Origin of the sequence: Streptomyces ureilyticus, assembly GCF_011045025.1 — a bacterium.
Classification (GTDB): Bacteria; Actinomycetota; Actinomycetes; order Streptomycetales; family Streptomycetaceae; genus Streptomyces; species Streptomyces ureilyticus.
This window is the reverse complement of record NZ_JAAKZX010000049.1, coordinates 1-51,396: the sequence shown is the minus strand read 5'-3', so window position 1 is coordinate 51,396 and position 51,396 is coordinate 1. Positions and strand designations below refer to the sequence as shown.

The 51,396-nt window shown below is 71.8% G+C and carries 46 protein-coding genes; 34 read left to right on the top strand and 12 right to left on the bottom strand.

Annotated elements, in window-relative coordinates; all coding sequences use genetic code 11:
• The coding region (locus G6048_RS17820; RefSeq protein WP_165340537.1) for a hypothetical protein at positions 1–449 on the bottom strand (449 nt) is incomplete at its 3' end.
• 402 nt (positions 450–851) lie between these two features.
• Between G6048_RS17820 and fmt the strand changes: the two genes are divergently transcribed.
• The 3 genes from fmt (at position 852) to G6048_RS17805 (ending at position 4,176) form a co-directional block, all read left to right on the top strand.
• Positions 852–1,787 (top strand): methionyl-tRNA formyltransferase, encoded by a 936-nt coding sequence (fmt, locus tag G6048_RS17815; protein ID WP_165340536.1) that lies wholly within the window; start codon positions 852–854, stop codon positions 1,785–1,787.
• Between the two features lie 63 nt (positions 1,788–1,850).
• A complete protein-coding gene (locus G6048_RS17810; protein WP_165340535.1) occupies positions 1,851–3,281 on the top strand; it encodes an RsmB/NOP family class I SAM-dependent RNA methyltransferase in 1,431 nt (476 codons plus the stop codon).
• A 73-nt stretch (positions 3,282–3,354) separates the two neighbouring features.
• On the top strand, positions 3,355–4,176 hold the full coding sequence (locus G6048_RS17805; RefSeq protein WP_165340534.1) for a TylF/MycF/NovP-related O-methyltransferase: 822 nt from the start codon (positions 3,355–3,357) through the stop codon (positions 4,174–4,176).
• A 31-nt stretch (positions 4,177–4,207) separates the two neighbouring features.
• On the opposite strand, the gene G6048_RS17800 is transcribed toward G6048_RS17805, so the two are convergent.
• On the bottom strand, positions 4,208–6,409 hold the full coding sequence (locus tag G6048_RS17800) for an MMPL family transporter (RefSeq protein WP_165340533.1): 2,202 nt from the start codon (positions 6,407–6,409) through the stop codon (positions 4,208–4,210).
• 239 nt (positions 6,410–6,648) lie between these two features.
• Here G6048_RS17800 and rpe point away from each other — a divergent pair, with 239 nt between their 5' ends.
• From rpe to G6048_RS17780, 4 genes are all read left to right on the top strand, one after another.
• Entirely contained in the window at positions 6,649–7,335 is a 687-nt protein-coding gene (gene rpe / locus G6048_RS17795) for a ribulose-phosphate 3-epimerase (RefSeq protein ID WP_165340532.1), read from the top strand.
• 89 nt (positions 7,336–7,424) lie between these two features.
• Positions 7,425–8,468 (top strand): sugar-binding transcriptional regulator, encoded by a 1,044-nt coding sequence (locus tag G6048_RS17790; RefSeq protein ID WP_165340531.1) that lies wholly within the window; start codon positions 7,425–7,427, stop codon positions 8,466–8,468.
• Between the two features lie 101 nt (positions 8,469–8,569).
• Complete coding sequence (locus tag G6048_RS17785) at positions 8,570–8,911, top strand: barstar family protein (RefSeq protein ID WP_165340530.1); 342 nt, start codon at positions 8,570–8,572, stop codon at positions 8,909–8,911.
• A 104-nt stretch (positions 8,912–9,015) separates the two neighbouring features.
• On the top strand, positions 9,016–9,477 hold the full coding sequence (locus tag G6048_RS17780) for a nuclear transport factor 2 family protein (RefSeq protein WP_165340529.1): 462 nt from the start codon (positions 9,016–9,018) through the stop codon (positions 9,475–9,477).
• 75 nt (positions 9,478–9,552) lie between these two features.
• Here G6048_RS17780 and G6048_RS17775 read toward each other — a convergent pair whose 3' ends face one another.
• The 3 genes from G6048_RS17775 to G6048_RS17765 are packed head-to-tail and all read right to left on the bottom strand — an operon-like array spanning position 9,553 to position 11,797.
• Complete coding sequence (locus G6048_RS17775) at positions 9,553–10,458, bottom strand: MBL fold metallo-hydrolase (protein WP_165340528.1); 906 nt, start codon at positions 10,456–10,458, stop codon at positions 9,553–9,555.
• A complete protein-coding gene (locus G6048_RS17770) occupies positions 10,455–10,991 on the bottom strand; it encodes a flavin reductase family protein (protein ID WP_165340527.1) in 537 nt (178 codons plus the stop codon). The genes G6048_RS17775 and G6048_RS17770 overlap by 4 nt, the downstream gene beginning before the upstream one ends.
• Before the next feature lie 20 nt (positions 10,992–11,011).
• Positions 11,012–11,797: an SDR family NAD(P)-dependent oxidoreductase gene (locus tag G6048_RS17765; protein ID WP_165340526.1), complete on the bottom strand. Its 786-nt coding sequence runs from the start codon at positions 11,795–11,797 to the stop codon at positions 11,012–11,014.
• Positions 11,798–12,014: 217 nt separating this feature from the next.
• Between G6048_RS17765 and G6048_RS17760 the strand changes: the two genes are divergently transcribed.
• From G6048_RS17760 to G6048_RS51410, 13 genes are all read left to right on the top strand, one after another.
• Positions 12,015–13,223 (top strand): CaiB/BaiF CoA transferase family protein, encoded by a 1,209-nt coding sequence (locus G6048_RS17760; RefSeq protein WP_165340525.1) that lies wholly within the window; start codon positions 12,015–12,017, stop codon positions 13,221–13,223.
• Positions 13,224–13,319: 96 nt separating this feature from the next.
• Complete coding sequence (locus tag G6048_RS17755; protein ID WP_165340524.1) at positions 13,320–14,441, top strand: DegT/DnrJ/EryC1/StrS family aminotransferase; 1,122 nt, start codon at positions 13,320–13,322, stop codon at positions 14,439–14,441.
• Positions 14,442–14,466: 25 nt separating this feature from the next.
• Positions 14,467–15,531 (top strand): glucose-1-phosphate thymidylyltransferase, encoded by a 1,065-nt coding sequence (locus G6048_RS17750; RefSeq protein ID WP_165340523.1) that lies wholly within the window; start codon positions 14,467–14,469, stop codon positions 15,529–15,531.
• Positions 15,528–16,565: a dTDP-glucose 4,6-dehydratase gene (gene rfbB / locus G6048_RS17745; RefSeq protein WP_165340522.1), complete on the top strand. Its 1,038-nt coding sequence runs from the start codon at positions 15,528–15,530 to the stop codon at positions 16,563–16,565. Before G6048_RS17750 ends, rfbB begins: the two co-directional genes overlap by 4 nt.
• 29 nt (positions 16,566–16,594) lie before the next feature.
• Positions 16,595–18,217, top strand: coding sequence for a citramalate synthase (gene cimA, locus G6048_RS17740; protein WP_165340521.1), 1,623 nt, complete (start codon positions 16,595–16,597; stop codon positions 18,215–18,217).
• Between the two features lie 31 nt (positions 18,218–18,248).
• Complete coding sequence (locus tag G6048_RS17735; RefSeq protein WP_165340520.1) at positions 18,249–19,283, top strand: ketoacyl-ACP synthase III family protein; 1,035 nt, start codon at positions 18,249–18,251, stop codon at positions 19,281–19,283.
• Positions 19,284–19,376: 93 nt separating this feature from the next.
• Positions 19,377–20,360, top strand: a complete 984-nt coding sequence (locus tag G6048_RS17730; protein ID WP_165340519.1) for an aromatase/cyclase — start codon at positions 19,377–19,379, stop codon at positions 20,358–20,360.
• Positions 20,347–20,976 carry an antibiotic biosynthesis monooxygenase family protein gene (locus G6048_RS17725; RefSeq protein WP_165340518.1) on the top strand — a complete coding sequence of 210 codons (630 nt, stop codon included), beginning with the start codon at positions 20,347–20,349 and terminating at the stop codon, positions 20,974–20,976. The genes G6048_RS17730 and G6048_RS17725 overlap by 14 nt, the downstream gene beginning before the upstream one ends.
• A gap of 116 nt (positions 20,977–21,092) precedes the next feature.
• A complete protein-coding gene (locus G6048_RS17720) occupies positions 21,093–21,299 on the top strand; it encodes an acyl-CoA carboxylase epsilon subunit (RefSeq protein ID WP_165340517.1) in 207 nt (68 codons plus the stop codon).
• Between the two features lie 17 nt (positions 21,300–21,316).
• The gene (locus G6048_RS17715; protein WP_165340516.1) at positions 21,317–22,981 is read left to right on the top strand and encodes a fatty acyl-AMP ligase; all 1,665 of its coding nucleotides are present in this window, start codon (positions 21,317–21,319) and stop codon (positions 22,979–22,981) included.
• On the top strand, positions 22,978–24,729 hold the full coding sequence (locus G6048_RS17710) for an acyl-CoA dehydrogenase (protein ID WP_165340515.1): 1,752 nt from the start codon (positions 22,978–22,980) through the stop codon (positions 24,727–24,729). Before G6048_RS17715 ends, G6048_RS17710 begins: the two co-directional genes overlap by 4 nt.
• Before the next feature lie 63 nt (positions 24,730–24,792).
• Positions 24,793–26,022, top strand: coding sequence for an acyltransferase domain-containing protein (locus tag G6048_RS17705; protein WP_165340514.1), 1,230 nt, complete (start codon positions 24,793–24,795; stop codon positions 26,020–26,022).
• On the top strand, positions 26,023–26,925 hold the full coding sequence (locus G6048_RS51410; protein ID WP_165340513.1) for a 4'-phosphopantetheinyl transferase family protein: 903 nt from the start codon (positions 26,023–26,025) through the stop codon (positions 26,923–26,925).
• On the opposite strand, the gene G6048_RS17695 is transcribed toward G6048_RS51410, so the two are convergent.
• From G6048_RS17695 to G6048_RS17680, 4 genes are all read right to left on the bottom strand, one after another.
• Positions 26,838–27,449, bottom strand: a complete 612-nt coding sequence (locus G6048_RS17695; protein WP_165340512.1) for a response regulator transcription factor — start codon at positions 27,447–27,449, stop codon at positions 26,838–26,840. The genes G6048_RS51410 and G6048_RS17695 overlap by 88 nt on opposite strands.
• 40 nt (positions 27,450–27,489) lie before the next feature.
• Positions 27,490–28,671 (bottom strand): sensor histidine kinase, encoded by a 1,182-nt coding sequence (locus G6048_RS17690; protein WP_235989994.1) that lies wholly within the window; start codon positions 28,669–28,671, stop codon positions 27,490–27,492.
• Between the two features lie 169 nt (positions 28,672–28,840).
• Positions 28,841–31,102 (bottom strand): TOMM precursor leader peptide-binding protein, encoded by a 2,262-nt coding sequence (locus tag G6048_RS17685; RefSeq protein ID WP_165340510.1) that lies wholly within the window; start codon positions 31,100–31,102, stop codon positions 28,841–28,843.
• A complete protein-coding gene (locus G6048_RS17680) occupies positions 31,099–31,518 on the bottom strand; it encodes a hypothetical protein (protein WP_165340509.1) in 420 nt (139 codons plus the stop codon). The genes G6048_RS17685 and G6048_RS17680 overlap by 4 nt, the downstream gene beginning before the upstream one ends.
• 243 nt (positions 31,519–31,761) lie before the next feature.
• Here G6048_RS17680 and G6048_RS17675 point away from each other — a divergent pair, with 243 nt between their 5' ends.
• From G6048_RS17675 to G6048_RS17620, 12 genes are all read left to right on the top strand, one after another.
• On the top strand, positions 31,762–32,556 hold the full coding sequence (locus G6048_RS17675) for an AfsR/SARP family transcriptional regulator (RefSeq protein ID WP_165340508.1): 795 nt from the start codon (positions 31,762–31,764) through the stop codon (positions 32,554–32,556).
• 98 nt (positions 32,557–32,654) lie between these two features.
• Positions 32,655–34,244, top strand: a complete 1,590-nt coding sequence (locus G6048_RS17670; protein WP_165340507.1) for an acyl-CoA carboxylase subunit beta — start codon at positions 32,655–32,657, stop codon at positions 34,242–34,244.
• Positions 34,245–34,609: 365 nt separating this feature from the next.
• Positions 34,610–35,875: a beta-ketoacyl-[acyl-carrier-protein] synthase family protein gene (locus tag G6048_RS17665; protein WP_165340506.1), complete on the top strand. Its 1,266-nt coding sequence runs from the start codon at positions 34,610–34,612 to the stop codon at positions 35,873–35,875.
• A complete protein-coding gene (locus tag G6048_RS17660; RefSeq protein WP_165340505.1) occupies positions 35,872–37,104 on the top strand; it encodes a ketosynthase chain-length factor in 1,233 nt (410 codons plus the stop codon). The genes G6048_RS17665 and G6048_RS17660 overlap by 4 nt, the downstream gene beginning before the upstream one ends.
• A 136-nt stretch (positions 37,105–37,240) precedes the next feature.
• Positions 37,241–37,513 (top strand): acyl carrier protein, encoded by a 273-nt coding sequence (locus tag G6048_RS17655; RefSeq protein ID WP_165340504.1) that lies wholly within the window; start codon positions 37,241–37,243, stop codon positions 37,511–37,513.
• Positions 37,514–37,674: 161 nt separating this feature from the next.
• Complete coding sequence (locus G6048_RS49620; protein WP_235989993.1) at positions 37,675–39,462, top strand: acyltransferase domain-containing protein; 1,788 nt, start codon at positions 37,675–37,677, stop codon at positions 39,460–39,462.
• A complete protein-coding gene (locus G6048_RS17645) occupies positions 39,459–39,668 on the top strand; it encodes a DUF6059 family protein (protein ID WP_165340503.1) in 210 nt (69 codons plus the stop codon). Before G6048_RS49620 ends, G6048_RS17645 begins: the two co-directional genes overlap by 4 nt.
• A gap of 134 nt (positions 39,669–39,802) precedes the next feature.
• Entirely contained in the window at positions 39,803–41,269 is a 1,467-nt protein-coding gene (locus G6048_RS17640; RefSeq protein WP_165340502.1) for a GuaB1 family IMP dehydrogenase-related protein, read from the top strand.
• 6 nt (positions 41,270–41,275) lie between these two features.
• Positions 41,276–41,728, top strand: a complete 453-nt coding sequence (locus G6048_RS17635) for an Lrp/AsnC family transcriptional regulator (protein WP_165340501.1) — start codon at positions 41,276–41,278, stop codon at positions 41,726–41,728.
• Positions 41,729–41,917: 189 nt separating this feature from the next.
• Positions 41,918–43,114 carry an MFS transporter gene (locus G6048_RS17630; protein WP_165340500.1) on the top strand — a complete coding sequence of 399 codons (1,197 nt, stop codon included), beginning with the start codon at positions 41,918–41,920 and terminating at the stop codon, positions 43,112–43,114.
• A 151-nt stretch (positions 43,115–43,265) separates the two neighbouring features.
• The gene (locus G6048_RS17625; RefSeq protein WP_165340499.1) at positions 43,266–44,090 is read left to right on the top strand and encodes a carbon-nitrogen hydrolase family protein; all 825 of its coding nucleotides are present in this window, start codon (positions 43,266–43,268) and stop codon (positions 44,088–44,090) included.
• A 58-nt stretch (positions 44,091–44,148) separates the two neighbouring features.
• Complete coding sequence (locus tag G6048_RS17620; RefSeq protein ID WP_165340498.1) at positions 44,149–45,858, top strand: flavin monoamine oxidase family protein; 1,710 nt, start codon at positions 44,149–44,151, stop codon at positions 45,856–45,858.
• Positions 45,859–45,928: 70 nt separating this feature from the next.
• Here G6048_RS17620 and G6048_RS17615 read toward each other — a convergent pair whose 3' ends face one another.
• Positions 45,929–46,861, bottom strand: coding sequence for an LLM class F420-dependent oxidoreductase (locus G6048_RS17615; protein ID WP_165340497.1), 933 nt, complete (start codon positions 46,859–46,861; stop codon positions 45,929–45,931).
• A 97-nt stretch (positions 46,862–46,958) separates the two neighbouring features.
• On the bottom strand, positions 46,959–47,645 hold the full coding sequence (locus G6048_RS17610; protein ID WP_165340496.1) for a DUF5995 family protein: 687 nt from the start codon (positions 47,643–47,645) through the stop codon (positions 46,959–46,961).
• Between the two features lie 173 nt (positions 47,646–47,818).
• On the opposite strand from G6048_RS17610, the gene G6048_RS17605 reads away from it, so the two are divergent.
• Complete coding sequence (locus G6048_RS17605) at positions 47,819–48,946, top strand: glycoside hydrolase family 6 protein (RefSeq protein WP_165340538.1); 1,128 nt, start codon at positions 47,819–47,821, stop codon at positions 48,944–48,946.
• Here the strand turns inward: G6048_RS17605 and G6048_RS17600 are convergent.
• Entirely contained in the window at positions 48,928–50,136 is a 1,209-nt protein-coding gene (locus tag G6048_RS17600) for an MFS transporter (RefSeq protein ID WP_165340495.1), read from the bottom strand. The genes G6048_RS17605 and G6048_RS17600 overlap by 19 nt on opposite strands.
• A 130-nt stretch (positions 50,137–50,266) precedes the next feature.
• On the opposite strand from G6048_RS17600, the gene G6048_RS17595 reads away from it, so the two are divergent.
• On the top strand, positions 50,267–51,396 hold a 1,130-nt coding region (locus G6048_RS17595), incomplete at its 3' end, for an ROK family transcriptional regulator (RefSeq protein WP_165340494.1).

Genomic DNA, 51,396 nt, shown 5'->3' with positions numbered 1-51,396 from the left:
GAGCGGGCCGCGGGGACCGTGGGCACCCCTGCGTTGACGGGGGCCGTGCGGGAGCCCGATGGTTCCGTGGCGCGCTCGGCCTCGGCGGCGGCCTGGGCGGCGGCGCGGCGTGCGCCGTAACGGCGGTGTACCGCCTGTTTGGTGACTCCGAGTGCGGAGCCCACCGCGTCCCACGAGAAACCCAGTGAGCGATCGAAGTCCACGGCGGCGGTGACCAGGGTTTCGACACTGTCCCGCAGCTCCTGGGCGAGGCGGACGGTCGGGGCGGGGGCGCGTCCGTAGACGACGAAGCCTGTGGACGGGCCGGAGCGGCGCGGGCGGTAGACGTTGCCCAACTGGGCGGTGAGCGTGCGCAGTGCGTCCACCTGCCGGCGGACCCGCTCGATGTCCCGCACCAGCAAGTGCAGGCTGGCGCGAGCCTGGGCGTCGTGGGTTGCGTGGTCGGCCATGAACAAGCCTCTCGAACCGGCGTTGAAGTTGAAAAGGATCGGGCCGCTGGTGCGGCCCGTTGTGGTCAACTCTTTCTTGACCCAACGCCTTTACGCTCTGCTGGTCACGGGTGGGGGCGTGTGCGTGTGTTCGTGCGCTCCCTGGGGGGTGGGGGTGCGCTGTTCGGCTCGCCTTCGGCTTCGCCGGGTTTCGTCTCCCACTCGCGCACCGCCCGTTTCCAGTGGAGAGAGGGGTGGGCGTCTCCTGTGGGGTGCTTCGCCGTTGGCGGCTTTCCCGCCGTGGGCACGGGACCAGCGGCTTTCCCTCCGTAGTCGTGGGAGCTGCGTCCTCGCTCGCCGTCCGCCGCCATAGACTTGTGCGTTGCCCGCTTCCACCCTCGCCCGAGAGGCCTGAACCAGCCCATGAAGCTCGTCTTCGCCGGTACGCCCGAGGTCGCCGTTCCCGCTCTGGATGCTCTGATCGCCTCCGGGCGGCATGACGTGGTCGCCGTCGTCACGCGGCCCGACGCGCCGGCCGGGCGGGGGCGGCGGCTGGTCGCGAGTCCGGTCGCCGAGCGGGCCGAGGAGGCGGGGATCGAGGTGCTGAAGCCCGGGAAGCCGCGGGAGCCGGAGTTCCTGGAGCGGCTGCGGGAGATCGGGCCCGACTGTTGCCCGGTCGTCGCGTACGGGGCGCTGCTGCCCCGGGTCGCGCTCGACATCCCCGCCCACGGCTGGGTCAATCTGCACTTCTCGCTGCTGCCCGCCTGGCGGGGGGCGGCGCCCGTGCAGCACGCGGTGATGGCGGGGGACGAGATCACGGGTGCGTCCACGTTCCTGATCGAGGAGGGGCTCGACTCCGGGCCCGTGTACGGGACCGTCACCGAAGAGGTGCGGCCCACCGACACCAGTGGGGATCTGCTGACGCGGCTCGCTTTCGCGGGCGCCGGGCTGCTCGTCGCGACGATGGACGGGATCGCGGACGGCACGCTCAAGGCCGTACCGCAGCCGTCGGAAGGCGTCACGATCGCGCCAAAGATCACTGTCGAGGATGCGGAGGTCGACTGGTCCGCGCCCGCGCTGCGCGTCGACCGGGTGGTGCGAGGATGCACCCCGGCACCCGGCGCCTGGACCGTCTTCCGCGGTGAGCGGCTCAAGCTCATCCAGGCCGCGCTCGTGCCCGAGCGCACGGACCTCGCGCCGGGCGAGACGTCCGTCGCCAAGAACAACGTGTACGTCGGCACCGGCTCGCATGTCGTCGAACTCCTGTGGGTCCAGGCCCAGGGCAAGAAGCCGATGCGCGCGGCGGACTGGGCACGCGGGGTACGGATCGCCTCCGGAGAACGGGTCGGGGGCAAGTAAGGGCGAGGAGAGGGCGACGTACGCTGGAGGAGTAGCCCTTCCAAGATCCGGAGCACCTTTTACGTGAACGAGCAGGACCGTCGTCGTCGCCCGCAGGGGAAGCCGCACCGTCGTCCCAAGAAGGACCCCGTGCGGATGCTCGCCTTCGAGGTCCTGCGGGCCGTGGACGAGCGGGACGCGTACGCCAATCTCGTCCTGCCCCCGCTGCTGCGGAAGGCGCGGCAGAAGGGGGACTTCGACGGGCGGGACGCGGCGCTGGCCACGGAGTTGGTGTACGGAACGCTGCGGCGGCAGGGGACGTACGACGCCGTCATCGCGGCCTGTGTGGACCGGCCGTTGCGTGAGGTCGACCCTCCCGTGCTCGATGTGCTGAGCCTTGGTGTGCATCAGCTGCTCGGTACGCGGATTCCCAGCCATGCCGCCGTGTCCGCCTCCGTCGAGCTCGCCCGGGTCGTACTCGGTGACGGGCGGGCCAAGTTCGTCAACGCCGTTCTGCGGAAGGTCGCGCAGCACGACCTCGACGGGTGGCTGGAGCGGGTGGCGCCGCCGTACGACGAGGATCCCGAGGAGCATCTCGCCGTCGTGCACTCGCATCCCCGGTGGGTCGTCTCGGCGCTGTGGGACTCGCTCGGGGGCGGGCGCGCCGGGGTCGAGGAGCTCCTCGCTGCCGACAACGAGCGGCCCGAGGTGACCCTCGTCGCCCGGCCCGGACGCGCCACGGCCGAGGAGATTCGTGACGCACTCGATGACGAGGCAGCGTTGCCCGGACGCTGGTCGCCGTACGCCGTGCGGCTCTCCGAGGGCGGCGAACCGGGCGCCATCGACGCCGTACGCGAGGGCCGGGCCGGCGTCCAGGACGAGGGCAGCCAGCTGGTGGCGCTCGCCCTCGCCAACGCGCCCCTCGAGGGGCCCGACCAGAAGTGGCTCGACGGCTGTGCGGGGCCGGGCGGCAAGGCGGCGTTGCTCGCCGGGCTCGCCGCCGAGCGGGGGGCCGTGCTGCTCGCCGCCGAGAAGCAGCCGCACCGGGCCGGGCTCGTGGCCAGGGCGCTCGCCGGGAACCCGGGGCCGTACCAGGTGATCGCCGCCGACGGACTGCGTCCGCCGTGGCGGCCCGGCTCCTTCGACCGGGTCCTGATGGACGTACCGTGCACGGGACTCGGCGCCCTGCGCCGCCGCCCCGAGGCCCGCTGGCGCCGCCGCCCCGACGACCTGGACGACTTCGCACCGCTCCAGCGCGGACTGCTGCGCACGGCGCTCGAATCGGTACGGGTCGGCGGGGTCGTCGCCTACGTCACCTGCTCTCCGCACCTCGCCGAGACCCGCGCGGTCGTCGACGACGCCCTCAAGCAGAACGACGGCTCCGCCGAACTGCTCGACGCCCGGCCGCAGTTGGCCGGCGTACCGGCGTTGGGCGACGGCCCCGACGTACAGCTGTGGCCGCATCTGCACGGAACGGACGCGATGTATCTGGCGCTGATCCGCCGGACCGGCTGACGCATGTAGGCGTGTGCGGGTACGTGGCGGCGGTGAAGCTGCCGGTTTCTGGTTCGGGACGTACGTTGCCTTTATGACGTGGCGTAAGAATGTCAATGACACCTTGAGGCGGTTCAGCGGCTACGAACTCCGTCGCTCGAGCCCCGCATTGTCCCGGAACAGCTCCCCGCAAAGCTCTGTGCAGAGGGCCCCGCAGAGAACGGATTCGGCTCCCGGCATCACATTCCCCGCCGATTACGACGACATGGCGAGGGACATCATTCGGGCCGTTTCCCCTTACACGATGACCTCGCCCGAACGGCTCAATGCCCTGATTCTGGCCACCCGTCACGTGAGCCGGCACAGCATCGCCGGTGACATCGTCGAGTGCGGAGTGTGGCGGGGCGGCAGTATGCAGGCGGCCGCCCGCACCCTGCTCGGCCTGCATGACACCGAGCGGCACCTGTACCTCTTCGATACGTTCGAGGGCATGCCGGCGCCGACCGACAAAGACCTGCGCCGGGACGGGGAGCCCGCCGCGGATCTGCTCGCCCGACAGGACCGGAGCCGACCGATCTGGGCCGTCGCCACCTTGGAGGACGTAAAAGAGGGCTTCGACGGGATTCCGTACCCCGGTGATCGCGTGCATTTCGTTCAGGGGCTTGTGGAGGACACCATTCCCGCCGAGGCGCCCGAGCGGATTTCGATCCTGCGGCTCGACACCGACTGGTATGCCTCGACGCGGCATGAACTGGAGTACCTCTACCCGCGGTTGGTCAGCGGCGGTGTTCTCCTCATTGACGACTACGGCTGGTGGCAGGGGTCGAAAGCCGCCGTGGACGAATTCCTGGAGAAGACCGGCGCGCGGCTTCTCCTGCTCCGCATGGACGAAGGCCGGATCGCGGTCAAGCCATAAGGCGTCGGCCGGAGGGGCGCCGGAGGGGCTGCTACTCGGATGGTCCGCCCGGCCGCGACGCCGGTTCCGGAGTGCCACTGACCGTCGTCGGCGCCGGCGCCCCGCTGTCCTCCCGGGCCAGTCGGTGCGGCCACCACACCTTCGGGCCGACGTCCAGGAACAGGGACGTGACCAGGATCGAGCGGACGATGAACGTGTCGAGGAGGACGCCGAGGGCCACGGCGAAGCCGATCTCCGCGAAGGCCACCATGGGGAGGGTGCCGAGGGCGGCGAAGGTGCCGGCCAGGACCAGGCCCGCCGAGGTGATGACGGCGCCGGTCGCTGCAAGGCCGGTCACCACGCCGGGGCGGGTGCCCTGCCGGGCCGCCTCCTCGCGGATGCGGGTGGTCAGGAAGATGTTGTAGTCGATGCCCAGCGCCACCAGGAACACGAAGACGAAGAGCGGGAAGTCCGTCGCCTCGCCCGCGTAGTCGAAGAGGTGACGGAACGCGAGCGCACTGATCCCCAGCGCGGCGGCGAACGACAGCACCACCGTGCCGATCAGCAGGAGTGGAGCGATCAGGGCGCGCAGCAGGGCGCAGAGGATCAGCAGCACGACCACGAGCACCAGCGGGATGATCAGGATGTTGTCGTGGGTCGTCGCCTCGTCCATGTCGAGCAGAGCCGCCGTGCCGCCGCCCACCTGGGCGTCCGCGTCGGGCACCGCGTGCACGGCGTCCCGTACCCGCTCCACCGTCTCCTTCGCGGCCTCGCTGTCCGAGGGTGCGGTCATCGTGGCCTCGAAGATCACCCTGCCCTCGAACTGCGGTTTCGCGCCCGGTGGCAGGCCGAGGGACTCCGGTACGACGCCGGACGTGCCCGCGACGGCCCGGCCGACTTCTCGGGCCTGCGCCTGGTTGCTGATGACGACGAGCGGATCGCCGCTGCCCGCCGGGAAGTAGCGTGCGGACACCTCCTGGCCGACGATCGAGTCGGGTTTGTCGGTGAAGGCGTCGGCGTTGCTGAGCCCCTCCGCGCGCATCTGGATCAGGCCGAGCGACAGCAGCGCGAGCGCCGCCGCCGTGACGCCCCAGATCATGCGCGGGCGGCGGGCTATACGGCGGCCCATGCGGGCCCAGACGCCGCGTTCGGTCGGGTCGGGCGCGCCGAAGTGGGGGATCACCGGCCAGAAGATCCAGCGGCCGAAGATCACGAGCAGGGCCGGGAACAGGGTGAGCATCGCGAGCAGCGCCACCGCGACGCCGATGGCGGCGACCGGGCCGAGGCCGCGCGTCGAGTTCATCTCGGCGGCGAGCAGCACCAGCATGCTCAGCACGACCGTGGCGCCGGACGCGAGCACCGCGGGACCCGCCCGGTGCAGAGCCAGCGCCATGGCCTCGTGGCGGTCCTCGTGGCGGCGCAGCTCCTCCCGGTAGCGGGCGACCAGGAGCAGGGCGTAGTCCGTCCCGGCGCCGAACACCAGGACTGTGAGGATGCCCGCGCTCTGGCCGTTGACGGTCAGGCCCGCGTTCTCCGCCAGGAAGTAGATCAGCGCCTGCGAGGTGAACAGCGCGACGATCACCCCGAGCAGCGGGACGAAGAGCAGTGTCGGGCTGCGATAGGTGAGCAGCAGCATCACGATGACGACGGTCATCGCCGAGAACAGCAGCGTCGAGTCGATGCCCTCGAAGGCCTCGGAGAAGTCCGCGGACGTACCGCCCGGGCCCGTGATGTGCACGGCAAGGCCGTCGCCGCCCTCACCGACGTCCGCACGGATCGAGTCGACCGCGGGCGCGATCCGCTCCCAGCCCTTCTCGTCCATCGTGATCGGCACGAAGACCTGGGCCGCACGGGGATCGGCGTCCCGGTCGAACGTCGGGCCTCGGGTCTCCGCCCCACGGATCCCGTGCTCGCGCAGCTCCTTGAGCCGGCTCACGTCCTCCGCGATCTGCGTCCGGTCCTGTGCCGTGAGGCCGCTCTCGCGGGCGTACACGACGATCGCGGGGATCTGCTCCGGCCTGAAGTCCTCGGAGGCCTCCAGGACCTGGGTCGACTCCGCGGAGCCGGGCAGCCAGGACGCCGCGTCGTTGTCCTGGGCGTCGGTGAGCTTCTGCGCGAACGGCGCCGTGAGCAGCAGCACCACCACCCACAGCGCCACCACCAGCCACTTGGCCCGCCGCCCGCAGACCAGGTGCGCGATGCCTCGCTTCGGCCGGTCCCGTACGTCCTTCTGCCCGTCTGGTACGTCCGTCATGGCCACCCCCACAGCCGCTTCTGGAGCCGACTGGCCGCCAAGCATGGCACGGTCGAACGGGGAGCAACACCCGCAGAACGGACTAGGTGGCCATACGTCCCTTCAGGGGCGCGGTGCTGCGACAGTGGCGGCTCCGCAGCGCGGGCGCGAGTAGCCACACGCGCCCCGGGGCTTCGGTGCCGCCGTCCCCATTCAGGACCGATGCCGCCAAGCCCCGCAGGGCATGGCAGGCTTAGAGCATGGCCGTGCAGATCAACCCCAGCATCTTGTCCGCCGACTTCGCCCGCCTCGCCGAGGAGGCGCAGGCGGTCGAGGGGGCCGACTGGCTCCATGTGGATGTGATGGACAACCATTTCGTCCCGAACCTCACGCTCGGTGTGCCGGTCGTAGAGTCCCTGGCGCGTGCTACGGACACGCCGCTGGACTGCCATCTGATGATCGAGGACGCCGATCGATGGGCGCCTCAGTACGTGGAAGCGGGTGCCGGTTCCGTCACCTTCCATGTGGAGGCGGCCGCCGCTCCGGTGCGGCTCGCCCGCGAGATCCGGGCCAAGGGCGCCCGCGCCTCGATGGCTCTCAAGCCGGCGACGCCGATCGAGCCGTACGAGGATCTCCTCGCCGAACTCGACATGTTGCTGATCATGACCGTCGAGCCGGGCTTCGGAGGCCAGGCGTTCCTCGACATCATGCTCCCCAAGATCCGCCGGACCCGCGAGTTGATCTCCAAGCACGGCCTCGAGCTCTGGCTCCAGGTCGACGGCGGGGTCTCGGCCGAGACCATCGAGCGCTGTGCCGAGGCCGGGGCCGATGTCTTCGTGGCGGGTTCGGCGGTGTACGGCGCGTCGGACCCGGCCGGAGCGGTACGTGCGTTGCGCAGCCAGGCGGAGGCGGTGATGGCCCAGGCGGCCTGGGCGTGCGGCCACTGAGCCACCACCAGGCCAAGGGAACGTGAACGCCGCCCATCAGGGCTGATCAAGGACGCCGGATCTGCGAGGATGAGCGGCGAATCCAGAGTGTGAACAGCAGTGAGGAGATCGCCGTGTCGGGTATGTCGGCGGGCCGGTCAGCCATGCGGATGGGACCCGCTGAGCTGGTGCAGGCGGCGGCCATGGCCCGCCGCTTCTACCTCGAGGGCAAATCCAAGATTCAGATCGCCGAGGAGTTCGGCGTCAGCCGCTTCAAGGTGGCGCGGGTCCTGGAGACGGCTCTCGAACGGGATCTGGTCAGGATCGAGATCCGTGTCCCAGCCGAACTGGACGCGGAGCGCTCCGACGCGCTGCGCGCCCGTTACGGCCTCAGGCACGCCGTCGTGGTGGAGTCCCCGGCCGACGCCGAGGAGTCGCCCGACCCGGAGAACCTCGGCGAAGTGGCCGCCGACCTGCTCGGCGAGCTGGTCACCGAGGGCGATGTGCTCGGCCTCGCCTGGGGCCGGTCCACCATCCACATGGCGGCTGCGCTCGACCGGCTGCCGCCGTGCACGGTGGTGCAGCTGACGGGGGTGTACGACGCCGGGACGGCCGAGCGCGGCTCGGTCGAGGCCGTGCGCCGGGCCGCCCAGGTCTCGGGTGGCGACGCCCACCCCATTTACGCGCCGATGCTGCTGCCGGACGTGGCCACCGCCGCCGCGCTGCGCAACCAGACGGGGATCGCCCGCGCCTTCGAGTACTTCGACAAGGTGACGGTCGCCTGTGTGTCGATCGGCTCCTGGGAGGCGGGCATCTCCACGGTGCACGACATGCTCACCGACGAGGAGCGCTCGCACTACGCCTCGCTCGGTGTCGCCGCCGAGATGTCCGCGCACCTCTTCAACTCCGAGGGCCGTCGCGTCGGCCGGGACCTGGGGGAGCGGTGCATCACGGTTGAGGCCGACCGGTTGCGGCGTATCCCCGAGGTCGTCGCGATCGCGGGCGGGCAGCGCAAGGCGGCCGCCATCGACGCGGTGCTCCGCTCCGGACTGGTCACCAGCCTGGTGACCGACACATCGGCCGCGGACCATCTCATGACGACGGGGCCCGCGCCGCGTCCGGCCCTGGACCGGGCCGACCCCGACGGGCCCTGATCCCTCGCGGCCCGTGGGCGGCTCGACCGCCGACGGGCCGCTCTCTTTTCCCGTACGAGTCTTGACGAGTGACGAGTCTTTCGAGGCAGGGCGGTACCGAGATGACGGACGACGACGTGGCGGACCGCCTCGTGGTCACGCTGGACCTCGCCGGAGTCGCGGACAAGGCGGGCTTCATGGAGCGCTGCGTACGCGCCCTGGAGCTGCCCGACTGGTTCGGCCGCAACTGGGACGCGCTAGCCGACAGCCTCACCGACCGCTCCGTGTGGCCCGCGGACGCCGCCGAGCGCGGCTTGCTGCTCGTCGTCACGGACTGGCGTACGTACGCCAAGGCCCGGCCGGACGAGTGGGAGATCGCGCAGGACGTGTTCGCCGAGGCCGCGGACCGGCTGCCCGGTCTCTCCGTGCTGCTGGTGCTGGGCGGAACCGGCCAGAAGCACTGACCCGGGCCACGGCGCCGAGCCGCGCTCCAGCGGCGCTGCAGCCGGGTTCGGCAGCTTGGACTCCATCGCGCGGCCATGAGGGCAGCGTCTCGAGAGGAGTTGCCATGCCTCAGCCGGTCGGGACACTCCGGCACCAGGTCACCGGAGATGTCTACGCCGAGGTCCAGACCTTCTACGCCCAGCAGATGCGGCGAGTCGACGCACTCGACATCGAGGGGTTCGCGGACACCTTCACCGAGGACGGGGAGGTCGTGCACGCGGGCGGTCAGCGCCAGCGCGGCCGGGCGGAGATGCTCGCCGGAATGCGGGCGAGCCTGCCGCGGTACCGGGACATCGCCGTACGGCACTGGTTCGACCACCTGCTGATCGAAAGCGACCCCGCGGACGAGGACGTCCTGCACGTCTCGTACTACACCCTCGTCACCCAGACCGACCGCGAGGGCCAGGTCACCTTCCAGCCGACGTTCACCGTCGACGACGTGCTCGTCCGGGTCGACGGCAGGCTCCTCACCCGGTCGCGGGTCATCCACCGGGACGCGCCCGTCGAACCGCCCGCCGCCTCCTGAAGCCGAACACCCCGCGTACGGCCCGGCCCCTGAAGAGGGAACCGGGCCGTACGCGGGGTGTTGTGGTGGTTCCTCTCAGGCGTGGCACGGGGGCAGCCCGCCGTGGAAGGCGACCATCTCCCGGAAGGACGCCAGCACATCGATGCGCGCGCCCTCGGCGAGTCCGTCGAGCTCGGCGTAGGCGCGGTGCAAGTTCCCGACCAGCCGCTCGGAGTCGACCAGACCGGCGAACTCGCCCAGGTCCGCCTCCTCGGCCGCCCGCAGCGGGGTCAGTCCCCTGCGTACGCCGTCCTGCGCCAGCTCCTGCAGCCGGCGCAGGTACGCCTCGGTCTCGTCGAGCAGCTCGGCCCCGCCGACCGGGCCATGACCCGGTACGACCGTCCTCGCCCCGAGCGACCGCAGCCGGGCCAGGGCGCGCAGCGAGCCCGTGATCGACCCCATGAGGACGTACGGGGTGACGCCCGACCACACGACATCACCGGTGAAGAGGACGGCGCGCTCGGGCACCCAGGCCACCACGTCGCCGGGGGTGTGAGCGGGGCCCACATGGAGCAACTCGACGCGCAGGTCGCCCGCGTGCACGGTGAGCGCGTCGCCGAAGACGACCGAGGGCAGCGTCAACGGCGTCTCCCCCCACTTCACGTCCGGCCACAGTCCTCGCAGGCCGAGCCCGGCCTCCGCCGCGTCGGTGTGGCAGCTCTCGTGCGCCACGACGACGGAGCGCGGTGTGAACTGGCTGTTGCCGAAGGTGTGGTCACCGTGGAAGTGCGTGTTGACCACGTAGTCGGGACCGTCCGGTACGAGTTGCTCGACCTCCTCGCGCAGCCTCCGGGCGCGGGCCTCGGTGGCCGCCGTGTCGACCAGTACGCTGCGCTCCGCGCCGACGACCAGACCGGCGTTGTTGAGACACCATCCGCCGTCCGGCTGCACGAACGCGTACACGCCCTCGGCGACGGGACGCAGTGACGCCGGCGCCGTCATGCCGCGGCCCGGGTGCCGAGGAGCAGCCCGGTGAAGGCGCCCTGGTGGAAGACGAGCGGGTCCGGGCCGGTCTCCGAGGCGACGAGCGCCACGACCCGGGCGATGAGCAGGGTGTGGTCGCCGGCCGGGTGCTCCGCGTCCAGGACGCACTCGAAGTACGCCTCCGCGGAGGGGATCACCGCGTTGCCGGTGATCCCCTCGACCGCGTCCAGGCGCCGCATCGCCGCGGTCCCCGCCGGGCGGTCGGGACGGCAGAACTCCCGGGCCAGGTCCCGGTGGTGACGGCTCAGCAGATTGACCGCGAAGCTGTGCGTCCGGGCCACGCGGGGGCGTATCCGGCCGTCCGCCTTGACGGAGACCAGGATCAGCAGCGGGTCCAGGGACACCGACGTCAGGCTGTTCAGGGTGATCACACTCGTACTGTCGCCGCTGCCGTGCGTGAGCAGGGTGACGCCGGTGGGGAAGCGGCCCATGGCGGCGCGGAACGCGGCCGTGTCGGGTGGCCCGAGCAGGGCGGCCGCTGCTTCCTTCATCGTGTCCGTCTCCGCTCGCATCAGTAGTTGCCCAGCCCGCCGCAGACGTTGAGTGCCTGTGCGGTGATCGACGCCGCCACGTCGGAGACGAGATAGCCGACGAGGCCGGCGACCTCCTCGGGGGTGGAGTAACGGCCCAGCGGAATCTTCGCGTTGAACCTGTCCTGGATCTCCTGCTCGCCCACGCCGTAGTGGGCGGCATAGCCCTGGCGGACCCGCTGTGCCATCGGCGTCTCGACATAGCCGGGGCAGACGGCGTTCACCGTGATGCCGGTCTGCGCGAGCTCCTTGCCCACGGCCTTGGTGAAGCCGATGACTCCGTGCTTGGACGCGGAGTACGGGGCGGCCAGCTCGACGCCCTGCTTGCCTCCCGTGGAGGCGATGTTGACGATCCGGCCCCAGTCGCCGTCCCGCATCAGGCCGGTGCTCAGCACCTCCCGGGTGACGCGGAAGGTGCCGTTGAGGTTGGTGTCGATCACGCTGTCCCACAGTGCGTCCTCGAGCTCGGCCGTGACCCCGCCACCGCCGCGCCCCGCGTTGTTGACCAGCACGTCGATCCGCCCGTACCGGTCGACGGCCTCCCGTACGGCGGCCCCGATCTGGTCCACGGACGTCACGTCGCACACCGTGCCGGAGACCTCGAGTCCCTCCCCGCACAGCCGCTTCACCGTCGTACGCACATCCTCCGCGCCCCGTGCGACGCCGAACACGGCATGGCCCCGCGAGGCCAGCAGCTCGGTCACCGCCAGGCCGATCCCGCTGGTCGCTCCGGTGACGAAGGCGACCCGTCGTCCCGTGTCTGTCATGGTGCTCTCCCGTCGGTCGTCGTCCGCGTGAGGCGACGGTGGCGGCGGGTCCTTGCGCGGTTCTCGACTCGGCCTTGAACGGCCGCCGTTCGAGCCGCCTTTGCGGGCAGGTGCTTCAGGGCGCGGGAGCGCCACTTGAGGCGTTCTGTAGAGGCGCTCCCCATCGTCTGTAGAGCCGCTCCCCACCGTCTGTAGGAGCCCTCCCTACCGTGCCCGCATGCTGATCACGCCACCCGAGAGCTCCCGCGCCGGCGGACCCCTGAGCGGTCTGCGCGTCGTCGAACTGGCCGGGATCGGCCCCGCCCCCTACGCCTGCATGCTCCTCGCCGACCTGGGCGCCGACGTCGTACGCATCGACCGGCCCGGCGGCGAGCGGCCCTTCGGCAGCTGGCATCGGGTGCTGGACCGGGGGCGGCGCTCGATGGCGCTGGACCTCAAGCACCCCGACGGCGTCGAAACGGTACTGCGCCTCGTGGCCCGCAGCGATGTGCTCGTCGAGGGCTTCCGGCCGGGCGTCACCGAGCGGCTCGGTCTCGGACCGGAGTGCTGCGCGCGGCGCAATCCCGGGCTCGTGTACGCCCGGATGACCGGGTGGGGCCAGGACGGACCGCTCGCCCTGACCCCCGGGCACGACATCAACTACCTTGCCCTCAGCGGCGCCTTGCACGCCATCGGCCCGGCGGGCGGGCCGCCGGTGCCGCCGGTGAATCTGCTCGGCGACTTCGCAGGCGGCGGACTGTTCCTTGTCTGCGGCATCCTCGCCGCCCTCCACGAACGGCGGCGCTCCGGAGCTGGCCAGGTCGTCGACACCGCGATCACGGACGGCACGGCGTCCCTGCTCGGCATGCTCCTCGGCATGGCGGACGCGGGGGAGTGGGAGCACGACCGGGGCCGCAATCTGCTGGACGGGGGAGCCCCGTACTACGGCGTGTACGCCTGCGCCGACGGCGGGTATGTCGCGGTCGGCGCGCTGGAGGAACGCTTCTACCGTGCGCTGCTCGACGGTCTCGGCCTGGACGCCGACCGGTTGCCCGACCGCACCGACCGGGACAGCTGGCCCGCGCTGCGAAAGGCCATCGCCGCCCGGTTCGCCAGCCGCGGCCGGGACGCGTGGGCGGCGGTCTTCGACGGCACCGAGGGCTGCGTGACCCCCGTGCTGACCGTCACCGAGGCCGCCGTCCACCCGCACCACCGGGCCCGCGCCACATACCAGCACAGCAGCGAGGGCACGCAGCCCGCACCCGCGCCGCGGTTCGGCCGTACGCCCGCGGCGACGCCCCCGCCCGCGCCGCGCCCCGGCGAGCACACCCGCGACGTGCTCGCCGAGTGCGGCTGGTCCGGCCCCGACGTGGAGCGACTGCTGCGCACGGGCGCCGCCACCGACGGCCGGGCGGCCCCCAACCGGGCGGCGCCCACCCGCACTTGAGCGAGACCCGACTGCCGCGCCACACATTGCGGGCGCCGGACACCTGGCATCCGGCGACGGACTTCTCCAACGGATCTGATGGAGGCTGACTCACCCATGACCACCCACGTCTGGGACTACCTGCCGGAGTACGAGACCGAGCGGAAGGACATCCTCGACGCCGTCGAGACCGTCTTCGGCTCCGGCCGGCTGGTCCTCGGAAACAGCGTCCGGGGCTTCGAGGAGGAGTACGCCGCCTGGCACGGCGTACGGCACTGCACCGGCGTCGACAACGGGACGAACGCCCTCAAGCTCGCACTCCAGGCGCTCGGCGTCGGACCGGGCGACGAGGTGATCACCGTCTCCAACACGGCCGCGCCGACCGTCCTCGCCATCGACGCGACCGGCGCCACCCCCGTGTTCGTCGACGTCCGCGAGAGCGACTTCCTCATGGACACCGACCAGGTCGCCGACGCCATCACGCCCCGCACGAAGGCCCTGCTCCCCGTCCACCTCTACGGCCAGTGCGTCGACATGGCGCCGCTGACCCGGCTCGCCGAGCGGCACGGCCTGAAGGTCCTGGAGGACTGCGCCCAGGCTCACGGGGCGCGCCACCACGGGCAGTTGGCGGGCACGATGGGCGACGCGGCCGCGTTCTCCTTCTATCCGACCAAGGTGCTGGGCGCCTACGGCGACGGGGGAGCGGTCCTCACCGACGACGAGGACGTCGACCGCAGGATGCGCCGACTGCGCTACTACGGCATGGAGAGCACGTACTACGTCGTCGAGACCCCCGGCCACAACAGCCGGCTCGACGAGGTGCACGCCGAGATCCTGCGCCGCAAGCTGACCCGCCTCGACGCGTACATCGAGGGCAGGCGCGCGGTGGCCCGCCGTTACGAGGAGGGCCTCGCCGACCTCGCGGGACCCGGCGGCCTGATCCTGCCGGCGGCCAACTCCGGCAACGAGCACGTCTATTACGTCTACGTCGTCCGGCACCCGCGGCGCGACGCGATCATCGAGGCGCTCAGGCGCCACGACATCGAGCTCAACATCAGCTATCCCTGGCCGGTCCACACCATGACCGGCTTCCAGCACCTCGGCTGCCCGAAGGGCGCCCTGCCGGTCACCGAGCGGCTCGCGGATGAGATCTTCTCGCTGCCCATGTACCCGTCGCTGCCGCGTACGACCCAGGACCGGGTGATCAGCGCGCTCCGCGAGACGCTGACCGCCCTCTGAGGAGCCCGACGATGGAGGTCCGACGATGAAAGCACTCGTGTTGGCGGGAGGGACCGGCAGCAGGCTGCGTCCCTTCAGCCACTCCATGCCCAAACAGCTCATGCCGATCGCCAACAAGCCGGTGCTGGTCCACGTCATGGAGGATCTGCGGAGCCTCGGTGTGCGGGAGGCCGGAGTCGTGGTCGGCGACCGGGGCGGCGAGATCGCCGCCGCCCTCGGCGACGGCGCCGCGCTCGGTCTGCGCCTCACCTACATCCGGCAGGACGTGCCCCGCGGGCTCGCCGACTGCATCGCCGTCTCCCGGGACTTCCTCGGTGCGGACGACTTCGTGATGTACCTGGGCGACAACGTGCTGACCGAGGGCGTCAAGGACATCGCCGACGAGTTCCGCGCCCACCGCCCCGCCGCCCAGCTGGTCGTGCACCCCGTGCCCGACCCCCGGGACTTCGGCGTGGCGGAGACGGACGCCACCGGCCGGGTGCTGCGGCTGGTGGAGAAGCCGCGCCACCCGCGCAGCGACCGGGCCGTGATCGGCGTGTACTTCTTCACCCCCGCCATCCACGAAGCGGTCGCCGCCATCGAGCCCAGCGCACGCGGCGAACTCGAGGTCACCGACGCCATCCAGTGGCTGGTCGCACGCGGCCACGACGTGCGCGCCCGGCTCTACCGGGGGTTCTGGAAGGACACCGGCAAGGTCGAGGACGTACTGCACTGCAACCGCAGGCTGCTCGACCGGCTGAAGCCGTCCGTCGTCGGCGAGGTCGACGGCACCAGCGAACTGCTGGGCGCCGTCGTCGTGGAGGAGGGTGCCCGGATCGTCCGCTCGCGGATCACAGGACCCGCCGTCATCGGCGCCGGCAGCACGGTGGAGGACAGCCACATCGGTCCGTACACCGCGATCGGGCGGGACTGCGTGCTCGGCGCGGCGGGCGTCGAGGACTCGATCATCCTGGACGGCGCCCGGGTGCACCGCGTCAGCGGGGTGCACGGCTCGGTCGTCGGCCGGGACGCCACTGTGTCCGCCGAAGCCCACACCGGCGGCAGCCGGCTCGTGGTCGGGGACCACTCCAGCGTGGTGGTCGCCGCATGAGGGTCTTCGTGACGGGAGGCGCCGGCTTCATCGGGTCCCACTACGTCCGCACGCTCCTCGACAGCCGCCACCCGGGCTTCGAACAGGCGCGGGTGACCGTCCTCGACAAGCTGACCTACGCCGGCAACCGGGCCAACCTGCCCCCCGACGGCCCACGGCTCACCTTCGTCGAGGGCGACGTCTGCGACCGTACGCTCCTGTTCGACCTGCTCCCCGGCCACGACGTCGTGGTGCACTTCGCCGCCGAGTCGCACGTCGACCGGTCGCTGGTCAACGCCTCGGCGTTCATGCACACCAACGTCGCCGGCACCCAGACCCTGCTGGACGCCTGTGTCGCCGCCGGTGTCCAGCGCGTCGTGCACATCTCCACCGACGAGGTGTACGGATCGATCGATGAGGGCTCCTGGACCGAGGAGTCGCCCCTGCTGCCCAACTCCCCGTACGCCGCCTCCAAGGCCGCCAGCGACCTCGTCGCCCGCTCGTACTGGCGCAGCCACGGACTGGACCTGTCCATCACCCGCTGCTCCAACAACTACGGGCCGTACCAGCACACCGAGAAGCTGATCCCCCTGTTCGTCACCAACCTCCTGGACGGGCAGCCGGTCGGCCTGTACGGGGACGGCAGCAACGTACGCGAATGGCTGCACGTCGACGACCACTGCCGGGCCGTCCAGCTCGTCCTCACCCGCGGCCGGCCCGGCGAGGTCTACAACGTCGGCCGCGGCAACGAGCGCACCAACCGGCAGATGGCCGACCTGCTCGTCGGCCTGTGCGGCGCCGTCCCCGGCCTGGTCCGCCCGGTTCCCGACCGCAAGGGCCACGACCTGCGCTACTCGCTCGACGACCGCAAGATCCGCGACGAGCTGGGCTTCGAGCCCGCGGTGCCGTTCGAGCAGGGCCTCGCCGACGTCGTGACCTGGTACCGCGACAACCCCGACTGGTGGCGGCCTCTCAGGGACACCGCGCATCGACTGCCGCTCCAGAACTTCCCGAGCCCGTCACCCGACGGTGACCCGACCACAGCCGCCGTGTGACGCATCGGCGGCACGAGCAAGGAGGGGCGATGGCCGAAGAGAGCCTGCAGCTCTACGACACGACCCTGCGCGACGGCAGCCAGCGGGAGGGCATGGCCCTGACGGTCGACGAGAAACTGGCCGTCGCCCGGCACCTGGACGCCCTCGGTGTGGGCTTCATCGAGGGCGGCTGGCCCGGCGCCGTACCGCGGGACACCGAGTTCTTCCGCCGGGCCCGTACCGAACTCCGGCTCCGGCACGCCCAGTTGACGGCGTTCGGCGCCACCCGCAAGGCCGGCGCGGTGGTCTCCGCCGACCCGCAGGTGCGGGCCCTGCTGGCCGCCGGTACGCCCGTCATCACCCTGGTGGCCAAGAGCCACACCGGACATGTCGAGCGCGCGCTGCGCACCACCCTCGCCGAGAATCTGGCGATGATCGGCAGCACCGTACGGCATCTGGTGCACGCCGGACGGCGGGTCTTCCTCGACGCGGAGCACTACTTCGACGGCCACCGCCTCAACCGCGAGTACGCCCTCGCCGTGGTCCGCACCGCCGCCGAGGCCGGTGCCGAAGCCGTCGTCCTGTGCGACACCAACGGCGGTGCCCTGCCGGACCAGGTGCGGCAGACCGTGGCCGACACGATCGCCGCGACCGGCGTCCCGGTCGGCATCCACTGCCACGACGACACCGGCTGCGCTGTCGCCAACACCATGGCCGCCGTGGACGCCGGAGCCACCCACGTCCAGGGCACGGCCCACGGCTACGGCGAACGCTGCGGCAACGCCGACCTGTTCACCCTCATCGGCAACCTCGCCCTCAAGCAGCACCGGCACGTCGTGGAGCCCGCACAGCTCGCCCGGCTGACCGCCACCGCACGCGCCATCACCGAACTCACCGGCATCCCACCCCGGACCGCGGCCCCCTACGCCGGCGCCTCCGCCTTCACCCACAAGGCGGGCCTGCACGCCTCCGCCCTGCGCGTGGACCCCGGCCTGTACCAGCACGTCGACCCGGACCGTGTCGGCAACACCATGCGCGCCCTCGTCTCCGACATGGGCGGCCGTTCCTCCGTCGAACTCAAGGCGCGGGAACTCGGCTACGAGGTCACCGCAGGGTCCGCCGAGGTGGCCCGCGCCGCCGCCCGCATCAAGGACCTGGAGAGCGACGGCTACAGCTTCGAGTCCGCGGATGCCTCCTTCGAGCTGCTGCTCCGCGAGGAGCTGGCGGGCCGAGTCCCCGAGCCGCCGTTCCAGGTCGACTCCTGGGAGGTCGCCGTCGCGGGCCGGCCCGGGGAGGTCCGTACCGAAGCCTCCGTCAGCCTGCGGGTCGACGGCGTCCCGCTCACCGCGACCGGCCACGGCAACGGACCCGTCAACGCCCTGGACCGGGCCCTGCACCAGGCACTCGACCCGTACTTCCCGCAGCTCGCCCGGCTGGAGCTGGTCGACTACCGGGTCCGCGTCCTCACCGGCGAGACCGGCAGCGGCGCCGCCACCCGCGTCCTCGTCTCCTACCGCGACGGCGAACGCCGCTGGGGCACCGTCGGCGTCGACCAGAACACGGTCACGGCCAGTTGGCACGCCCTGCTCGACGCGGTCCGCTACGCCCTCCTCGACGAGGTGTGCGCCGGCCGCCCCGCCGAGTCCCCCGCACCGTCCCTCGCCCCGGCCTGAACAGGCCGGACGACCGCCGACCGGAGCAGTCATGCGCGTGCAAGACATCCACATCCGCGGGACCGGGGTACGGCTCCCCGGCTCGGTGACCGTCGCCGACGCCGTCGCGTCCGGGGCCTGTTCGCCCCGGGTCGCCGCGGCGACCAGCATGGAGTCGGTGGCCTACTCGCCCGACGAGTCGGCCGCCGAGATGGCCGCCGCCGCGGCCCGTACCGCACTGCGCCGGGCCGGCTCCGCGCCCGAGGACGTCGACCTTCTCCTGCATGCCGACACCTACCACCAGGGCCAGGACCTGTGGCCCGTCGCCTCCTACGTCCAGCGCGAGGCACTGGGCAACACCTGCCCCGCCCTCGAGATCCGCCAGATGTCCAACGGCGGCCTCGCCGCCCTCGACCTCGCCACCGCCTACCTCACCGCGGGCCACGGCAGCTGCGACGCCCTGCTGACCACCGGCGACCGGTTCTGCGAGCCCGGAATCGACCGGTGGAACACCGACCCCGGCACGCCCTACGCCGACGGTGCGAGCGCCCTCGTGCTCTCCCGCCGCGGCGGCTTCGCCCGGCTGTGCTCCCTGGCCGTGCTCGCCGACCCCGAGCTCGAACCGCTGCACCGCGGCGACGAACCGTTCACCAAGGCCCCGCTCAGCCACCGCGTGCCCGTGGACTTCGAGGCAGCCAAACGCTCCTTCGTCGGCCGCGTCGGCATGTCGTACGCCATCACACGCGCCCACACCGGACAGCAGACCGTCATCAAGCAGGCCCTCGCCGACGCCGCTATGGAACTCGCCGACGCCGACTGGGTGCTCCTGCCCCACTTCGGCCGCCGCCGCCTCGACGCCATCTACTACCGGCCCTTCGGCATCGACCCGTCCCGCACCACCTGGGAGTGGAGCCGCACCGTCGGGCACCTGGGCGCGGGCGATCAGTTCGCGAGCCTGGACCACCTCGTCACCTCCGGCCGCGCCCGGCCCGGCGACCGCTGCGTGATGGTCAGCGTCGGGGCCGGCTACAGCTGGGGCTGCGCCGTACTGGAGTTCACCGAACCACCCGGCCTACACATCGACTGAACCTGGTCCACTCCGGCTCGAGTCCTCTTCGAGCCCCTCTCTGTCACTCTGAACCGGCCGCTGAACCGGCCGAAACCGAAGGGAAGGTACGCCGTGGCGACCGCTGCCCCCGACACGCCGGCGACCCATGTCACGGAACACTCCGTCACGGTCGCCGCGCCGCCGGACACCGTCTACGACCTGATCGCGGACGTCTCCGCCTGGCCCCAGGTCTTCGGCCCGACCGTCCACGTCGAGGTCCTCGAAGAGGCCCCCGAGGACGGCGGCGAACAGCTCCTGCGCATCTGGGCCATCGCCCACGAACAGGTGCGCACCTGGACCTCCCGCCGCGTCCTCGACCCGGCGGCCCGCACCATCACCTTCCGCCAGGTCGTCTCCGCCGCACCCGTCGCCGCCATGGGCGGTGCCTGGCACATGCGGCCCACCGACGACGGCTCGACCCGGGTCGTACTGCTGCACGACTTCCGCGCCGTCGACGACGACCCCGCCGCCGAGGAACTGATCGAAGGCGCAGTCGACCGCAACAGCCGCGCCGAACTCGCCGCCCTCAAGACAGCCGCCGAACAGGGCGCCGCGCGCGACGAACTCCACTTCACCTTCGCCGACTCCGAGACCATCACCGGTGCGGCCGGCGACGTGTACGCCTTCCTCGACCGCGCCGACCTGTGGCCCGAACGCCTCCCGCACGTGGCCCGCCTCGACCTCACCGAGGACGAACCGGGCATCCAGCACCTGGACATGGACACCCGCAGCCCGGACGGCTCGGTGCACAACACCACCTCCGTACGGGTCTGCTTCGAGGACCGCCACATGATCGTCTACAAGCAGCTGAGGGTGCCCGTCGCGATGAGCGGCCACACCGGCCGGTGGGTGATCGAGTCGCTCGGCGACGGCACGGTGCGGGCCACCTCCTGGCACTCCGTCACCCTCGACCCGGACGGCGTCCACAGCGCCCTCGGGCCGCAGGCCACGCTCGCCGAGGCCCGGCAGCTGGTCCGTACGGCCCTCGGCACCAACAGCGCGACCACCCTGCGCCACGCCAAGCGGTTCGCGGAGGACTTAAGTGCCGGAGCGTGATCCGACCAGGCCGGTCACCGTCATCAACCGGTTCGAGGTCGAGGGCGACACCGCCGAGTTCGAGCGGGAGTTCCGTGAGCACTCGCAGTTCCTGCGGCGCCGCCCGGGCTTCGACTTCCTGGTGACGGTCCGGCTCGTCGACCGGCCGACGGCGTATGTCCACCTCTCCCACTGGCGCCGGCTCAGCGGTTTCCTGGACACGGTGCACGACGACACGTTCGTCGCCCACGTCCAAGGGCTGGCCCCCCTGGTGGAGACCAGCGCCGACCAGGCCCTGAGCATCGGCCGGGTGCTACGGGAGAACGCGGCCGTCGACGACACCGACGTAGTCCTCATCTCCGCCCAAGTGCGCGGCGACGACCGGGAGTTCGAGAAGCGGTACGCCGAACTGGGCCACGTCTGCGCCCGCCTGGGCGGCTTCGGCGGCAGCGACCTGCTCCGCTCCACCCTGCGCCCGCTGTCCTACACCGGCGTCCAGTGGTGGCGCGACAGCACGCACTGCGGCGACGCACTTGAGTCCGCCTCTTGGCGGACCGCCCTCTCCGACCTGTCCGCGGTGGCGGACGTCACGGTGGAGCGGGCGAGGCACATCGCGTATGAACGGGGAACGGCGTAGGCGGTGCCGCGCCCCGAAAGGGGCGCGACCAGCTACAACGAACCCGCAGCCAAAACCCGACCCGCATTCCGGCCGAACCCAGCGGAGCCTCAAGGGCCCGGGCGCACCCTGCCCCCATGGCAGAACAGACAGGCATAACCGTGCTGCGCGGCCGGCCGACCGCGGCGGAACTCGCCGCCGTCACCGCCGTGTTGCTGGCCTTGCGCAACACGGCGGCGCAGGCCCGACAGGCGCCCGCACCGACCGCGTACGCCGAGTGGAGCGTCAAGCGCGGCCGGGCCGCAACGGCCTGGTCCGCCCGACACCGGAGGGGGCCGCAGTGACCGGGTACCGGAGCTTCATGGACGTGTTCCACGCCAGGGCTGCCGAGGCGCCCGGCAAGGACGCCCTCGTGCTCCTCGCGGAACACGGCGGGCAGCTGCATCCCGAGCGCCTCACCTACGGCGATCTCGCCGGACGGGTCCGGGCGCTCGCCGCCCGGCTGCGCGCGCACGCCGCCCCCGGCGACCGCGTACTGATCCTGCACTCCTCCCGCCGGCTGTTCGCCACCGCGTTCCTGGCCTGCCTGCACGCCCGGCTCGTCGCCGTCCCCGCTGCACCGCCCGGCGGGCGCGGCCATCACGACGAGCGCATCGCCGGCATCATCCGGGATGCGGCGGCCGGCTGCGTACTCACCGAGACCGCGCACGCCGCCGATGTGTCCCAGCTCCTGGCCCGCACCGGATTCGGGCAGGTGACCTGCCTGTTGACGGACACCGGCGTGCAGCCGCCGGATGACCAACCGGCCACGGCCCTCAGCCCCGGTCCCGCACCCGACGAGATCGCCTACCTCCAGTACACCTCCGGCTCCACCCGCGAACCGCGCGGAGTGATGGTCACGCACGGCAACCTCGCGGCCACCATGGAGGCCATCCGCGGGGCACTCGGCACCGGCCCCGCGTCCCGCTTCGGCGGCTGGCTGCCCCTTCACCACGACATGGGACTCGTCGGCCAGTTGCTGCACCCCCTGTGGCTGGGCGTGCCGACCGTGATGCTCACCCCACGGACCTTCGTCAGGAAGCCCTTCCACTGGCTCGACACCGTCTCCCGGTACGGCCTGACGGTCAGCGGCGCCCCCGACTTCGCGTACGAGATGTGCCTGCGCCGGATCGGCGACCCCAAGATCGCCGCGCTCGACCTGTCCCGCTGGCGCACCGCCGTCAACGGCGGCGAACCGGTGAACCCCGCCACGCTGACCGCTTTCGCCGAACGGTTCGCCCCGGCAGGGCTGCGCCCCGACGCGCTCACCCCCGCCTACGGGCTCGCCGAGGCGACCCTGCTGGTCTCCGCCGGAGGACCGGCGTCCTCGGCCGCGCAGTCCACCGCGCCCTGCGGAGCGCCCGCCTCGGCGGAGGTGCGGATCGTCGACCCGGGCACCGGAACGGAACTCCCCGACGGCCGCACCGGCGAGATCTGGGTACGCGGCGACAGCGTCGCCCACGGCTACTGGGGCCGCCCTCTGGAGACGGCGGAGGCCTTCGACGTCCGGCTCGGCGGCCGGGGAGGCTACCTGCGCACCGGCGACCTGGGCCTGCTGGCCGAAGGTCAGCTCCATGTCACCGGACGGATCAAGGACGTCATCGTGGTCGCCGGCCGCAACCTGTACCCACAGGACGTGGAGCGCACCGTCCAGCAGGTCAGTGCGGTGTTCGGCCCGGCCACCGTGTTCGCGGTCCCCGGCGCGCGCGAACGCGTCGTCGTCGTCCAGGAACTGCGCGCCCGCAGCCACTACGACATCGACCTGGCGTCGCTCGCGGCCACCGTGGAGGCCCGCATCGGCGAGGAGCACGAGGTGCGGACCGGGGGCCTGCTCTTCGTCCGGCCCGGCACCGTACGCCGCACCACCAGCGGCAAGGTCGAACGGTCCGCCATGCGCGGCATGTTCCTGCGGGGCGAGCTGAGCCCACTGCACCAGCGCGTCGACCGTGAGGTCGAGCAGCTCCTCACGGCAGGGGCCCGCTCATGACGGCCGCCGCGCGCGGCGCCGGGGACCGCGTCGACGCGCTCGAGCGGTCCTTCGGTCCGCTCGACGACCCCGAAAACCCGCTCGGCGGCGCCGCGTTCGTCGCCGCCGACACGGCGGGCACCCTGCCGTCAGCCGCCGAGACCCTGCTCGACACGTACGGCCTGAACGAGGAGTTCGTCCCCGCGGCCCTCGGCGGCAGGCTGCGACGTATGGACGAACTCGGCCGCATCCTGCGGCCCGTGTTCCGCCGCGACGCCTCCCTCGGCTTCGGCTACGGACTCAACTGCTTCTTCGCCGCGGCCCCCCTCTGGACCGCCGGGAGCGAGGACCAGCGCCGCCTGGCCGCCCGGCTGCTCCTCGGCGGCGAGCGCATCGCCGTGGCCCGGCACAGCGTGGCCCACGGCAACGACTTCGTGCGGGACGAGCTCACCGCCCGCCCGGCGCCCGGCGGCGGCCTGCTGGTCAGCGGCAGCAAGAGCGGCATCGCCAACGCCTCGCGCGCCCGCGGCCTGGTCGTCTTCGCCCGCACCGGCACCCCGGGCCAGGCCCGCAGCCACACCGTGCTGCTCCTCGACCGCGCCGAACTGCCCCCCGGCCACGTCCTGGACCTCGGCCGCCGCCCCACCTCCGGCATGCGCGGCACCGAGTTCGGGACCCTGCGCCTCGACGACTGCCCGGTGCCGGACTCCGCCGTGGTCGGCGCCCGCGGGGACGGCTACGCACTGTCGCTGCGTTCCTCCCTCGCCATCCGGGGACTGATCCCGTCGATCGTCCTGGCGGGCGCCGACACGGCCCTGCGTACGGTCGCCGCGTTCGCCGTACGCCCCCGCACCGACGGCCGTTCCTCCCTCGACGTCCAGCACGTACGGGACGTACTGACCGGGTCCTTCCTCGACCTGCTGCTCATGGACTGCCTCGCGCTGGTCGCGACCCGGTCCCTGCACCTGCTGCCCGGGCAGATGAGCGTGTACGCGGCGGTCGCCGCCTATCTGGCGCCCAAGCTGGCCGCCGAGTCCATGGACGAGATGTCCGCCGTCCTCGGCGAGGCGACCTTCGCCGAGGAAGGCGCGTACGGCATGTTCCAGAAGCAGTCGAGGGACCTGCCGGTCACCTCGCTGGGCCACGCCGGGAGCGCGGGCCGGCAGGTGAGCATCCTGCCGCAGCTGCCGTTCTTCGCCCAGCACGCCTGGTTCGCCGACCCCGCGGCACCGGCCGCCCTGTTCCGGCTGCACGAGGACCTGCCGCCGCTGGACCTGACCCGGCCCGCGCTGCTCGGGGACGCCGACCCCCTGGCCGCCACCCTGGTGGACAGCACCGACCTGTTCGAGGCCGGGACCCTGCCGCGCCGAGGCCAGGACGCGGCCACGCTCCGCTTCCTCACCCGCGCGTTCGCCATCGAACTCGACAATCTGCGCAAGGCTTTCGCCGACGTTCCGCAGGACGACCGGCGTGCCCTGGCGAGCCCGCACAGCCTCGGTCTCGCCGACCGCTACACGCTGGTGCTGGCGGCCGCCGCCTGTCTCGGCGTGTGGCGCGAGCAGCACGCGGCCGACGGCACGAACGCCGCGGGGGACCCGTTCCTCGCCGAGACCGCCTGGCCGTCCGCGACCCTGTACCGGCTGTGCCGACGCCTCGGTCTGGCCCTGCCCGACCGTCCTGCCGCCGCCGAACAGCGCGTGCTCGCCGAGGTCCTGGCCCGGCTGCACGGCCGCCGCAGCTACGACCTGTACGGCTCACCGCTCGCCTGACCGCCCCCTCTCCCACCCGATCCCGACCCGTCCCCGCCTTCTCCCCCCGAAGGAGCACACACGATGGCCGCTCAGGAACCCGCTTCGCACACCGGGGTGCACCGTGAATGGCTGCTCGAGAGGCTCGCCCACTACCTCGGCCGGCCGCTGGAGGACTCGGTGCCGATGGCCGAGTGCGGACTGGACTCGGTGGCGGCGCTGAGCCTCTACGGCGACATCGAGGAGGAGTTCGGGCCGATCGTCGAGCTGGACGACATCAGGGCGTACCCGACGGTGCGGGACCTCGCCCGCCATATGGCCGCGCGCGACAGCCGGTTCGCCGAACGCCGGGTGCGGCCGGCCTTCGTCTTCACCGGGCTCGGCTGCCAGTACCGCGGCATGACGGCCGCCCTGTACGCGGACTCCTCCGCCTACCGCGGCCACCTCGACGAGATGGCCGACGCCCTGAAGCCGTACCTGGAAGTCTCCGTCGTCGACCTGATCCTCGGCGGGGACCCGCGGATCGACGACACGGCCTACGCCCAGCCCGCCCTCTTCGCCGTCGGATACGCCCTCGCCCGGACACTTCAGACCGCGGGTGTCGTCCCGGCGACCGTCCTGGGCCATGGCATCGGTGAGTTCGCGGCAGCCGCCGTCGCGGGCGCGCTCGGGCCGGCCGACGCGGCGAAGCTGATCGCCGTGCGGGGTGCCCTCATGCGGTACCTGCCGCCGGGCGGAGGCATGACCGCGGCCTGCGTCTCCCGGTCCGAGGCGGCCGAACTCATCGCGGCCGAGCCGGACTTGGGCATCGGTGCCGTCAACGCCGCCAAGGCGACCGTCCTGTCGGGGGACGTCCGCGCACTGGACCGCGTCGAGAGCCGGCTGGCCGGGGCCGGGATCAGGTACCGGCGCCTTCCGGTGTCCCACGCCTTCAACTCCCCGCTGATGGCGCCCGCGGTACCGAAGTTCGAGGCGGTCGCCCGCCGTGTCCCGGCCGGGACACCCCGGATCCCCTTCTACTCGACCGTCCAGGGCCGGCTCACCACCGAGCCCCTGTACGCCGATTACTGGACCCGGCAGCTCCTCACTCCCATCCTGTTCGCCGACGCCGCCCGCGCCCTGCTCGACCAGCAGACGCCCACGCATGTCGTCGAGATCGGGCCGCGCCCGGTGCTCACTCCGTACCTGCGGCGCATGGGCGCCCCTGTCTGCGTCCCCGTGTGCCCGCGGCCGGACAGCGACGCCGTGGACCTGGCCGGGGTGGTCTCCGCCCTGGACTCGGGCCCGCTGGCCGTCGAGCTGCTGGAGGCGTGAGTGACCGCCGCGATCGGCCGACCGCAGCCCGTCCTCGGGCCCGGCGCCGCCTGGGACCGGGTCGGACAGGAACTGGCGGACACCGGCAGCGTCCTCGTGTACGCCGCGATGCCCGGCTGGCTGCCGCGCGGCGACGCCGACTCGGTGCGCCACCTCCTCGGCCGCGACTGGGACCGCAGCGAGAGCTTCGTCCGTGCCCCGATGCGGGACCGGTTCATCGCCTCACGGCTGTTCCTGCGGCATACCGCCGCCGCGGTCCTCGGCACCACCGCCGACCAGGTCGACCTGTCGTACGAGCCCGGTGGCCGGCCCTACGTGCGCGGCTGCGACCAGATCGACGTCAGCCTCAGCCACACCGAGCGCCTGATGGTCGTGGCGGTGACGCGGCGCGGCCGGATCGGCGTCGACGTGGAGCGCGCCGACCGCCGGCTCGTCGGCACGGGTTCGGAGGCCATGGCGTGCACCCCGTACGAGCGGGACCTGCTCGACGCGGGCGGCGCCGAGGCCCGCAACGGCACCCTGGTACGGCTGTGGACGCTGAAGGAGGCGTACACCAAGGCCCTCGGGCAGGGGCTGCGCTTCCGGTTCACCGAGTTCGGCTTCGAGCTGGGCGAGCGGGGGGCGCGGCTGGTGCGGCCCGACGGTACGCCGGCCGGCGGCACCGAGTGGACGTTCGCGACCTTTCACGTGGGGGAGCGGTACGTGGTCAGCGCCGCGGTCCATGACGCGGGCTTCGGCGAGCTGGCCGACCTGTCCGTGGCGACCATGCTGGACGAGGGACTGCTCGACACCCTGCTCGGGGCGCCGGGCCCGCGTCAGGAGATCCAGCCGGACTCCTGGGCGATGCGGATCGCGTCGATGCGGTTGCGGGCGCCCAGCTTGGTGACGATCGCGGTGAGGTAGTTGCGGACCGTCCCCTTGGACAGGAACAGGCAGCCGGCGATCTCCGCGGCGTCGGCGCCCTGCGCGGCCAGGCGCAAGACCTCCAGTTCCCGTGGTGAGAGCGGGTTCTCCGGCGAGTCCCAGGCGGTGAGGGCCAGTTGCGGGTCGACGACCCGGCGCCCCACCGCCACCGCCCGTACCGCTGCGGCCAGTTCGTGCGACGGCGAGTCCTTCAGCAGGAACCCGGTGACATGAGCGGTCAGCGCCCGCCGCAGCGTGCCAGGACGGCCCAGGCTGGTGAGGATGAGGGTGCGGCAGGAAGGAAGGTGCTCACGCAGGTCGGCTGCCGCCGTGAGACCGTCCGTGCCCGGCAGGTCGATGTCGATGACGGCGACGTCCGGCTTCGTCTCCAGTGCCGTCTTCACGATGGTGTCCCCCCGGTCGATGGCGGCGACGACCTCCAGGTCCGGCTCCAGCTCGAGCAGGGCCACCAACGCGCCACGGATCATATGCATGTCCTCGGCCAGCAGTATCCTCACGCCCACAGCACTGCATCTCCCCCGTGCGCCTTGCGGCTGATCATGGTCAGGCGGCGGCCCTCTCGGTCGTGCGCGGGCCCCGCGGCGACTCCTCGTCCGTGGTCGGCGGACGGAGTGGCACGCATGCCTCCAGATGGAAGCGCCCGTCCTCCCCCAGACCGGCCGTGAGCTCGCCGCCGATCTTCGCGAACCGCTCGCGCAGATTGTTCAGGCCGCTGCTCGTCGGCCCGGACATCGAGGGCGCCTTCCCCTGAAGCGCCCCATCGTTGACAAGACTGAGAAGTACCGTTTCTGCGTCAACGGTGGCCGAGATGCTGCACCTTTGAACCCTACTGTGTCTCAGGATGTTGGTCACTCCCTCACGCAGAGCGGTGGCGAGCGCCGTGTCCACGACCGGGTGCAGCCGGCCGCAGTCGATACCCACATCGGCGCGCACATCGGCGGCGGCCAGGATCGCCGCCGCAGACTCGGCCTCGTCCCGCAGCGACATGTTCCGGTAGCCGCTGGACACCAGGCGTACGTCGGAGAGGGCCTGCCGCGCCACCCGCAGCAGTTCGCTCGTCTCCGCCCGCGCCTGGTCGGGGCGGGCCGAGACCAGCCGGTGCACCAGCTCGCCCTTGAGGGCGATGGCGGACAGGCTGTACCCGAGCAGGTCGTGCAGGTCACGGGCGAACCGGAGTCTTTCCTGGGCGACCGCCATCGTGGCCAACTCCTCACGGGCGGCATGCACTTCGTGCACGAGGTCGGTGAGACGGCTGAGCCCGTAGATGACCACCCCGCAGAGCATCCCGGCGATCAGGAAGTAGGCGGACTGGGCGGGCGACTCGCCCAGCACCGCCGCGTAGACCGGAATCGTGAGGACCACGCCGCCGAACAGCGGCCAGGCGACCCGGGGACTGAACGTGAGCAGCACGGAGGCCGCCAGCGGACCCTCCATGCTGCCCCACGAGAGTCCGAACCAGAACAGCGGTACGTACGTCAGCACCGTCTGGAAGGCCAGCACGCCGACCTTCCTGCGCATGGGCCAGGAACGCGCCGCCGGGGCCGAGACCACGAACTGGACGCCGAAGACGACCAGGACGAGGGCGACGCAGACGGTCAGCCGCAGTGCGGTCGCGTCGCCGAAGCGCAGCACGTTCAGGACGGTCACCGTCGCGTAGCAGAGCAGCGCGAGGACCGTGATGCCCCGCGCGAGGCGGGGGGCCGGCAGGTCGGTCAGGGGCCGCAAGGCGGCCGCGCCCGGGGGGACTTGGCCGGATCCCTTACGGTGCTGGTCAGTTGGTGCGGATAAAGAAACGGCTTCGCTGCCCCCCGGGATATCAGGACCTGCATTCCCGTCATGCGGTTCCGACATCGCAGCCTCCTCAGCAGGACTGTGCGCGCGCCATGCTAAGGGATCAGACGAAGAGAGGCACGGGATTCAAGTCCTCGTAAGGCGTGGGCTGTTCGCACCAGCCCATGCGTACGGGCACGTCAAAGAGCCGACCGGGACCGAACCGCGCCCAGAAGTGACGCAGGCCCGGCACCACTACTTTGACCACCGGGAGTTCCACGTCGGGTCGCGTCTGATTGAGCACCAGTAATTCCATGCCGTGATCTCGGACCATCGATTCCGCAGCTGCGACATCGGCCCGCAGATCGTTCTGCGGAACGTAACGGTAATCGCCGGGCCGACGCGCGGATTCGGCCGGATCCGGCAGGAGGTATGGCTGATTCCGGACGGTCGCCGTACTCCACCAGTTCCGCAACTCACGGGGAATGTCCAGCATTTGACTAACTGACTCTTCCGCCTGAGCCGGCGGCAGCAGTTGGCACATCTCCGTGACCGCCCGTTGCAGTGCCAGCCGGGGATCGAAATGCGCCCCGAAACCGAACGACAGCTTCTCCTGCGGGCTTTCCGCGCACCGCGAGACGGCGGCCATCACCGGAATGCCGAAATCCGCGGTGAGGTCGAGCACCCACAGAGACCGGCCCGCCTTCCCGTAGGCGGTTCGGGCCCGGGCGAGCCATGGCTCGTCGAACGCGTCGAGGTCCACCGCCGGACGGCGCAGCCTGTTGTACCACCACAGGGCCACGGCATCGCGCTCCACCAGCTCCAGGAACCCCTGGACCACGGCATCCTCCAGGCTGCTGCCCGCCGCGTTGCCGTTGGAGTCGGCCCACGGCGCGGGCTCGGTGCCGTCCGGGGCAGGGCCGAAGTACAGCATGGAGGTGGGCAACAGCCGCTGCCGGTGAGAGGTGAGCGACCACAGCGGCGTCCACTCGCGCACCGCTCCCTCGTCGAAGCGCGGCGGCACCGTGTGCACGGCCGCGTTCCGGGCGTTCCACCGCTCCCGGTCCCGGAACTGCCGCTCGGCGAAGAGCTGGACGTCATTGGGGTGTATGGCGTCCTCGCCCAACCCCGCCAGCGAGTCCCGCACCGCCGGCTCATCGCCCTGCCGGGTTCCGCAGTAGCGTTCCACCGCCTCGCACAGCGCGCCCGCCTCGGCCTGCTCGGCGGTGACCCCCTTACCCCCGCAGTGGCTGCGCAGCCCCTCCGCCGCATGGCCGCGCAGGGCCAGATTCCGGCCCGACACCCAGCGGTTGAGACCCTCCGGCGTGTCGGTGACCGGCCGCAGACCGGCCACGATGCCGGTGACCGGATCGACCAGGTGCCGGTAGCGGGACAGCACGTCGGCGGCGGACAGCGCGCGGTGATTGGCACCGCCCCCGGACGCCTTGGGCCGTGACACCGGCACCACCGGGCTGCGTCCCAGGGAGGCCACCAGCTCCGCGTCCCCGCACTCGGGGCATTGCGGGCGCCGCGCCACCGGGTGATGGCTGGTGCGCAGCGTGCGGGTGTCAAGGCGGCACACGGTGCCCTGGCCTGCGTACCGCATCCCGGCCGCCCACTTCAGCGCCTCCAGCACCGTCGTCTGCAGACCGAGCGAGCGCACGGCCGTCAGTGACGCCTCGGGGAGCGGCAGGGGGCCCGAGAGCCCCAGGGCGTTCCAGACAGGGGCCTGCGACCAGCGGTGGCCGCGCAGCCGGTGCGCGAGGCAGGACCAGCACGGCCCGTCGGGCGCCCCGAACACCGGCCCCACCCACACCTCCGGTCCCCGCGACCTGGCGAGCAGCCACGGCAGCCCTGCCGCGCGGTGCCGGGCGTCCACGGCGGCCAGTTCCGGGTCGAGGTAGTCGTCGCACACCACCATGCCGAACGCCGCCTGCTCCTCGGACTCGGCGAGCACAAGCCCCGCCGCCCGGCACTCCGCCCGCACCACCGAGCCGTCCGTGCGGCCGAGCGCCGCCACCCGTACCGGGGTGGAGCGCACGGCCGCCACGACGCCGGGGCCGCCGATGCCGGCCAGTTCCCAGTACGCCTCGGCGGCGGCGTCGGCACCCGGGTCCCGGTAGCCGACCAGATCCGCGCGGGCCAGCGCGGCGATCAGCCGGCCCGCCTGAGCCGGCGGCACCGAGTCCGTCGCGTCGGCGATCACCGCCGGAAGGGTCCGTGTGCCGTCCAACAGTGGTGCCAGCGCCTCGATCTGCCGGCCGCGCAGGGCGGTGGTGCCCTGGTCCGACAGCAGATACACGGCCTCGCCGGACACCGTCTCCACGCGCAGATGGCGTTTGAAGCCCACGGGCAGACCCGTGGGCACCGGGTCCGTCACGGTCACGAGCGCCCCGCGGGTATCGGTCCGTGGGTGAAGTCGCAGGACGACGTCACGGGTATCGGTCCGTGGGTGAAGTTGCAGGAGGAGGTCACGGGTATCGGTCCGTGGGTGAAGTTGCAGGAGGAGGTCACGGGTATCGGCCCGTGCGTGAAGTTGCAGGAGGACGTCACGGTCGCACCGACGCGGTCGAAGTCCTCCAGTACGAAGGCGTCCTGGTCGCTGAAACGATCCTCCAGATAGACCGGCTCGGTCGCGGTCAGTCCGAACTCGGCGAGAATCGACAGCGGGTCTTCGGAGTACCGCTGGGCCAGCTCGGGCTCAAGTCCCGTGCGGGCGGTGAGGAGTGCGAGGCGATGGTCCGCCCGCGGCCTGACGGCCGTGCCAGTGGTGCCGGATGCGACGGTGATTGACTCGAGCATGAGTTTCCCTCCCGTTGCGGTCGTACGAGGCTGCCCTCGACGTCCTGTTGGTCAGGATTCTGCGTCGCGCCGCTCACGGCGGCCCAGTGCCGGGCTCACCATCCGGGCATGACATTTTCACGTCCTCCTTCATGAGCGGATCACTGGGGCGCGGTGTGCCCGGGATGCCAGGCTCGGGTGAGGCTCCGCCCCGAGGTCCGGCGGCGGAGTGACGGGGAACCGAGCCAAAAAGGGGAACGTACGATGGAGATCAACGTACTGGGACCGCTCACCGCCGTCGAACACGGAGTCTCCGTGGTCCCCACCGCGGGCAAGCCGCGCCAGATCCTCGCTCTTCTCGCCCTGCAGTCCGACCGGGTCGTCACCGTACCGACGCTGATGGAGGAGATCTGGGGCGAGGACATTCCGCGCAGCGCGGCGACCACACTGCAGACGTACATTCTCCAGCTCCGCCGCAAGATCGCCGCAGCCCTCGACGGGGACCCGGTACGGGCCGCCAAGGACGTGCTCGTCACCCGGCACGGCGGCTATCTGCTTCAGGTCCAGCCGGGCCGGGTGGACGCCCAGGAGTTCGCGCGGCTGGCCTCGACCGGGCGCGACGCCCACGAGGCGGGCGACCACCGCGCCGCCTCCGAACTCCTCGGCCGGGCCCTGAAGATGTGGCGCGGGCCCGCCCTGGTCGACGTCCGGATCGGCAGCGTGCTCGAACTGGAGGTCCTCGGCCTGGAAGAGGACCGGATGGCCGCGCTGGAGCGGCGCATCGACGCCGATCTGCATCTCGGCCGGCACACCGAGACGGTGCCCGAACTGCGGGTCCTGGTCGCCAAGCACCCCATGCACGAGAACTTCTGCGCCCAGTTGATGACGGCCCTGCACCGTTCCGGCAGCTCCTGGCGCGCCCTGGAGTCGTACCAGCGGCTGCGCGCCACCCTCGTCGACGAGCTGGGCCTGGAACCGTCGCCGCGCCTGCAGCGGCTGCACCAGGCCGTCCTGTCCGCCGACCCGGAACTCGACCTCAACGTGACCGCGGGCGGCTGAACCCTCAGAAGCCCTTACGGGCCAGGAGACTTGAGGTGTCGTAAGGCCTGCCGGGGGACCTCCACCGTGCTTCGAGGAGCCGTTCCTACGTTCGGCCAATGACGATCCTCGACGAGCTCACGACCAGCCCACCGGCCCCCGACCTGCGACGGGCCACCGACGAACTGCGCCGCCTCAAGGACGAGGTGAGCCGCGGCCCCGATCCCGCGGCGACCCGGCGGCAGCACGAGAAGAACAAACTCACCGTGCACGAGCGGCTGGAACTGCTCTTCGACGAGGGCACGTTCACGGAGATCGAGCCGCTGCGCCGGCACCGGGCCACCGGCTTCGGTCTTGAGGACCGCAAGCCGCACGGCGACGGAGTCGTGACCGGCTGGGGCCGGGTACATGGCCGTACCGTCTTCGCCTACGCCCACGACTTCCGCGTGTTCGCCGGTGCGCTGGGCGAGGCCCACGCCGCCAAGGTCCACAAGGTCATGGACCTCGCCGCGTCCGCCGGCGCCCCGCTGGTGAGCCTCAACGACGGGGCGGGCGCCCGGATCCAGGAAGGCGTCACCGCCCTCGCCGGATACGGCGGGATCTTCCGCCGCAACGTCGCCTCCTCGGGTGTGATCCCGCAGATCAGCGTCATGCTCGGGCCCTGCGCCGGGGGCGCCGCCTACTCGCCGGCCCTCACCGACTTCGTCTTCATGGTGCGCGGCACCGCCCAGATGTTCATCACCGGCCCCGACGTGGTCCAGGCCGTCACCGGCGAGAAGATCACCCACGACGGGCTCGGCGGCGCCGACGTCCACGCCACCGCCTCCGGCGTGAGCCACTTCGCCCACGACGAGGAGGACGGCTGCCTGGAGGACGTACGGTTCCTGCTGTCGCTGCTGCCCGCCAACAACCGCGAGCTGCCGCCCGTCGTGCCCTGCGAGGACCCGGCGGACCGCGCCACCGGCCGGCTCGCGGACCTCGTACCGGCCGACCCCGGGCGCTCGTACGACATCCGTGAGGTCATCGAGGAGGTCGTCGACGACGGCGAGTACCTCGAAGTCCACGAGACCTGGGCCGGCAACGTGGTGTGCGCGCTGGCCCGGCTCGACGGGCACCCGGTGGGCATCGTCGCCAACCAGCCCGCCCGCCTGGCCGGGGTGCTCGACATCCACGCCTCCGAGAAGGCCGCCCGGTTCGTGTCCACCTGCGACGCCTTCAACATCCCGCTCGTCACCCTCGTCGACGTCCCCGGCTTTCTGCCCGGCGTCGACCAGGAGCACAACGGCATCATCCGGCACGGCGCCAAACTGCTCTACGCGTACTGCAACGCCACCGTGCCCCGGATCTCCCTCGTGCTGCGCAAGGCGTACGGCGGCGCCTACATCGTGATGGACTCCCGCTCCATCGGGGCCGATCTGTCCTTCGCCTGGCCCACCAACGAGATCGCGGTGATGGGCGCCGAGGGGGCCGCGAACGTCGTATTCCGCCGCGAGATCGCCGCCGCCGACGACCCGGAGGCCCTGCGCGCCCAGCGCATCAAGGAGTACAAGGCCGAGCTGATGCACCCGTACTACGCGGCCGAACGCGGTCTCGTCGACGACGTCATCGATCCCGGCGACACCCGCCGCGTCCTCATCCGGTCGCTGGCCATGCTGCGTACGAAACGGGCCGAGGTGCCCGAGCGCAAGCACGGAAATGTGCCGACGTAGTGGGGCCTTCCGGCCGTTCCACGCCCACGCGAGCCACGGTCGAGAGCCCACCCGTTCCATGACTCCACCGGACACGGGGGCACGTCACGAGCGAGCCGCCCGGCCGGTCCGGACGGCCGGGGCGGGGAGGACCTGACCCTGAACCGCACCGGCCTCCGCATCGATTGAGCAGCGCCACGGACAGCAAAAGCGCCACGGACAGCAGAGGCGCCAAGGAACGTCAGAGGCGCCAAGGACAGCGGTAGCGCCATGGACAGCAGGAGCGCCACGGAGCGCCACGGACGAAGGGATCGACAGTGACCCCCACAGTTCCATCCGGGTGGTGCGCGGTGCCGCACCGGGCCCCGTCGAAGGCCAGGTAGCCCATGCGCAGAGTCGCCATCACCGGTCTGGGCGTCGTGGCCCCGGGCGGAGTCGGTGTCAAGGAGTACTGGGATCTGCTCACCTCCGGACGCACCGCCACCCGCCGGATCACCTTCTACGACCCGTCCCCGTTCCGTTCGCAGGTCGCCGCCGAGTGCGACTTCGACCCGCGGGCCGCCGGACTCTCCCCGCAGGAGATCCGCCGGCTCGACCGGGCCGCGCAGTTCGCGGTCGTCTCCACCCGCGAGGCACTCGCGGACAGCGGGCTCGACACCTCGGCGCTCGACCCGGGACGCATCGGCACCTCCCTGGGCAGTGCGGTCGGCTGCACCACCAGTCTGGAGCGCGAGTACGTCGTCGTCAGCGACGGCGGCCGCCTCTGGAACGTCGACCACACCTACGCGGTGCCCGAGCTGTACCAGCACTTCGTGCCCAGCTCCATGGCCGCCGAGGTCGGCCGCGAGGCCGGCGCCGAAGGGCCCGCCGCCGTGGTCTCCACCGGCTGCACCTCCGGCCTCGACTCGCTCGGCCACGCGGTGGAACTCATCCGCGAGGGAACCGCCGACGTCATGATCGCGGGAGCCACCGAAGCGCCGATCTCGCCGATCACCTCGGCCTGCTTCGACGCCATCCACGCCACCACCCCGCGCAACGACACCCCCGAGAGCGCCTGCCGGCCCTTCGACCGGACGCGCAGCGGACTCGTCCTCGGCGAGGGCGCCGCGATCCTCGTACTGGAGGAACTGGAGAGCGCCCGCCGGCGCGGCGCGCACATCTACGCCGAGATCGCCGGCTTCGCCTCCCGTTGCAACGCGTTCCACATGACCGGCCTCAAGCCCGACGGCCACGAGATGGCCGCGGCCATCGACGCGGTCCTGGCCGAGGCCCGCCTCGCCCCCGACACCGTCGACTACGTCAACGCCCACGGCTCGGGCACCAAGATGAACGACCGTCACGAGACCGGCGCGTTCAAGCGCAGCCTCGGGGAGCACGCGTACCGCACCCCGGTCAGCTCCATCAAGTCGATGATCGGGCACTCCCTCGGGGCGATCGGCTCGCTGGAGATCGCCGCCTGTGCCCTCGCCATGGAGCACTCGGTTCTGCCGCCCACCGCCAACCTGCACGAGCCGGATCCCGAACTCGACCTGGACTACATCCCGTTGACGGCCCGTGAGCACACCACGGACGTGGTCCTCAGCGTGGGCAGCGGATTCGGCGGCTTCCAGAGCGCCATGGTGCTGGCCCGCCCGGAAAGGAGCGCCCCATGACCACGACCGCCGTGGTGACCGGGCTGGGCGTGGCCGCGCCCAACGGCCTGGGCACGGAGGAGTTCTGGAAGGCCACCCTGGCCGGCGAGTCCGGCCTCGGCCCGGTCACCCGCTTCGACGCCGGCGGCTATCCCTCGCGGATCGCCGGCGAGGTGCCCGGATACGTCGCCGAGGAGCACATCCCCAGCCGGCTCATGCCGCAGACGGACCACATGACGCGGCTCGCGCTGACCGCGGCCGAGTGGGCCCTGGCCGACGCGGGCCTCGACAGTGCCGGTCTCGACAGCGCTGGCCTTCCCGAGTACGGCGTCGGCGTGGTCACCTCGGCGTCCGGCGGAGCCGTCGAGTTCGGCCAGCGCGAGCTGGAGAACCTGTGGAGCAAGGGGAAGGAGTACGTCAGCGCCTACCAGTCCTTCGCCTGGTTCTACGCCGTGAACACCGGCCAGATCTCCATCCGGCACAAACTGCGTGGCCCCAGCGGCGTCCTGCTCACCGAACAGGCCGGCGGCATCGACGCCCTCGGCCAGGCCCGTCGCCACATCCGCAAGGGCGTCCCGGCTGTCGTGTCCGGCGGTGTCGACGCGGCCCTGTGCCCTTGGGGCTGGGTGCCGCAGATCGCCTCCGGCCTGATGAGCACCGTCAACGACCCCGACCGCGCCTACCTGCCGTTCTCGTCCGACGCGGCCGGCTACGTACCCGGCGAGGGCGGCGCGATCCTCGTCGTTGAGGACCCGGAGTCGGCCCACCGCAGGGGCGCCGCCCGCGTCTACGGCCACCTCGCCGGATACGCGGCGACCCTCGATCCGGCACCGGACTCCGGCCGCCCGCCCGCACTGCGCCGGGCCGTCGAGAACGCCCTGGCAGACGCCGGGATCACCCCGGCCGACGTCGACGTCGTCCTCGCCGACGCCTCCGGCGTACCGGATCTGGACCGGGCGGAGGCCGAGGCGCTGACCGCGCTCTTCGGACCGCGCGGCGTTCTCGTCACGGCGCCCAAGACGATGACGGGACGCCTGCTCGCCGGCGGCGCCGCGCTGGACGTGGCCACCGCCCTGCTCGCCCTGCGCGACGGGGTTGTCCCGCCCACCGTGAACGTGGCGGCGCCCGCGCCGGACCAGCAGCTCGACCTGGTCACCGAGGCCCGCGAGGCGGACTTGCGCACCGCGCTTGTCCTCGCCCGCGGATACGGCGGCTTCAACGCCGCGCTCGTCGTCCGCCGCGCCGACTGAACCATCCGAACGCATCCGAACGCCTCGGAAAGTCATCCGGACTCATCCGAACCGTTCGGCCCGGCCCGAATCCACCCCGCACCACCGCATCAGCGACCGCCCGACCACCCGACCGACCGAGAGGACGTCACCCACCATGACCACCACCACGACCACCACCGTCACCCTCGCCGACCTGACCCGCATGCTCCGCGAGAGCGCCGGCGAGGAGGAGGGCGTAGACCTGGACGGCGACGTCATCGACACCCCGTTCATGGAGCTCGGCTACGACTCCCTCGCCCTGTTGCAGGTCATCGGCGAGATCCAGCGCGAGTACGGCATCGAGATACCGGACGACGCCGTGGTCGACGCGGAGACCCCGGGCGCGCTCCTCGCCCTCATCAACTCCGGTGGCGCCACGGCCGCCTGAGTCCCCGACCGGCCGCCCCGCCCCACATCCCCCGCAGGCGGGGCGGCCACCCCACCTCCCGTACGTACGACCGAGCCCGCGACGGCCGGTCCCGTACGCACCACCGAGCACGCACGCACTACCCATGCGGCCCGGGGCCGCGGCCCCAGAAGGAGGGAAACATGACGCTCACGTCGCTCAGCGCGGTCGTCCGGAGGCTGATCGTGAGCCCCGGCCCCGCGCGGGAACAGCGGACGCGGTCCGTGGTGTCGGCCGCCGGAGTCTCGGCGGTCCTGCGCGCCTTCGGACGGTCTCCCGAGGCGCTGCCGGTCCGTACCGTGGTGTACCTCGGCGGGCCCGCCACCGACCCGCCTCCCGGTCCGCGGCACGAAGGGTTCACCGTCCGCACCGTGCTCACCCCGGGCCGCGCCCTGCGCCTGGCCCACCGTGAACTCCACGCCGGTACCGCCGACTTCGCCCTGGTGGCGGGCTTCGGCGAGCCGGAGCAGGACACCATCACGGTGTACGCGGTCAAGCGGGCCGCCGAGGCCGTCGCCGACTCCGACCCCATCCTGGGCGTACTGGACGTGACGGGCACCGACGAGGACGCGCCGCCGCCCCTGCGCCCACTCCGCCACGGCCACCGCGCCACCGATCCCGACCGCCACCGGCTGCTGCTCTGGTCGGGCCGCGACACGGACGACGAGACCCGGGTACGGGGCGAGTTGCTGCCCCTGCTCGACGGACTGCACAGCGAGGCGTTCCCCGCCCTGCCCACCGCGGTGCCCTGCGGAACGCGTCCCGGACCGGTGCGCGCGGCGGCCGTCAGCGTGTCCGTGCTCGCCGTCAGCTCCGTGCACAAGGCCCGGCCCGTACGAGCGGACCGTCCCCGGCCGGTGGCGCTCCTCTTCCCCGGCCAGGGCTCACAGCACCCGGGCATGGCGGCGGGCCTCTACCGTCGTGAGCCCGTGTTCACCGCGGCCGTCGACGCCGTCCTCGCGCACCTGGGCGAGGACGGCCGCCGGATCCGCGACGACTGGCTGAACCCCGGCGCGCCGCGTATCCCCGTCGACGACGTACGGCGGGCGCAACCGCTGCTGTTCGCGGTCGACTACGCGCTCGGCCGCCTCGTTCTCAGCTGGGGTGTGCGGCCCGTCGCCCTTCTCGGGCACAGCGCCGGCGAGCTCGTCGCCGCGACCCTCGCCGGCGTCGTGTCGCTGCCCGACGCGATCGCCATGGTGATGTCGCGGGTACGGGAAGCCGTGAAGATGCCGGCCGGCGGCATGCTGGCGGTCGCCGCGAGCGAGGACCAGGTGCGCCCCTACCTCGACGCGGACGTCGTCGTCGCGGCGGTCAACACCGCCCAGCAGGTCATGCTCGCGGGTGCTGCGGCGCCGCTCGCCGCCGTCGAGTCCCGGCTCAGGGCCGACGGCTTCACGGTCGTCACGGTCCCCGCCACCAGCCCGTTCCACTCCCCGGCGATGGCCCCCGCCTCGGACGCGGTGGAGGCCGACTACCGCCGCATCCCGCTGCGGGACGCGCGCCTGCCCCTGTACTCCGGCTACACCGGAGCCCTGCTGCGCCCCGAAGAGGCGCTCAGCCCGCGCTTCTGGGCCCGCCAGATCACCGACACCGTCCACTTCCGTACGGCACTGGAGGAACTCCTCGCGATCGAGGACGTCCTGCTGGTCGAGGCCGGACCCCGGCAGACCCTCACCGCGTTCGCCCGCCGCCACCGGGCCGTACGCCTCGGCGCCAGCGCCGCCGTGCCGCTGCTTCCCGCCCGCCGGGGCACGGCCGAGGCCGACCGCCAGTCGGTGCTGACCGCCGCGGCGCGGCTGTGGACCGAGGGGCACGACCTCGATGTGGAAGCGCTGTCCCGGCTGTGGACATGGAGCGACGAAACACCTGTCGCCGCCACGGTCCCGAGCGGCGCGCACCGGGAGCCGGCGCCCGCCCTGCGGTCATGAAGGCCGTGACACGGTTCCTCCGGGGCTGCTACGAATCCCTGGTCGCCGCCGGCTGGATGTGGCTGGGCCTGCCGGCAGCGCCACCGACGCCACGGCCCCCGGTCCTGCTGCCACCGCCACTCGGCCACCCCGAGCGGCTGTGCCCGGACATCCCGCTGACCACCACGGAACGGGCACTCGAACGTCAGCTCGCGGCACCGCGGTAACGTTTTGTCGTAAGGCAGAATCCTGCCCGACACGGGAGCCCCCGTACCTCCCTGGAGGATTGCCCGACCGCGGGGGCCTCTTGCTGTGTCTTCCTGGCAGTGACCTGCGTCAATTCGCGTGAAACTGTGGGTCTATGCGTTTCCTCGAGGCCGGCACCGGTCGCTACGTAGAGTCATCTCCGGTTCCCTACGACCTGACGTACGACGACGTCTTCATGGTGCCGAACCGTTCCGCGGTCGGCTCGCGGCAGGACGTCGACCTGGCGTCGCCGGGCGGCACCGGCACCACGATTCCGCTGGTGGTCGCCAATATGACGGCGATCGCGGGCCGCCGGATGGCCGAGACCGTCGCCCGCCGCGGCGGTCTCGTCGTCATTCCGCAGGACATCCCGATCGACGTCGTCACCGAGGTCATCTCCTGGGTCAAGGGCCGCCATCTGGTGCTCGACACCCCGATCGTCCTCGCACCCCACCAGACCGTCGCCGACGCGCTGGCGCTGCTGCCCAAGCGGGCGCACAACGCGGGCGTCGTCGTGGACGAGGACGGCAAGCCCGTCGGCGTGGTCACCGACGCCGACCTGCGTGGCGTCGACCGCTTCACACAGCTGGCCGAGGTCATGTCCCGGGACCTGCTGCTGCTCGACGCGGACATCGAGCCGCGCGAGGCCTTCAACACGCTTGACACCGCCAACCGCCGTTACGCGCCCGCCGTCCACCCGGACGGCCGACTCGCCGGAATCCTCACCCGCAAGGGCGCCCTGCGCGCGACCCTGTACACACCGGCCACCGACGCGAACGGCAGTCTGCGCATCGCCGCCGCCCTCGGCATCAACGGCGACGTGGCGGGCAAGGCCAAGCAGCTGCTCGACGCGGGCGTGGACACCCTCGTCATCGACACGGCGCACGGCCACCAGGAGTCGATGGTCACCGCGATCAAGGTCGTACGCGCCCTCGACCCGCAGGTCCCGATCGTCGCGGGCAACGTCGTCGCGGCGGCCGGTGTGCGGGACCTGATCGAGGCGGGCGCGGACATCGTCAAGGTGGGCGTGGGCCCCGGCGCCATGTGCACCACGCGCATGATGACCGGCGTCGGCCGGCCGCAGTTCTCGGCCGTCCTGGAGTGCGCCGCCGAGGCGAAGAAGTACGGCAAGCATGTGTGGGCCGACGGCGGCGTCCGGCACCCCCGCGACGTGGCGATGGCGCTCGCGGCCGGTGCGTCGAACGTGATGATCGGCTCCTGGTTCGCCGGTACATACGAGTCGCCGGGCGACCTGCACCAGGACGCCGACAGCCGCCTGTACAAGGAGTCGTACGGCATGGCCTCGGCGCGCGCCGTCCGCAACCGCACCAGCGAGGAGTCGGCCTACGACCGGGCTCGAAAGGGCCTGTTCGAGGAGGGCATCTCCACCTCCCGCATGTACCTCGACCCGGACCGCCCGGGCGTCGAGGACCTCATCGACGCGATCATCGCGGGCGTCCGCTCCTCCTGCACCTACGCCGGCGCGAACTCCCTGGCGGAGTTCGCCGAGAAGGCGGTCGTCGGCATTCAGAGTGCCGCCGGCTACGCGGAGGGCATGCCACTGCACGCCAGCTGGAACTGACGCGGAGTGCTCAACGAACTCGACGAACGCATCGTGCATGCCCTCGCCGAAGACGCTCGCCGCTCCTACGCCGATATCGGGCAGGAGGTCGGCCTGTCCGCGCCCGCGGTGAAGCGGCGCGTGGACCGGTTGCGGGCCACCGGAGCCATCACCGGTTTCACGGTTCGGGTGGACCCTGCCGCGCTCGGCTGGGAGACCGAGGGGTTCGTGGAGATCTACTGCCGCAGCAACACGTCTCCCGAGACCATTCGGCTCGGTCTCGAGCGCTATCAGGAGGTTGTGGCCGCGTCCACCGTCACCGGTGAGGCGGACGCGGTTGTTCAGGTCTTCGCCTCTGATATGCGGCACTTTGAGCGGGTGCTGGAGCGGATCGCTGGGGAGCCGTTTGTGGAGCGGACGAAGTCGGTGCTGGTGTTGTCGCCGTTGTTGCGACGGTTTTCTTCGGGGGCGCCTGGGTGAGAACGGGGCGCTCGGGCCGCGGCATCGCACCCTTCCTAATCAAGGCGCCGTTACTCGCTGTGCTATGTCGGCTTGTCCGTTTACTATCGGTGCCATGACCTGGCGACATTGATCCACCAGCCGTGCCTCCCGAGGGCCGCCTCGGGCGCCGTATCTCCGGTGTCCGAACTGTCCCTGCGGGAAGGCCTCATGACTCTCTCACCTGCGCGTGTGCCCGCCGTCGGCGTGCGGCGGCTTGCGGCGACGCTGTACGGCTACGCGTTTCTCCACGACTTGATCCTGCTCTACCCGGTGTACGCGCTGCTGTTCAGCGACACCGGTCTGTCGGTCTGGCAGATCTCCTCCCTGTTCGTCCTGTGGTCGTTCACGAGCCTGGTCCTGGAGGTCCCCTCCGGTGCCTGGGCCGACGCCTTCTCCCGTCGGCGGCTGCTGTGGCTCGGTCCGCTGCTCACCGCCGCCGGCTTCGCCCTGTGGGTGCTCGTCCCGTCGTACGGTGCCTTCGCGCTCGGCTTCGTCCTGTGGGGCGCCGGGGAAGCGCTCGGCTCCGGAGCGCTGGAGGCCCTGGTCTACGACGAGCTGGACCGGCTCGGCTCCGCCGACCGGTACGCCCGCGTCATGGGCCGGGCCCGGGCGGCGGGCCTGCTCGCCGTGATGGCGGCGATGGGGCTCGCCGGGCCGGTGTTCGCGTTCGGCGGCTACCCGGCCGTGGGCGCGGTGAGCGTGCTGGCCTGTCTGCTGGCGGCGGCGATGGCCACCCGGTTTCCGGAGCACCGCAAGCCGGCGGCCGGAAGCGACGGCTGGGCCGCCACCCTTCGGGCCGGGCTCACCGAGGCGCGCACCAACCGCTCCGTCCGTGGAGCCCTGCTGCTCGTCCCCGTCGTGACCGCCGTCTGGGGCGCGCTCGACGAGTACTCGCCGCTCCTCGTGCGTGACACCGGCGTACCGGACGAGATGGTCCCGTATCTACTCCTGCTGATCTGGGCGGCGGCCACCGTCGGCGGCCTGCTGGCCGGGGCGGGCGAACGCCTGGGCACGGCCGGGTTCGCCGGGCTGCTCGCGGGCGCCGCGCTCGCCCTGGCCGTCGGCGCCGCGGCGGGCACTCCGGCCGGCATCGGCCTTGTCGCCCTCGCCTTCGGCGGCTTCCAGCTGGCGACCGTACTGGCCGACACCCGCCTCCAGCACCGCATCGACGACACAGGGCGGGCCACCCTCACCTCGGTCGCCGGTCTCGGGACCAGCCTGGCCACGATCGCCGTCTATGGTGCGTATGGCGCGGCCGGCTCGGTGACCGCGCACGGCACCGCCTTCGCGTGGTTCACGGCGCCGTACCTGGTGACGGCGCTGATCCTGGTGGCCAGAGCTTCAGCGGCGAAGGCACGACCGTGAAGCCGCCTCTGCGCAACGAATCGCCGTCCCACCCCCGACATACGCAACGATCCGCCCTCAAACGCGCAACAACACCGCCTTGTCCGCCCGAAGCCCCGCCCGTACCGTCGATCTGGCCCCCGAACCCCTCCGCCTCCGGTGAGGAACACCCATGCGCACCGCCCTGCTCCAGAGCTCCGGACGCCCCGGCTCCGTCGCCGCGAACCTCAAGGTTCTCGACGAGGCCGCTGGGCGTGCCGCTGCCGCGGGAGCCGGGCTGCTGGTGGCGCCGGAGATGTTCCTGACCGGGTACGCGATCGGGGCTGACGTGAGCCGGCTCGCCGAGCCCGCCGACGGGAACTGGGCCGACGCGGTCGCGGAGATCGCCGGGCGGCACGGGCTCGCGGTCGCGTACGGCTACCCGGAGCGGGACGGCGAGACCGTCTTCAACTCCGTCCAGCTGATCGACGCCGGCGGCGTGCGTCTCGCCAACTACCGCAAGACGCATCTCTTCGGCTGCTTCGAGCGCGAGCACTTCACGCCGGGCGACGAGCCGGTCGTCCAGGCCGAGCTCGGCGGCCTCCGCATCGGGCTGATGATCTGCTACGACGTGGAGTTCCCGGAGAACGTCCGCGCCCACGCCCTGGCCGGCACCGACCTCCTCGTGGTCCCCACGGCCCAGATGCACCCGTTCCAGTTCGTCGCCGAGTCGGTCGTACCGGTGCGCGCCTTCGAGAACCAGATGTACGTCGCGTACGTCAACCGGGTCGGCACGGAAGGGGAGTTCGAGTTCGTCGGTCTCTCCACGCTGGCGGGCCCTGACGGGGTGGCCCGGGCCCGCGCGGGCCGTGGCGAAGAGCTCGTCCTCGGTGACGTGGACCCCGCCCTGCTGGCCGCCTCCCGCGAGGCGAACCCGTACCTGAAGGACCGCCGCCCCGGCCTCTACGGGTCCCTGAGCCGAACGAGCCGAACGAGCCGGACGAGCCGGCCGATCTGACCGACCCGAACCCCCAGCCTCACCCCCCCGCAGCTTTCGCGCAAGGAGTCCGTACCCCATGACGTCCACCGTGCCCAACGCCATCGAGCACGCAGACAAGCAACAGCCGCCGATCACCATGTTCGGCCCGGACTTCCCGTACGCGTATGACGACTTCCTCGCGCACCCCGCGGGCCTCGGCCAGCTCCCGGCGACCGCACACGGCACCGAGATCGCGGTCATCGGCGGCGGCCTGTCCGGCATCGTGGCGGCGTACGAGTTGATGAAGATGGGCCTGAAGCCCGTCGTGTACGAGGCCGGCGAGATCGGCGGTCGGCTGCGGACGGTGGGCTTCGACGGGTGCGATCCCTCCCTCACCGCCGAGCTGGGTGCGATGCGCTTCCCGCCGTCCTCCACGGCGCTCCAGCACTACATCGACCTGGTGGGTCTTGAGACCCAGCCGTTCCCCAACCCCCTTGCCGAGGTGACGCCTTCGACGGTCGTCGACCTCAAGGGCGAGTCCCACTACGCCCGGACCATCGACGACCTGCCCGAGGTCTTCCGCCAGGTCGCGACGGCCTGGAACGCCTGTCTAGAAGACGGCGCCGACTTCTCCGCCATGAACCAGGCCATGCGCGACCGCGACGTCCCGCGCATCCGCGAGATCTGGGCCAGGCTCGTCGAGAAGCTCGACAACCAGACCTTCTACGGCTTCCTCTGCGACTCGGAGGCCTTCAGATCTTTTCGGCACCGCGAGATCTTCGGCCAGGTCGGCTTCGGTACGGGCGGCTGGGACACCGACTTCCCCAACTCGATCCTCGAGATCCTGCGCGTCGTCTACACCGAGGCCGACGACCACCACCGCGGCATCGTCGGCGGCAGCCGCCAACTCCCGCTCCGGCTCTGGGAACGCGAGCCGCAGAAGATCGTGCACTGGCCGTACGGGACCTCGCTCGCGAAGCTGCACGACGGGACCCCGAAGCCCGCCGTGACCCGCCTGAACCGCACGGCGGGCAACCGGATCACCGTGACGGACGCGCACGGCGAGATCCGTACGTACCAGGCGGCGATCTTCACCGCCCAGTCCTGGATGCTGCTCTCCAAGGTCGACTGCGACGACTCGCTCTTCCCGATCGACCACTGGACGGCCATCGAGCGGACTCATTACATGGAGTCGAGCAAGCTCTTCGTGCCCGTCGACCGGCCGTTCTGGCTCGACAAGGCCGTCGACGACAGGGGAAACGCAACCGGGCGTGACGTCATGTCGATGACCCTCACCGACCGTATGACGCGCGGTACTTACCTCCTCGACGACGGTCCGGACCGTCCCGCCGTCATCTGCCTCTCCTACACCTGGTGCGACGACAGCCTGAAGTGGCTGCCGCTGTCGGCGAACGAGCGGATGGAGGTCATGCTGAAGTCGCTCGGCGAGATCTATCCGAAGGTCGACATCCGGAAGCACGTCATCGGCAGCCCGGTGACCGTGTCCTGGGAGAACGAGCCCCACTTCATGGGCGCGTTCAAGGCCAACCTGCCCGGCCACTACCGCTACCAGCGGCGTCTGTTCACGCACTTCATGCAGGACCGGCTCCCCGAGGACAAGCGCGGCATCTTCCTCGCGGGCGACGACATCTCCTGGACGGCGGGCTGGGCCGAGGGCGCCGTCCAGACCGCGCTGAACGCGGTCTGGGGCGTCATGCACCACCTGGGCGGGGCGACCGACCCGGCCAACCCCGGGCCCGGCGACGTCTACGACGAGATCGCGCCGGTGGAACTGCCCGAGGATTGAGAACCGGGGACTGAGAACCGGGAACGGAGAATCCCCGACCGGGCCGGCCGCCTGAGAGGAACGCGGAACGTCAGATCCCGGCCGCCCGCGCCGCCGTGAACACCTCGGCGGCCACGTCCTTGAGTTCCTGGGCGTCCCGCGTCGAGGCCTGGAGGTCGAGGAAGAACTCGTCGAGGCCGATCTCCGTGTGGGCCTTGAGGTCCGTCACGATCTGCTCGACGTTGCCCTGGAACGGGGCGCGGTCGGCGCCGTCGTAGGCCTTCGCCGTGTACTGCACGCCGTTCACCCGTACCGAGGTCGCGATCGGCTTCGTGCGGCCGCGCTCGGACGCCATGTCCTGCACCTGCTGCCACTGTGCGGCGAGCTGGTCGGCCCCCATGGCGATCGGCATCCAGCCGTCGGCGCGGTCGATGAGCCGGGTCAGCGCCTTCTTGCTGTTGGCGGGCAGCAGGACCGGGATCGGCCGGGCGGGCTTGGGCCCGACCACGGACGGTGCGATCTTGGTGAGGCGGCCCTCGTACTCCACCGGGTCCGGGCCCCACACGGCCTGGCACACGTCGAGGAACTCGTCCAGGACCCGGCCGCGCTCCTCGAACGGCGCGACGCCCGCCGCCGCGTACTCGTCCAGCGACCAGCCCGTGCCCAAGCCCGTCACCACCCGGCCGCCGCTCGCCGCGTCCAGCGTGCCGAGCGTCTTGGCCAGCTGGAACGGGCCGTGCAGCGGGACGACCAGGACACCCGTGCCGAGCCGGACCCGCTCGGTGGCCGAGGCCGCCAGCGTCAGCGTGACCAGTGCGTCGGGGACACTGCGGTAGTGCGGGGGCCAGGGCAGGCCCGGCACCCCGTACAGGCCCTGCGTCGCGGGCTCCGGGAACAGGGCGCGCTCGTACACCCACAAGCTCTCGTAGCCGATCTGCTCGGCGGTGCGCGCCACATCGGGTACGTCCCGTCCGATGTCGTACTGGGGCGCCTGAGGAAGACAGAGGCCCAACTTGGTGGCCATGGCTACGCTCCTTCGCGTTGCTTCACGTAAGGCAGTTCAACAGTCAACCTAACGCCCGCGTACCCCGATTCGGCGGTGCCGAGCCGGTGTGGCCGGATCAATCCGGCAGGGGAGTGAGCAGCATCCGGCTCGCCAGACCGACGGCCGCGTCGAGGCGGCGGGCGCACTCGTCGGCGAGGTCGGGCAAGTCGCGCAGGGCCCACAGCGCGCGAGCCGCCGACCACGCTCCGTCCCGCGCCCGCTCCAGGCTCCACGAGCCGATCAGATGGGTGAGCGGATCGGCGATCTGGAGGACGTCCGGCCCGGGCGTCAGATCCTCGCGGATGCGTTCCTCCAGCGTGATGAGGATGTCGCCCACCTGCTCGAACTCGTCCTCCAAGTCGACGGGTTCGCAGTCGAGCGTACGACAAGTGTCTACGACCGCGAGCGCCAGATCGTGCCCGATGTGCGCATTGATGCCCGCGAGCGCGAACTGCAAGGGGCGTACGCCGGGATGGCGCCGGAGCTGGAACAGCGGACGCCAGCAGGCGGGTGGACGGCGCTCTTCGGCCACCGCTTCGACGGCCGCGAGGTAGCGCTCGGCGAACCGCACGTCCAGCGTGATCGCGGCCTGCGCATCGGGGAATTGGCCCGCGTCAACGTGCCGGTCGACCTCCTGGGTGACGGCGAGGTAGACGCGGTTGAAGACCGCCACACCGTCCCGCTCCGGCCAGGTCGTGCTGAGTGTGCGCAAACGAGATACGACCTTGTCCACGGGTGTCGCGAAATGTTCCAACTGGACCATGGATGCAGCGTCCCACCCTTAGGGTGGCTAAAGGTCCGACGGGCCGAACGCTTCCCCAGAACGGGGGAACGCGCTCGACCGGCAAGAAGGGGGAGCCCCGAGTGTCAGGCAAACGTGCCCGGCGCCAGGCCGAACGCAGGGCCGAGCGCAGACGCGCCGCCCGGCGCGGCGCCATGGTGTCGGTGGCCTCCGCCGTGGTGGCGGTCGGCACCGCGACGGGGATGATGACCGCACTCGACGGCCGGGGCGGCAGCGACGAGGCCCGCCCGGAAGTGACCAACTCCCCGTTCCTGGAGCCCGGTCCGGCCGTGCCGACCTCCTCGCCCACGAAGTCCGCCTCGCCGTCCCCCTCGCCGTCCAAGTCTTCGGCCAAGCCGAGCCCCAAGCCGTCGAAGGCCCCCAGGCCCGAGGCGAAGAAGCCGAAGCCCGTCGAGGTGTCCACGAATCTGTACCGCTACCCCGATTCCCATGCGCTCCAGTGGGTCGCCGCGAACCGCGACGACCCACGCCGCGCGGTCATAGAGTCCCGGCTGGCGAATCAGCCGCAGGCCGTGTGGTTCGCGGAGTTCGCTCCGGACACCATCACCTCGCGGGTCCGTTCAGTCACATCCGCCGCCGCTGCCCAGGGGCGCGTCCCGATCGTGGTGCCGTACGCGATTCCGCAGCGCGACTGCGGCGGGCCCTCCCAGGGAGGGGCGGGCAGCCTCGGCGAGTACGACGCCTGGATCGACAAGTTCGCCGCCGGCCTCGGCTCCGGCGAGGTCGTCGTGATCCTGGAGCCCGACGCCATCGCCCTGGCCGACTGCATGTCCGAAGGTGACCGGGGCGCCCGCTTCGCCTCACTGGCCCGCGCCGGCCGCGTCCTCAAGGCCGCCAACCCGAACGCCCGGGTGTACTACGACGCGGGCCACTCCACCTGGCGCGGCGCCTCGGCCATGGTCGGACTGCTGCGCCAGGCAGGCGCCGCCTCGGCCGCGAGCTCGGACGGCATCTTCAGCAACGTCGCGAACTTCAACGGTACGAACGGCGAGATCGCGTACGTCCGACAGACCCTGGACGCGCTCGGCGGCCCCGCGAGCCTCGGCGCCGTCATCGACACCAGCCGCAACGGTGGCCGCATCCCGCCCGCCGGCGAGTGGTGCGATCCGGCGGGCCTCAAACTGGGCCGGGCACCGACCCTGAGCACTGGCGAGGCCCGGATCGACGGCTACCTGTGGATCAAGCTGCCGGGCGAGTCCGACGGCTGCCTGGCCGCGCCGGGGGAGTTCGCACCGGACTACGCCTACGACTTGGCGCGCTGAACCGGCTCCTGTGAAGCGACCTCGGCACTCTGCCGGGCGCCGGTGCGCAACACACCGGCGAACGCTACGAGCCCGAAGGTCAGGGCCGTGACCAGGCAGAAGGACACCACCAGGCTGCTCGCGTCCGCGATCGTGCCGATCGCGGAGGGGGCGATCAGGCCCGAGGTGTACGTGATGGTGGCGACGCCCGCGATGGCCTGGGCGGGGTTGGGGCCGCTGCGTCCGGCCGCCGCGAAGCAGAGCGGGACGACGACGGCGATGCCGAGGCCGAGCAGCGCGAAGCCGCTCATCGCCACCACCGCGTTGTCGGCCACCACGACGAGCAGTCCGCCGAGCGTCGCCAGGACGCCGCCGACGCGTACGGTGCGGACCGGGCCGAAGCGGTCGATCACCTTGTCACCCGCGATGCGCGCGAGCGCCATGGTGAGCGTGAAGCCGGTCGTGGACGCCGCCGCGACCCCGGCCGAACTGCCGAGCACGTCCCGCAGATAGACCGCCGACCAGTCCAGGCTCGCCCCCTCCGCGAACACCGCGCAGAACCCGACCGCGCCGATGAGCAACGCGGACCTGGGCGGCAGCGCGAACCGCGGCGGCGCCTCCTCGTCCTCCGTGGGCCGCAGATCCAGTACGCCCTGACAGGCGGCCACACCGATCAGGGTGAGCGCCACCGCCGCCAGCGCGTGATGCAGGCGGGCGTCCGAGCCCAGGTGGGCGGCGAGCGTACCGGCCGCCGAGCCGATCAGGGCGCCCGCGCTCCACCAGCCGTGCAGGCCGGACATGATCGACTTGTCGAGCCGGGTCTCGACCTCGACGCCCAGCGCGTTCATCGCCACGTCGGACATGCCCGCGGTGGCGCCGTACACGAAGAGCGCCACGCACAGCGTGAGCAGGTTCGGCGCGAGCGAAGGGAGCACCAGGGCCAGCGTCCACAGCGCGAGCAGTCCGCGCAGGGCCGCACGGGCACCGAAGCGATGGCTGATCCCGCTGGCCAGCGGCATCGCCACGGAGGCGCCGATCGCGGGGAACGCGAGCGCCAGGCCCAGCTGGCCCGCGCTCACCGAGGCGTGGTCCTGGATCCACGGAACGCGGGTCGCGAACGAGCCCGTCACGGCGCCGTGCACGGCGAAGACCGTCGCCACGGCGTACCGGGCGCGCCTCAACTCGCTTTTGTCGTAGACCACTTCACTCACGTCTCCGGGCCCTCCCTCGCGCCTGTCCGCTCTGCCGATCCGCCGACGTAAACTATCAGGGTCCCTACCTGATAGATAGCGGATATCGGGCCCTGGTCGCCTCGCCCCTCCAATCTGGAAGGATCCCGCCATGCCCGCATCTCCGAGTACTGCCCGGGCCATCAACGACCGGCTCGCCCTGCGGCTGCTGCAGCAGGAAGGTCCTTTGACGGCAGGGCAGTTGAAGCAGCTCACCGGACTGTCCCGGCCCACGGTCGCCGACCTGGTGGAGCGCCTCACGGCCGCCGGGCTGATCGCGGTCGTGGGGGAGGCGGGGGAGCAGCGCCGTGGCCCGAACGCCCGGCTGTACGGGATCGTCGCCGACCTCGCGCGGCTGGCCGCGCTGGACGTACGTACCGAAGGCGTGTCCGTCGTCGTCACGGATCTGCTGGGCTCGGTCCTGGCCGAAGCCTCGGTGCCGATCGGGGACGAGACGTGCACCGGGTCCGCCGTCGAGCAGGCGGTCACGCTGGTCGAGCGTACGGCCAAGGAGGCCGGGGCCGACAAGCTGCACACGGTGGGGATCGGGGCGCCCGGCCTCATCGACCCCGCCACCGGCGAACTCCGTGACTCCTCCGGCCTGCCCGAGTGGCACCGGCGCCTCGTCGCCGCGCTCGACGACCGGTTCGCGGCCCGCGTCCTCGTCGAGAACGAGACGAACCTCGCGGCCCTGGCGGAGCAGCGGGCAGGCTCCGCCCGCGACCGGGACACCTTCGTCCTCCTCTGGCTCGGCCACGGCATCGGCGCCGCCGTGGTCCTCGACGGCGCCCTGCGCCGGGGCGCCTCCGGTGGCACCGGCGAGATCGGCTTCCTCCCGGTCCCGGGAACCGCGGGGCTGCCGTCGGCGACGGCCTGCGGTGGCGGCTTCCACTCCCTCGCGGGGGCGGCGGCGATCGTCGAACTCGCCGAGCAGTATGGGGTGGTGGCGCCCCCGTCACCTCAGGAGCCGCATGCGGCGGCCTTGGTCCGGGCGGCGGCGAATGGTGTGCCGGCGAGTGGCGCGGCGGGCCACTTCCTCGATGCGCTCGCCGATCGTGTGGCCATTGGGGCCGCGTCCGTGATCGCCGTACTGGACCCCGGGTGTGTGGTGCTCGCGGGGGAGATCGGGCAGGCCGGCGGCGAGGCTCTGGCAGGTCGCGTCCAGGACCGGCTGACCCGGTTGTCGCCGCTGCCCACCGAGGTGCGGGCCAGTTCGCTGGGGGGCGGGGCGGTGCTTCGGGG

Excerpts from the sequence above, each read along its gene's own strand:
- fmt (WP_165340536.1), top strand. The coding sequence starts at position 852 with ATGAAGCTCGTCTTCGCCGGTACGCCCGAGGTCGCCGTTCCCGCTCTG.
- G6048_RS17805 (WP_165340534.1), top strand. The coding sequence starts at position 3,355 with ATGACGTGGCGTAAGAATGTCAATGACACCTTGAGGCGGTTCAGCGGC.
- G6048_RS17800 (WP_165340533.1), bottom strand. The coding sequence starts at position 6,409 with ATGACGGACGTACCAGACGGGCAGAAGGACGTACGGGACCGGCCGAAG.
- rpe (WP_165340532.1), top strand. The coding sequence starts at position 6,649 with ATGGCCGTGCAGATCAACCCCAGCATCTTGTCCGCCGACTTCGCCCGC.
- G6048_RS17785 (WP_165340530.1), top strand. The coding sequence starts at position 8,570 with ATGACGGACGACGACGTGGCGGACCGCCTCGTGGTCACGCTGGACCTC.
- G6048_RS17780 (WP_165340529.1), top strand. The coding sequence starts at position 9,016 with ATGCCTCAGCCGGTCGGGACACTCCGGCACCAGGTCACCGGAGATGTC.
- G6048_RS17775 (WP_165340528.1), bottom strand. The coding sequence starts at position 10,458 with ATGACGGCGCCGGCGTCACTGCGTCCCGTCGCCGAGGGCGTGTACGCG.
- G6048_RS17770 (WP_165340527.1), bottom strand. The coding sequence starts at position 10,991 with ATGAAGGAAGCAGCGGCCGCCCTGCTCGGGCCACCCGACACGGCCGCG.
- G6048_RS17765 (WP_165340526.1), bottom strand. The coding sequence starts at position 11,797 with ATGACAGACACGGGACGACGGGTCGCCTTCGTCACCGGAGCGACCAGC.
- G6048_RS17760 (WP_165340525.1), top strand. The coding sequence starts at position 12,015 with ATGCTGATCACGCCACCCGAGAGCTCCCGCGCCGGCGGACCCCTGAGC.
- G6048_RS17755 (WP_165340524.1), top strand. The coding sequence starts at position 13,320 with ATGACCACCCACGTCTGGGACTACCTGCCGGAGTACGAGACCGAGCGG.
- G6048_RS17750 (WP_165340523.1), top strand. The coding sequence starts at position 14,467 with ATGAAAGCACTCGTGTTGGCGGGAGGGACCGGCAGCAGGCTGCGTCCC.
- rfbB (WP_165340522.1), top strand. The coding sequence starts at position 15,528 with ATGAGGGTCTTCGTGACGGGAGGCGCCGGCTTCATCGGGTCCCACTAC.
- cimA (WP_165340521.1), top strand. The coding sequence starts at position 16,595 with ATGGCCGAAGAGAGCCTGCAGCTCTACGACACGACCCTGCGCGACGGC.
- G6048_RS17735 (WP_165340520.1), top strand. The coding sequence starts at position 18,249 with ATGCGCGTGCAAGACATCCACATCCGCGGGACCGGGGTACGGCTCCCC.
- G6048_RS17720 (WP_165340517.1), top strand. The coding sequence starts at position 21,093 with ATGGCAGAACAGACAGGCATAACCGTGCTGCGCGGCCGGCCGACCGCG.
- G6048_RS17715 (WP_165340516.1), top strand. The coding sequence starts at position 21,317 with ATGGACGTGTTCCACGCCAGGGCTGCCGAGGCGCCCGGCAAGGACGCC.
- G6048_RS17710 (WP_165340515.1), top strand. The coding sequence starts at position 22,978 with ATGACGGCCGCCGCGCGCGGCGCCGGGGACCGCGTCGACGCGCTCGAG.
- G6048_RS17705 (WP_165340514.1), top strand. The coding sequence starts at position 24,793 with ATGGCCGCTCAGGAACCCGCTTCGCACACCGGGGTGCACCGTGAATGG.
- G6048_RS17680 (WP_165340509.1), bottom strand. The coding sequence starts at position 31,518 with ATGCTCGAGTCAATCACCGTCGCATCCGGCACCACTGGCACGGCCGTC.
- G6048_RS17675 (WP_165340508.1), top strand. The coding sequence starts at position 31,762 with ATGGAGATCAACGTACTGGGACCGCTCACCGCCGTCGAACACGGAGTC.
- G6048_RS17670 (WP_165340507.1), top strand. The coding sequence starts at position 32,655 with ATGACGATCCTCGACGAGCTCACGACCAGCCCACCGGCCCCCGACCTG.
- G6048_RS17665 (WP_165340506.1), top strand. The coding sequence starts at position 34,610 with ATGCGCAGAGTCGCCATCACCGGTCTGGGCGTCGTGGCCCCGGGCGGA.
- G6048_RS17660 (WP_165340505.1), top strand. The coding sequence starts at position 35,872 with ATGACCACGACCGCCGTGGTGACCGGGCTGGGCGTGGCCGCGCCCAAC.
- G6048_RS17655 (WP_165340504.1), top strand. The coding sequence starts at position 37,241 with ATGACCACCACCACGACCACCACCGTCACCCTCGCCGACCTGACCCGC.
- G6048_RS49620 (WP_235989993.1), top strand. The coding sequence starts at position 37,675 with ATGACGCTCACGTCGCTCAGCGCGGTCGTCCGGAGGCTGATCGTGAGC.
- G6048_RS17645 (WP_165340503.1), top strand. The coding sequence starts at position 39,459 with ATGAAGGCCGTGACACGGTTCCTCCGGGGCTGCTACGAATCCCTGGTC.
- G6048_RS17640 (WP_165340502.1), top strand. The coding sequence starts at position 39,803 with ATGCGTTTCCTCGAGGCCGGCACCGGTCGCTACGTAGAGTCATCTCCG.
- G6048_RS17630 (WP_165340500.1), top strand. The coding sequence starts at position 41,918 with ATGACTCTCTCACCTGCGCGTGTGCCCGCCGTCGGCGTGCGGCGGCTT.
- G6048_RS17625 (WP_165340499.1), top strand. The coding sequence starts at position 43,266 with ATGCGCACCGCCCTGCTCCAGAGCTCCGGACGCCCCGGCTCCGTCGCC.
- G6048_RS17620 (WP_165340498.1), top strand. The coding sequence starts at position 44,149 with ATGACGTCCACCGTGCCCAACGCCATCGAGCACGCAGACAAGCAACAG.
- G6048_RS17615 (WP_165340497.1), bottom strand. The coding sequence starts at position 46,861 with ATGGCCACCAAGTTGGGCCTCTGTCTTCCTCAGGCGCCCCAGTACGAC.
- G6048_RS17610 (WP_165340496.1), bottom strand. The coding sequence starts at position 47,645 with ATGGTCCAGTTGGAACATTTCGCGACACCCGTGGACAAGGTCGTATCT.
- G6048_RS17605 (WP_165340538.1), top strand. The coding sequence starts at position 47,819 with ATGGTGTCGGTGGCCTCCGCCGTGGTGGCGGTCGGCACCGCGACGGGG.